Here is a 56,802-nt window from a genome sequence, read left to right on the forward strand (position 1 = left end):
AGCGTCGTGGACAGGGTGTTGTCAATCCCCGCCTGCGCCTTCGGCCCAATCTCGTTCTGTGACGCTAGAACTTTGTCCTCAATCGCCTGATAGACGGCAGAAGTGGCCGGGCCAACTTGCGTAAGGATCTCCATCCGCTTCGAGTCGGCAGCCTTGACGCTCGCTTCAAACAGGGCACCCTGCGCCTTGACCTTGCCGAATGCCGGAAGCAGACCTGCTGTCTGCTGGGCAAGCTCTGGGCTCTGAGGCGCATCAGCTGCGGCTTTCAGCTGTTCTTCTGCGGCAGCGTAACGTGTTTTGACCTGCTCCAGATCACTGCCGCCAGCCGTCAGGCCGTAGCGGGCGATATAGAGGCGGGACAACAGAAATTGCTCCTGCGCCCGCACTGCTGCGGTGGCCACTTGAGCATTCTGGCCAGTAATGCTGTCTGCTATGATCTGCGAAAGCAGCGTGTTGAACTCGGTGTTCGCCGTCTGTATGGCTTTCACATTCTCGCCGGCCTTTGCCATCTCCCCCCTGAAGGAGACGAAAGTCTCGATATAGCGGTCGACAGAGCGCTCAGCGTCACGCAGTTCAGCGTAAAGAGGTGCGTTAGCGAGAGACTTTGCCGCCTGCGCTTTCGCACCCTTCAGTTTTTCAATGGCTTCATCCGCGTTTGCAGCGCTCTCGCTGGTTGGCTGCGCCATGAACCGGACCACAGCCAGACGCATTTCGGTGAGAGAAGAAGAAACATCAGACACCACTTCAGATTGAATGGCCGCTGAGCGATATTGTACAAAATAACGAGCAGCCAGCTGCAAGCCGTCATAACCGATATAGGAGACGGCAATAAGAGCGGCGACTGACAATCCGAAGCCGCTGAAGAGCTTTGTACGAACGGAGATACCCACAACATTTACCCCTGCAAGACCATTCCTCCACAATCGCTCTTAAATAATTACCACTTAACAACTTATTAATTTCTTTCTATAATAAGTTTTTTCACTAATCCAATTAACGATAATATAGTAAAAACTAAAGTTGATAAGTCACTTCAATAAAAAATATGAACAAAACGCCGTACACTAAAACTGATTACAGTATCATTTATGCCTACTTTAGACTTATGATATGAGAAATCACCGCAATCAAAAAATAGTTCGCACTTAAATGTTGGCATTGAACTTCGGCAATCGGGCAACTCGCTCATACTTCAGCATATATTCTCATAAGTTGCATTATTTTTTTAATGTAACCCAGGATATACTTTCTCCGGCCTGAAATTTCACCCGTTCATCGCGGGGCGGCAAATCCTCCTTGGCACCCGGCAAGCCCTTCAGGTAGTATAAATTGTATACAATAATGGAACTGTAATGCATTATTGCGGACATTGCGGCCCGCAGAGAGCGGCTGTTTCGAGGATACGGACACTCATGGATAACGCGAACATCATGGAACTGGCGTCGCTGGCTGCCGCCCTGCTGGCCACCGGAGCGATTGCGGGTATTGCGGCGGGCCTGCTTGGAGTCGGCGGCGGCATCGTCATCGTGCCAGTGCTTTACTATGTCTTCCCGCTGGTCGGCGTGGAGGAGGAAATCGTGATGCATCTGGCAGTCGGCACGTCGCTCGCCACCATCGTCGCCACGGGCTACTCCTCGGCCAGAGCGCACTGGTCTCGCGGCAGCGTAGATATGGAGCTGCTGAAGCGCTGGTGGCTGCCGATTTCGGCGGGCGTGATTGCTGGCGCAACGCTGGCCGGCAATCTCAGCGGCGGCGCACTGTCATTGGTCTTCGGCACGGTGGCGCTGCTGGTTTCTGCCAACATGGTGCTGCGCAAGGAAGGCAGCGGCCTTTCGGACCAGCTGCCCGGCTCACCTGTCCGCGAGATGCTGGGCGCCCTTATCGGCGGCGTCTCGGTGATGATGGGCATTGGCGGCGGCACACTGGGCGTGCCGATCCTGACGCTGTTTTCCTATCCGATCCGCAAGGCCGTGGGCACGGCGGCAGCCATCGGCCTCATCATCGCTGTGCCCGGCACGCTCAGCTCCATCTATTTCGGCTATGGCAATCCGGACTTGCCGCCGTTTTCACTCGGCTATATCAATCTTCTTGGCTTTATTCTGATCATCCCTGGCTCGCTTCTCATGGCCCCCGTGGGCGCGAAGCTGGCGCACACTTTGCCGCCAGCCAAGCTGAGGCTCGTCTTCGCTGCATTTCTTGCCTTTACCGGAGCCAGGATGATCTACAGCGTAATGGCAGGATGACGGACAACAGCGCCCCTATTACCCAAAGCGGCATGATGCTCGGCGTGCGGCAGACGTTGCCGCTCGTTCCGGGCATCATCACATTTGCGGCCGTGTTCGGCACGGTCTGCGCCCAAAAGGGGCTGACGCTGGCCGAAACCCTGCTGATCAACGCCTTCGTCTTTGCGGGCGCCTCGCAGTTTGTGGCGATGGAGCTCTACCGTGACCCGGTGACGCCTGCCGTCCTGCTGGCGATGACGGGGATCGCCGCAGCGGTCAACCTGCGCATGCTGCTGCTGGGTGCCTCGCTGCGGCCCTGGCTTGGAGCCTCCCCCGCCTGGCAGGTCTATCCTTCTCTCTATTTCCTCACCGACATGAACTGGCTGCTTGCCCTGCGCTACCGCGCCGGCGGGGGCAGCGACTGGGGCATTTACCTCGGCAGCGGACTGCTGATCTGGGTGCTCTGGGCAGTGGCCGTCATTCCGGGCTATTTCCTCGGCCAGCTGTTTGCCGAACCGCAGCGCTGGGGCCTTGATCTGGTGATGCCCGCCCTCTTCATCACCATGCTGGTGCCCCTGTGGAAGGGCCGCCGCCAGACGCTGAGCTGGGGCGTTGCCGCAGTGGTTGCCCTTGCCAGCTGGCAGCTGATCGGCGGCTACTGGTTCGTGCTGACGGGAGCCATTGCAGGCGCCATCGCCGGGGCCTATGCCAGCGACCCAAATGCCGCTGACGCCGCAGCAGAGAGGAACACGGAGACGCCGAATGGCTGAGAGCCCCTTCTCCGTCGATCTCCTGTTTTTCCTGACGGTCATGGCCATGACCGGCGTGACTTATCTGATGCGTGCCGCAGGCTACTGGGTCATGGGGCAGGTGCCTTTGACCCCGCGCATCCGCCGGGGGCTGGAAGCCTTGCCAGGGGCGATCATCGTTTCAACGATCCTCCCCATCGCACTGAAGGGCGGAGTGCCCGCCGCCCTGTGCCTCCTGGTTGCCGCCGGTGTGATGGCAGTGCTGCGCAAGGATATCGTAGCGGTGGTGCTGGCCATTGCCGCAGCGGCGGGCGCACGCGCTTTAGGGTTCTAGCCTGAGCGCCCTGAGTGCTGCAGCGAGCGTGTCATCGATAGCTGCGCCTGCCCCGATGACCTGCCAGTCCACCGGCCCCAGATCATAGGTCAACTGGCGGGAGACAACCTCTACCGTCGCATCTGACGCATCACCCTTTCGGGCGCTCACGCGGGCCTTGAGCGTGGCTTCCTCAGCCTCCAGCCAGAGCCCGGTGAACGGCAGTTCCATCAGCGCAGCCAGATCCGCCACCGCCTGCCGCTCGCCCGGCCTTGCGTGCACGGCATCGAGAATGACGCTATGCCCGGCCGCAAGCGCTGCCCGTGCCTCTGCCATCATCGCCGCATAGACTGTATCGCTCGCCTCCTGCGTATAGGCGCAGGCCGGTGCCCGGCTGGTCTCCTCAAGGCCCAGAATGCGCTTGCGCAGCACATCGCTGCGCAGCACCCTGGCGCCCGGCAGTGGCAGCAGATGCGGTGCAATCAGCCCCGCCAGCGTTGATTTTCCGGTGCCTGACAATCCGCCAATGGCGATGAGGCGGGGCGTGGCCGGTTCCAGCGCCCGGCAGGCCAGGGCAAAATAGGCCCGCGCCGCCTTGCGCTGCGCATCGGCCAGTGCCGCCTCTTGCTGGTTGACGATGCTGGCCGCCGCGATCTTGGCCCGGATGGCAGCGCGCATGGAGATGTAAAGCGGCAGCACTGCCAGCCCCTCGCCCGTCTCCGGCAGCTGCGTCAAATCGAGATAGCGGTTGAGCAGATGGCAGGCCGCAGGCGCCTGGCCTCGCTCGATCAGATCCATCAGCGCAAACCCCAGATCATAGAGCACGTCGCCGGTGGCAATGCCGTCGTCAAACTCAACCGCATCGAAGAGCACCGGCTCACCGTCAATCAGCACAACATTGGCGAGATGCGCATCCCCATGCGCCAGCCGCACCAGCCCCTTGCCCCCGCGCTGGAGCACCAGATCCTTGATACGGTCAAGCGCGGCACGGGTGGCGGAGACCAGCGCCCCGGCCTCACGGGGTGGAAACAGTTCCGGCGCGGCGCGGAAGGCAGCCTCATTCTGCACGCCGTAGCTGCAGAGCCCGGCAAACCACTCCGCCGCATCCCGCACTGGCGCCAGCGCATGGGCAGCGGCAAAGGTTCTCGCCAGCGCCGAGGTGAGGCATTGCGGCAGCGGTCCTCTGGCCGCCACATGGTCCAGCGTGGCACTTTCATCAAAGCGGCGCATGTGTACCAGCGGCTCCACAAGCTCCCCTTCCCCGCCCAGCGCCAGCGTTCCGTCCGTGCGCCGTATCACCGCTGTCTCACCCGGATAAAGCTCCGGCGCAAACAGGCGGTTGCGGGTCAGTTCCGCCGTCACCGCCCGGCGGCGCAAGGGAAGCGCCGAATAATCCAGAAAGGGAAAACGTACGGCGCGCTTCATCTTGTAGGCATCTCCGCCAATCAGAAATACCGTGTTGGCGTGGGTGTCGATCCGCCGCGATCCGGGCTCCGCCCGCACCAGCGTATCGAGAAAGGCATAGGCTTCCGTCTGATCATCCGGCTGATGGCGTTCTGGCAGGGGCATGTGCGTCTCCCATTTCCGCTGCGGCAGCAGCTTTCACCATGCGGCAGATACCGGCCTGCCGAATTGATCCTGCTCAATGACCCGCCGCCGTCCTGTGCCAGTCTGGGGTCAGAAGAACCGGCAGAACGCCGGAAGAAGCTAGGAGGGACGCGTCCATGACCGCAAGCCATTGCCTGAAGAAGATAAGACTGAACCTCGCCCGGACCAAAGAGTTCCCCAATGGCTCGGCAAACCATGGCTATGAGTTCACCGCGCCGCTGGACGGCACGGGCCATATCGATGCCGTGGCATGGAAAGCCGCACGCGACCATTGCCGCGTCCGCCGCTTCTGGGGCAGCGAGGAGGAAGAGATCGGCCATCTGGTCCACCGTCCCGGCGGCTCCTGGGCCTTCCGCTATGACATTGACGGCGATGATGACGATGAAGCCGGTTACCGCTTCGGCTCCCACGCCTTCGAGCCGGGGGAATATGTGTCGATCCGCGATGAAGACGGAGAGCTCCACACATTCCAGGTAGTCACCGTACTTCCCGTGTGATCCTTGATGAAATTCTGGCTCCGTGCGGCTCTTCATTCTGATATGGAATGAAGTCATTGCAAAAAGCCGTGCGGAGCCGGTGTCCTGCGCCGTGCCAATTCCCATCCACCTGCGTTATAGATCAGGCAGGCTCGCGCAGCCTTGCGCATCTGCAACAACAGCGGGAAAACGGATATGGCACAGAAGACCGGCGGTCAGCTCCTCGTGGAAGCATTGGAAACCCATGGGGCGGAGCGCGTGTTCTGCGTGCCGGGCGAGAGCTATCTCGCGGTTCTCGATGCCCTGCATGATGCCAATATCCCGGTCACCGTGTGCCGTCAGGAAGGCGGCGCAGCAATGATGGCCGAGGCCCATGGCAAGCTGACGGGCCGGCCCGGCATCTGCATGGTCACCCGGGGCCCCGGAGCCACCAATGCCTCTGCGGGCGTGCATGTGGCGGCGCAGGATTCCACGCCGATGATCCTCTTCATCGGCCAGATCGAACGCGGCATGCGCGAGCGTGAGGCGTTTCAGGAAGTCGACTACCGGCAGATGTTCGGCGGCATCGCCAAGTGGGTTGCTGAGATCGACCACGCAGACCGGGTGCCGGAGTTCATCTCCCGCGCCTATCATGTGGCCACGTCAGGCCGCCCCGGACCCGTCGTTCTGGCCCTTCCGGAAGACACGCTGGTGGAACTGGCCGATGTAAACCAGCCCGAGCCGTGGAAACAGGTGGAGACCCACCCCGGCCTGACCCAGATGGCCGATCTGCAAAAGCGCCTGTGGGCGGCAGAGCGCCCCATCGCCATTCTCGGCGGCAGCCGCTGGACGGCAGAGGCCGTGGCTGCCTTCACCCGTTTTGCCGAGCGCTTTGAACTGCCGGTTGCCTGTTCCTTCCGCCGTCAGATGCTGTTCGACAACCTGCATCCCAATTATGCAGGTGACGTTGGCATTGGCGCCAATCCTAAGCTGCTCGCCCGCATCAAGGCCAGCGATCTGGTGCTGCTGGTGGGAGGGCGCCTGTCTGAAATGCCGAGCCAGTCCTACACGCTGCTGGACATTCCCCAGCCTTCGCAGCAATTCATACATGTCTATCCGGACCCGGACGAGCTGGGCCGTGTGTACCGCCCAAGCCTTGCCATCAACGCCTCCCCCACCGCCTTCTGCAAGGCGGCTGAAGGGATGCAGCCGCCGGCCAGCAACAAATGCGCGGGCACCGCTCAAGAGGCTCACGCAGACTACCTCGCATGGTCGGGCGCCAGGCCGCAGACGCCGGGCGCGCTGCAGATGGCAGGCGTCATGGACTATCTGGAGGCCAACGCCGCTCCCGGCACGATCTTCACCAATGGCGCGGGCAACTATGCCACCTGGCTGCACCGCTTCCACCGTTTCCGCCAGTTTGGCACGCAGGCTGCTCCCACCTCCGGCTCAATGGGGTATGGCCTGCCAGGCGCAATTGCTGCCAAGCTCGCCTTCCCGCAGCAGGATGTGGTCTGCTTTGCCGGTGACGGCTGCCTGCAGATGACCATTCAGGAGCTGGGCACGGCGGCGCAGGAGGGAGCAGCCGTCATCGTGCTTGTCATCGACAACGGCATGTATGGCACCATCCGCATGCATCAGGAGCGGCATTATCCGGGCCGCATCTCGGCAACGAAACTGGAGAACCCGGATTTCGCCGCCCTTGCCCGCGCCTATGGCGCACATGCGGAAACAGTGACGGCAACGGAAGACTTCGGCCCGGCGTTCGAGCGGGCCCGGGCCAGCGGCAAGCTGTCGCTGCTGCATCTGAAGCTCGATCCGGAAGCCCTCACGCCAGCCGCCTCTCTGAGCCAGATCCGTGCTGCCGCAGAAGCTGCCAAAGCCTGAGACATTTCTTTTCCCGTCACAGCAGCGCGCGGAACAAACACGTTCCGCGCGGCATTCTTTCCTTGAGCAGCCGGATCTGATCAAGGGTTGAAAATATCGGGATTGACCCGTGTCAATGTACGGTCATGCTTGCCAGCCTAACGTGAGACCTGAAGGGCTCATGAGGGGCCAAGCGACGGGAGACTTGAAATGGCTTTGAGAGACATTCTGATGGTGACCGATCTGTCGGGCGAACAGCAGGCCGTGAAATACGGCATCGAGCTTGCTGCCCGCTGCGACGCCCATGCGACCGGCCTCGCCCTTTCCTATGAACCCGTGGTGCCGGCTTTTGCGGCAGCTCCTGTTCCGGTCGATTTCATCGAGCAGAGCAGGCAGTTTGCGCTGGCCTCCGCCAAGGCGTCGCTGGACACCTTTAACGAGCTGGCACGCCTTGGCGGCGTGAAATCCGAAGGCCGGCTGGCCGAAGTCATCACTGGCGGCCCGATGGAGCCGGTGCTGCGCCATTGCCGCCTGACGGACCTGATCGTCGTCGGGCAGGACAACCCGGATCAGCCGGAACCCATGCGCGAATTGCTGATCGAAACCGCCCTGTTTGAAAGCGGCGTGCCGGTTCTGATCGTGCCCTATATCGGCGCTCCGGCCCCGAAGTTCGAGAATGTGCTGGTTGCCTGGGACGGCAGCTCCACTGCCACCCGTGCCGTCCACGCAGCCCTGCCGATCCTTGGTATGGCGAAGAAAGTGACCGTGCTTATCATCAACAAGGGCTCGAAGATGGCCGGTGAACCGGGCGCCGACATGGCCACCTATCTGGCCCGCCACGGCCTCAACGTCACCGTGGACGTGATCACCAACACCCAGACCAGTGTCGCCGAGACGCTGCTGAACTATGTCAGCGACAACGGCAAGGATCTGGTGGTGATGGGCGGCTACGGCCACAGCCGCGTGCGCGAATTCCTCTTCGGCGGCGCCACCCGCGACATCCTCGCCGCCATGACCGTGCCGGTGCTGATGGCGCATTGACGGGGCAGCGGTCGCTTCAGAGGCACGGCCTATCGGTTCCCCTCCCTTTGAGGGGAACCGATAGGCTTCAGTCAGAGCAGTAAGAACCTGAAAATGCTTGCCTTTTCCAGTATCAAAGCAGCGCTTGCGGCCTCTTCTTATACGATGTGTGAAGCTGGTGGCCTTGAGGGGGAGAGGGAACTGAAAGGCTGTGCCTGCAACTGGCACTGTTGACTGTTGAGGCCGCACCCGGCACCCTTCGCCCGCGCAGCCCGATCACACGTCCTGCCGGAGTGTTCAGACCATGACCATCCGTAATCTGGAAGGCCTCTTCGCACCCGGCAGTCTTGCCATCCACGGGCCCAATGCCCAGGCCGCCGCACTGCCCGGCCTGATCATCAGCCGGTTGCAGGCCTCCGGCTTCCGGGGGCGGACGGCGCTGATCAATCTGGAGGCGCCCGATGAGGCCGACAGCTGGCCCGTGTTTGCCAGCATCGCGGACCTGACATTCACGCCGGACCTGCTGATCTACCTCGGGCCCGCAGAAGCAGCCCCCGCAACGATCTCCCAGGCTGCGGAGCTCGGAGTGAAGGCCGTGGCGCTGCAGTCGGCAGGCTATGAATCCTGGTCCGAAGCGACGGTTTCCGCCGCTATGCAGGCGGCCCGTCAGCATGCAGTTCGCCTCATCGGCCCTGGTAGCCTTGGCGTTGCCGCACCTCATGCCGGGCTCAATCTTCTGGCCACCCGCGAGGCGCCCCAAGCAGGGGATCTTGCGCTGATCGCCCGCTCCGGCGCAGTGGTCAACAGCATCCTGTCCTGGGCCTCGTCCCGCAAGATCGGGTTTTCCGGAGTTGCTTCCCTTGGCCAGCGCAGCGATGTGGATGGCGGCGACCTGATCGACTATTTCGCCTCCGATTACCGCACCCGCGCCATCCTGCTGCATGTGGAAGCGGTGCACAATCCGCGCAAGTTTCTCTCTGCCGCAAGGGCGGCAGCACGCAGCAAGCCGATCATCCTGATCCGTTCCGGGCGCAGCCGCGATGCGGCGGCCAGCGGCAACACCCATGCAGGGCGGCTGACGCGTGCGGATGCGGTCTATGAAAGCGCCCTGCGGCGCTCCGGTATCCTGCGCATTGCCGACCTAGACGAGTTGTTTGAGGCGGTGGAGACCCTTACCCGGCTGAAAGTGCCGAAATGCCAGAGGCTTGGCGTCATCGCCAATGGCCGCAGCCTTGCCACCCTTGCCGCCGATCGGCTGCAGGACGGCCGGGCGGAGCTGGCCGAACTGGACGCAGAAACCCTAGACAGCCTGCAGCCGCTGATCCGCCCGGGTACCCAGCCCGGCAACCCGCTGACACTGCCGGAAGGTGCCGCGCCCGAAGCCGTGGAACAGGCCGTCACCGCCATGCTTGCGAGCACAAGCGTGGACGGCGTTCTGGTTCTGGCGGCGCCCAATCCCTTTGTGCCGGGTGAAGATGTGGCCCGCGCTATTGCCAATGCCGCCGACAAGGACAAGCGCCGCCTTGGCCGCCGCAAGGCCGTGGTTGCCGCCATGGTGGGGGAAGATCCGCTGCCGCGTGCCTCCCTCGATTTCGCCCGCGTCCCGGTCTATGCCAGCCCGGCGGAAGCTGTGCGCAGCATCCTCTACCTCAAGCGCAGCGCCGAGGCGCAGGAAGCCCTGATGGCTTCTCCGCCGAGCCTGCCGTCGGACTTCTCGCCCGATGTGGAGGATGCCCGCGCCATCGTCACCGCCGCCCTGAAGGAGGGCCGCAGCATGCTGGATCCAGCGGAAACGGCAGCCCTGCTCTTTGCCTACCGTGTGCCGATGATCGAGACCCATCTCGCCCGCACCATTGATCAGGTGCGGCAGATGGCGGGCAGCCTGCTGGAGCGCCATCCTGCCTGCGTGGTCAAGGCCTGGTCCACCGCCCTGCCCTTCAAGTCCGACATCGATGGCGTGCGCCTTGGCATCGAAAGCTCCGATGCAGCTGCACAATCGGCACAGGAACTGATCGATCTCGTGGCCCGCACCCATCCAACGGCGCGGATCGAGGGCTTCACCCTGCAGCCGATGCTGGAAGCCAAACACGGGCTCGAACTTTTCGCAGGGCTTGGTGATGACCCCTCCTTCGGGCCGGTTATCGCATTCGGACAGGGCGGCACCTCAGTGGAAGTCTCCGGCGATGTATCGCTCGAACTGCCGCCGCTGGACCTCAACCTTGCAAACCAGCTCATCCGCCGTACCCGTGTCTCCCGTCTGTTCCCCGCCTTCCGAGGCCATCCGGAACGGGACATGCAGGCCGTCGCCCTCACCCTGATGAAGCTGTCGCAGATCACCATCGACCTGCCGCAGGTGCGGGAGCTGGATATCAATCCGCTGGTCGCCCTGCCGCAGGGCGTGCTGGCGCTGGATGCGCGCATCGTGGTGGGTGAGGCGCCGGTGCAGGCGGGACGTGCCGGCTCTTCCCGCCTTGCCATCGCCCCCTATCCGCAGGAGTGGGAACAGACGCTGACGCTCAGAGAAGGTGAGAAGGTTTTCGTCCGCCCCGTCCGTCCGGAAGATGAGGATCTGTTCCGCGCCTTCTTCGAGCAGGTGTCGCCGGAAGACCTGCGCCTGCGCTTCTTTGCACCGGTGAAGGACTTCGACCACCGCTTCCTGTCACGGCTGACCCAGCTCGACTACGCCCGTGCCATGGCGCTGGCGGCGATCGATCCGGAGACGGGCGATCTTCTCGGCGTGGTGCGCCTGCATGCAGACCCGGACCACAAGACCGGCGAATATGCGGTGATGGTGCGCTCGGACCTGAAGGGCCGGGGGCTCGGCTGGGCGCTGATGAAGCTGATCATCCGCTATGCGGAGGTGGATGGCATCGACACCATCAAGGGTGAGGTGCTGAAGGAAAACACCAGCATGCTGACCATGTGCGAAGCCCTCGGCTTCACCATGATCACCTCCCCCGACGACCCCGCCATCGCCCTCGTCACCCTCTCTGTCAAATCGGCAGCTGCGACGATGGATGGACCGGGGTGAGGGATTTCGTGCGTTTCTGCAATTGAGGGAAGGTGCTGGAAACGGACTGCCAGTCAGGCCCCAACTCCTCTCCCCCCTCAGGGTGAGCTACCAGATTAACATATCAGGTGCGAACACCGCCCGCAGTGATGCATCTGATTTGTGACAGGGCCTCTCCGCCCCCCTCCCCCTGGTGGGGAGGGGTAAGGGGTGGGGGGCTCCGAGCCTGCAAAGATCTGAAAAATTGAACTTTTTCCGAAGAGGCATCACGAGGGCCAGCTGTCTGAAATCCCTGGACACTCTGCCAAGACGGAAAGGCATTCCCCCCACCCCTAACCCCTCCCCACGAGGGGGAGGGGGGCGGCAGGCGCCTCCCGAAAAGCAAACGCCTCATTGCGGGCAGTTTCCGGATCTGATGTGTGTATGCAGCAGCTCAAGAGGCAGAAGAGCTGGCGTCTGACTTACCAATCAGGAAGAACAGCACGTGGGCCAGGAAGCCACCCCTCGCCTCACTCCACCACGGCGCCCGTGGTGAGTTTACGCTCGCTGTTGGGGCGGCGGGCCCAGGGACGGGTACCAGCCGGGATTTCGGTGACGGTACCGACCGGCTGAAGATAATGGGTCACTTCCGGCCAGATGCCCGCCTTTAGCGCAGCTTCCACATGCGGCTTGCTGATCTCGAAGCTGGAAACACCGCAGCGGAGCATCAGGGGGATCTGGTCGAGGATGAAGTCGCCGATGGCGCGGATGTCGCCCTCATAACCCATCTGCTCGCGCAGAATGCGGGCGGAGGAAAAGCCCCGGCCATCACTGAACTTCGGGAACTCCACCGCAATGCGCGGCAGGCGGGCGGCGAAGGGCGCCAGCGCCTCAACGTCATCACCCGGGCTCACCAGAACGGCGATATCAGCGGCCATCGCAAGGAATGTATCGGCATCCGCCAGAAAGCGCGCCTGCGGCACCAGAAGCTTCAGGCCATCTGCAAAGGGATGGGCTGGCAGCTCAGCGTCCTTGTCGAGGCGTTCCCAGCTTTCCTGCGTGAAGCCGCCATTGGCGTAGATCGAGGTCATCAAGTGCGTCCTTCGCAAAATTCGTCAGGTATCCATCTCAGGCATCCGTCTCAGGCGCCGGTCACAGGACCGGCGCCGGAAGCGCCCAGAGACAGATGGATGCCGCATTCGGTCTTCTCCTGGCCACGCCAACGGCCAGAGCGCGGGTCTTCACCCGGCGCCACCTTGCTGGTGCAGGGCAGGCAGCCGATGGAGGGATAGCCTTCCGCCACCAGCGGATGCGGCGGCAGATCATGTTCCTTGGCATAGGCCAGAATATCGCTAGCCGTCCAGCTGGCCAGCGGATTGACCTTCACCCGGCCCTCTTCCACTTCAAACACCGGCAGCGCAGCGCGGGTGCTGCTCTGGAAGCGCTTGCGGCCGGAAATCCAGGCATCAAAGCCCTTCAGCGCGGTCGCAAGCGGCACCACCTTGCGGGCGTGGCAGCAGGCATCGGTATCGCTCATCCAGAGCATGCCGCCGGCATCCACTGCCGCCAGCGCCTCCGGATCAGGCCTTGCATCCCTGACGCCGGTGAGGCCAAGCCGGTCCACCAGCAGGTCGCGGTAGCGCAGTGTCTGCGGAAAATGCTTGCCCGTTTCGACAAAAATCACTGGCGTGGATGGGTCAACCACCGACACCATGTGCAAGAGCACAGCCGAATCCGCGCCGAAGCTGGAGACGAGCGCAATACGCCCCGCATAGTGATTGCGGATGGCATCGCGCAGGACCGTCTGCGGGCTCTCGCCTTCATACTGCCGGGCAAAGGCCAGCGCTTCCGCGCCAGCACCCAGTTCCGGATCCAAGGCGAGACCGCTTAACTCACTCAGAGCCATAGAGGGCCTCCTTGAACGGATCCTCGCCAACGCGGCGGTACACCTGCAGGAAGGTCTCCTGCGGGGACTGGCGCAGGCCGAGATAGGCATCCACCAGCGTCTCGATGGCATCAACCACCTCGTCGGAGGAGAAGCCGCGGCCGATGATCTCGCCGATGGACGAGCTTTCGTTGGCCGATCCGCCGAGCGTGATCTGGTAGAACTCCTCGCCCTTCTTTTCGAGGCCGAGAATGCCGATATGGCCCACATGGTGATGGCCGCAGGCGTTGATGCAGCCGGAGATCTTGATCTTCAGCTCACCAATCTCGCTCTGCCGCTCCGGCGCGCCGAAGCGTTCGGAAATGCGCTGCGCCACCGGGATGGAGCGGGCCGTCGCCAACGCGCAGTAATCCATGCCCGGGCACGCGATGATGTCGGTGATGAGCCCGGCATTGCCTTCGGCGAGGCCGTTCTTCACCAGCACGTCGAAGATTTCCGGCAGATCATCCAGCGCCACATGCGGCAGGATAACGTTCTGCTCGTGGCTGATGCGGATCTCGTCAAAGGCATAGGCCTCGGCAAGGTTCGCAATCACATCCATCTGCGCATCCGTCGCATCACCGGGAATGCCGCCAATCGGCTTCATGGAGATGGTGATGCTGGTGTAGCCCGGCACCCGGTGCGGGTTGAGATTGTGCGCAACAAAGCGTGCGAAGGCAGTATCGCCCGCCACACGTGCTTCCACCTTGGCGCTGACCGCATTGCGCGGCTCCAGGGCGGGAGGCGCAAAGTAGGTTTCGATGCGGCGCACTTCCTCATCCGGCAGGCGGAGCACGCCATAGCGGATCTTCTCGAACTCGGCCTCGATATCGGCCTTCAGCTCTTCAAGGCCCGTCTCGTGGACGAGGATCTTGATGCGCGCCTTGTACTTGTTGTCGCGGCGGCCATAGAGATTGTAAACGCGCAGGATCGCTTCCGAATAAGCCAGCAGATCCTCTTCGGGCAGAAAATCGCGCACCTTGCGGCCAATCATCGGCGTGCGGCCCAGCCCGCCGCCGACGAAGACGGTGAAGCCAATCTCACCCTTGTCATTGCGGGTCAGCTGCAGGCCGATGTCATGCACCTGCACCGCCGCGCGGTCATGCGGAGCGCCGGTGATGGCCACCTTGAACTTGCGCGGCAGGAACGAGAACTCCGGATGGAGCGACGACCACTGGCGCAGGATCTCCGCATAGGGGCGCGGGTCGGCGATCTCGTCAGCGGCAGCACCGGCAAAATGATCGGCAGTCACATTGCGGATGCAGTTGCCGGAGGTCTGGATGGCGTGCATCTCCACTTCCGCCAGCTCTTCCAGAATGCGCGGCGTGTCCTTCAGGCTCGGCCAGTTGAACTGGATGTTCTGGCGCGTGGTGAAGTGGCCATAGCCCTTGTCATAGGTGCGGGCGATGTGTGCCAGGCGGCGCATCTGGCGGCTGTTCAGCGTGCCATAGGGAATGGCGACGCGCAGCATGTAGGCGTGAAGCTGCAGATACAGCCCGTTCATCAGGCGCAGCGGCTTGAACTCATCCTCGGTCAGCTCGCCGGAGAGACGGCGGCGCACCTGATCGGCAAACTGTGCGGTGCGCTCCTTGACGAAAGCCTGATCAAATTCATCGTAGCGGTACATGTTGCGTCTCCAGGGCGGCAGCCGGGCTGCGCCGAAAATCTGTCATCTGGCAGGGCGGATGCCGGTGCACCAGCGCCTTTGTTTCACTCAGGCCGTTCTATTCAGGAACGGGCCTGCTTGCCGAGGGCGGGATGGGTGGTTGGGCCGGCGGCGCGGATCTTCTCGCGCAGGCGCTCCGGCACCCGCTTGCCATCCTCGTCCTTGATCTCGATGTCGTACGGGTCGACGATCTCGCGCGAGGCGACCGATTTTGCCGCCAGCGCCAGCGCCTCGGCCACTGCGTCCTTGCCCTCGAGCAGACGCGCCTCGCCGATCAGCTCGACCCAGGCGCCGTTTTCGCCCTGAAACACGACCTCGCCGTCGATCAGACGGTTGGCGGTGATCACCTTCATGCCTCTCTCCTCATCAGGCGCGGGCTTGCCCGCTGCCTGCAAAATTCCGGCAGGCCCGCGTCAGGCCGCCTTGATCGCTTCTGCCGCCGCCGCAATCGGCACGGCCTTTTCCATCACGCCATGGCCCACGGCCTCGCCGATCACCATAAGCACGGCGCCATTCACATCCTTGCGCCCGGCAAGCTGCGGCAGGTCGGCCAGCGTTCCGGTAAACTGGCGCTCGTCCGGATGGGCCGCGTTCTCGATGATCGCCACCGGCGTCGTGGGCTTCAGCCCTGCCGCCATCAGCCGCACCGACACGGCCGCCGCCACGCTGCGTCCCATATAGACCGCAACGGTGGAGCCCCGCAGGGCGAGATTGGCCCAGTCTGGCAGGGTTTCGCTCTCCGCATTATGTCCTGTCGCAAACACCAGCGTGGATGCGACGCCCCGAAGTGTCAGAGGAATCTGCGCGGAGGCCGCTGCCGCAAAGGCCGCCGTCACGCCCGGCACCACCTCGAAGCCGATCCCGGCCTCACGCAGCGCTTCCATTTCCTCACCCGCACGGCCAAACACCAGCGGATCACCCGCTTTCAGCCGCACCACCTTGTGCCCGGCTTCGGCCAGTTCCACCAGCACCTTGTTGATTTCGCCCTGCGGCACCGAATGGGCGCCCTTGCGCTTGCCAACGGAAATGCGCTGCGCATCGCGGCGGCCCATGGCGACCACCGGGTCCGGCACCAGCGCATCGTGCACGATCACATCCGCTTCCTGCAGCAGCCGCTGGGCGCGCAGGGTCAGAAGATCCTCAGCGCCGGGGCCAGCACCCACCAGCCAGACGAAGCCCCGGTCATCCGTGGCGCTGTTGAGCAGGCGCTGTGCCTCGGCACGGGCGGCGTCGGCGCGCCCGGCGTAAAGATTGGTAGCAACGGAACCGGAAAAGAACCGCGCCCAGAAGCGGCGGCGCAGCGCGCCATCGGTCAGCACCTTCGCTGCCGTGTCGCGCAGGCTTTCAGCAAGGCGGGCAAGATCCCCCGTCGCACGCGGCAGCATGCCTTCGATGCGGGCGCGGATGTGGCGCGCCAGCACCGGGCCGACACCGGTGGAGGTGATGGCAACGGCAATGGGCGCACGGTTGACGAGAGCACCTGTGTAGAAATCGCAAAGTTCCGGCTTGTCCACCGCATTGGCCGGCACGCCGAGAATGCGCGCCGCCTGCACCACGGCACGGTCCAGCACCTCATCTTCACGGGCGGAAAACACCAGCGCAGCACCGTTGAGATGGCGCGGACGGAAATCCTCAACCACATGGGTGGCCCCAACCATCTCCATCACCTCGGCCAGTTCCGGCTCGATGTGTGCGGAAACGACCTCGATCAGCGCATTGGTCTCGCCCAGCAGCCGCACCTTCGCCGCCGCCTCGCCGCCATGGCCAACCACGACAACGCGCCGGTCCGCAACCTTGTGAAAGGCCGGGAACACGTCAAGACGCCTGTGGCGTCTGTTCTCGCGGGACTCGCCGCCGGATGCTGATCCGGTACCGGACATGAAGGCACTCCTGCATCAATGATGACACGCACAATAGCGGTTGCACGGCGATTATGCCGGGCATCGTTTTTCAAACCTTGAAAAGGGGGAGAAAAAGAATCCTCAGTTCGCCGGTTCCACGAACAAGATCAGCCATCCGCACGCAACCCTGCAAGCCGCAAAGCCGCAGAAACCGTCCTTGTCTTCCCTCCCTGACCCCACTTCGAATGCACGGAAACATTATCACGTATACAACATCATTGACTCTGTGCGCAGAGGTGTCCCACGATCCCTTGCGCTTGACGATCTCAAGCGCAAGGGAGGAGAAAAATCATGAGAGGAAAACATGCTCTGCCAGCGGTTCTCCTGGCAGCAACGGTTCTGTCCGGCAACGCAAACGCCCGCGTTACCGGGTTTCAGATACAGTCAACCAGCCCCGCCTTTGAAGGCGCCACTTTCGCAGACACCGGCGCCTATGAGCGGATCGACGCTATCGCCACGATCGCCGTTGACCCGGATGCGCCGGCCAATGCCGGAATTGTGGATCTGGACAAGGCACCCCGCAACGCCAAAGGGGAAGTGGAGTTCACCACCGAGGTCTTCATCCTGCGTCCGGCTGATGCAAAAAAGCAGTCGCCTTTCCTGTTTTATGAAGTTCCCAACCGTGGCCGGAATCTGAGCTTTACCCTGCTCAACCGCGCGCAAGCTTCAGGCGTGCCCGCCAAGGCAGAAGATGCGGGTGATGGTTTTCTCATGAACCGGGGCAGCACGGTTGTCTGGAGCGGCTGGCAGTTCGATGTACCTGAGGCAGGCATCAACATCACCTTGCCGAAACTTCCGGGCGTCAAGGGTACGTCCCGTGAGCAGATGATCTTTGACAAGCCCGGCGAGACGGGAAAAATCCCCCTCACCTATGCGGCGGCCGATCTTGATCCCTCAAAGGCACGCCTGACGGTGCGTGCAACGCCGGAGGATGCGCCAGCCACACCCGAAGGCCTCACCTTCAAATATGTCAGCAATACCGAAATTGAGATCACCCGCCCTGCCGGGCTGGATGCAGGGGCGATTTATGATTTCGTCTATCCGGCGGAAGGCAGCGTACCGTTAGGCCTCGCCTTTGCCGCAACACGGGATGTGATTTCCTTCCTGCGCGGCAACGAAGGCCATGACGCAGAAAACCCGCTCACCGGCATCAAGCACACGGTCGGCATGGGCATTTCCCAGTCAGGCCGCTTCCTGCGGGATTTCATCTACCAGGGCTTCAATGCCGATGAGGGCGGGCACAAGGTTTTCGACGGCGCGATGGCGCATATTGCGGGCTCGCGCAAGTCCTTCACCAACTACCGCTTTGCCCAGCCCGGGCGCTATTCCCGCCAGCATGAAGACCATGACTATCCTGGTGACCAGTTTCCCTTCACCTATGCCCTTACAACAGATCCGCTCACAAACAGGCGCGAGAGCATTCTGAGCACCTGCATGGCGACGGACACTTGCCCGAAGATCATGCATTCGGATACTTCAACCGAGTTCTGGCAGGGCCGTGCCTATCTGGTATCAACGTCACCAGAAGGAGAGCCTCTGGCAATGCCGGACAATGTCAGGCTCTATTTCCTGGCAGGCGCGCCACATTTCAACGGCTGGGGGCTCAAATCCGAAATGAGCAAGACCTGCGTCAATCCTACGAACCCGCTCAGTGCGGCACCGGTCATGCGGGCGCTTTATGCTGCGATGGAGGATTGGGTGGCGGAAGACAAAGCCCCGCCTGCGAGCCGCTACCCCACATTCTCCGATGAAACACTGGTCAAGCTGGACGATCTCAAGCTGCCGATCATTGACGGCGTTGCGGCACGCCCGAAGTTCAACACGCTGCGGGTGATGGACCATTCCGTTCAGCCACCGCTGCAAGGTGCCACTTATGCGGAATATGTTCCTGCCGTTGACAAGGATGGCATTCCGCTTGGCGGTATACGCCTTCCCGCCGTTGCAGCTCCGCTCGGCTCCTACGCAGGCTGGAATCTGCGTGCAAAGGACTTTGCCGAAGGTGAACTTTGCAGCCTGACCGGCAGCTACCAGCCCTTCCCGGCGACTGCGGCTGCCAATGACAGCCGCACGCCGGTCAAGGCACGCTACAAGGACCAGCAGGCCTATCTGGATGCAGTGAAAGTGGCAGCCGACGGCCTTATCGCCGAAGGCCTCATGCTTTCCGGGGATACCGGCTATGTGCTGGAAAGCGCCAAAGCCGATGCAGGCGCGGTTTGGAAGTGAGTTGAGGCTTTCCTGAAAACAAGACCGGCGGCCAATTGGCCGCCGGCCGCTTTTTGAAATCCTGTATCCTCAAATGCAGCGGCCGCCATCGACTTCCAGGGCCACGCCGGTGATGAATTCGGCATCATCGGAGGCAAGCCACAGGGCGGCGTTGGCGATGTCCTGCGGGGTGGAGAGACGGCCAAGCGGAATGGAGGCGCGGAACTGGGCGCGCTTTTCCGGCGTGTCCTCCCCCATGAACAGATGCAGCATGCCCGTCTCGCCAGCCACCGGGCAGAGCGCGTTGACGCGGATCTTCGCCGGGGCCAGTTCCACCGCCATGGACTTGGTAGCCGTTATGGCCCAGCCCTTGGAGGCATTGTACCAGGTGAGGCCCGGACGCGGACGCAGGCCTGCGGTGGAGGCAGTGTTGATGATGACACCGCCGCCCTGGGCTTCCATGACCGGCACAACAGCAAGCGCCGCCAGATAGATCGCCTTGGCGTTCACATCAAAGATGCGGTCGAAGGTTTCCTCATCGACGCCCAGCATGGAGCCGTTGCGGTGGGAATAGCCGGCGTTGTTGACGAGGATATCCAGCCGCCCGAAATGGCCGGTGGCCGCCTTGACCATCGCCTCCACATCGGCCCGCACCGTCACGTCTGCCGTCACCGCAATGGCGGCTTCGCCGATTTCCGATGCCACACGCGCTGCCGCCTCGCCATTGAGATCGGCAACGATCACTTTCGCTCCCTCGCTGGCAAAGAGCTTCGCCATGCCCTCGCCAAAGCCGGAGCCTGCGCCGGTGATGACTGCCACCTTGCCCTTGAGCCGGTCTGCCATGATTTCCTCCCTGAATTGCTGATTATTCGAACAGGGCTGCGTCAGCCGTGACGCAACACCAGTGTCTTGGTTGCTGAGAAATCGTAGAGCGCCTCAAAGCCCTTCTCACGGCCATGACCGGACTTCTTGAAGCCGCCGAAGGGCAATTCGATGCCGCCGCCCGCGCCATAGGCGTTAACGAAGACCTGGCCCGCGCGCACGGCCTTGGCCACCCGCACCGCCCGCTGGGCATCACGCGTCCACACGCCTGCCACAAGGCCGAACTCGGTGCCATTGGCAATGCGCAGCGCCTCTTCCTCGTCGCGGAAGGGAATGAGCGACAGCACGGGGCCGAAGATCTCCTCCCGCGCGATCAGATGATCGGCAGGCACCGGGCCAAAGACGCGGGCTGGCACGAAATGACCTTCGCTGGACGCATCCGGCGCAATCGCGCCTTCGGCAATCAGGGGGATGCCATCGGCGAGCGCCCGGTCCACGAAGGACTGCACGCGCCGCAGCTGGCCCGCGTTGATCAGCGGCCCCAGATCGAGATCGGCGCTGTGCGGGCCGGAAACGAGAGTACGGATGCGGGCGCGCAGGCCCTCGACCACCTCATCCCAGATACCCTTGTGCACCAGCACGCGGCTGCCGGCCGAACAGGTCTGGCCGCAGTTCTGGATGATGGCATTGACGATGACCGGCAAGGCCGCGCCGAGGTCAGCATCATCGAAGACGATCTGCGGCGACTTGCCGCCCAGCTCCAGCGTGCAGCCGATGTGGTTCTTGGCCGCTGCCGTCTGGATCATCACCCCCACTTCCGGCGAGCCGGTGAAGGTGAGGTAGTCAAGGCCCGGATGGTTGGAGAGCGCGGCGCCAGCCTCGGAGCCCAGCCCCGGCACCACATTGAAGACGCCCGCCGGAAAGCCAGCCTCCAGCGCCAGTTCGGCGACGCGCAGCACGCTGAGGCAGGCGTCTTCCGCCGGCTTCAGCACCAGCGTGTTGCCCATGGCCAGCGCCGCACCGGCGACACGGCCCATGATCTGCGCCGGATAGTTCCAGGGAATGATGCCGCCGACAACGCCATGCGGCTCACGCAGGGTCATGGCCAGGAAGCCGTCAGCGGTGGGGATGGTGTCCCCCATCACCTTGTCTGCCGCCCCGCCATAGAATTCGAAATAGCGGGCGAGCGCGGTGATATCCGCCTTGCCCTGCTTCAGCGGTTTGCCCGCATCAAGGCTTTCCAGTGCGGCAAGCTCGTCATGGTGCTCCGTCACCAGTGCCGACAGCTTCATCAGCAACCGGCCACGGTCTGCCGCCGTCAGCTTCGGCCAGGGTCCGGATTCGAAGGCCTTGCGGGCGGCCGCGACAGCCCGGCCCACCTCCGCTGCATCACAGCGCGGAATAACGGCAATGATCTTGCCATCCGAGGGGCACAGGCTTTCGAACACCTGCCCGTCTGGCGTGAACACCCGCTCCCCATCAATGATGGCCGCCGGCTTCAGCACATCCCCTGCCGCAATGGTCCGTAATGGCATGACTTCCTCCCTGCTCGCAGATGGGTCAGCAGGCGCCGCAGTTTCAGGCCGCCTCTCCCCTCCGCGCTGTTACATGATTTGCACGCTAACGGATGAAAAACGCTGGTGCAATCAATCCGCGCCGGAAAACAGCTCAGGTTCTGTCAGCATCAGATGCTGCAACAGGATCAAGGCCTTGGCATCGCGGATTGCGCCCTGCCGCCAAAGCGCAGCCGCCTGCGCGCAAGTCAGCTCTTGGACAGTGATATCCTCGCCTTCCTCCACCAGACCGCCGCCGCCCTCGCGCTCGCTTCCCGAGTAGTCGCACAGGAAATGGTCCACCCGGCTGCCCAGAATGCCGGGGCTGGAGTAGCTGGAACAGGCCAGCTTCAGCCCCTTGGCCTCGACGCCGAATTCCTCCATCAGCTCGCGCCTTGCCCCGTCCAGCACGTCCTCGCCCTCCTCAAGGCGGCCTGCACAGACCTCCCAGGGGAACGGGTCGTCCTGATCCGCCATCACCGGCACACGCAGCTGGCGGCACAGCAACAGGCATTTGCGCCTGCGGTCCACTGGCAGGATGGCCACCACATTGCGGCCATAGCGCACCACCTCGCGCACGATGGTCTGCTGCACGCCGTCGCTGCGGGCCTGATCCACGGTGATCTCCTCCACCGTGCAGCGGCCCTCGTAAACCATCCGGCGGGCACGCACGGAAATGCGCTTGCGGCGGGCGGCATCATCTTCGCTGTTCATGGGATTTCCTGACGGGATGATTGAGACTGGATTGAGAGCCTAGCCGATGTAGGAGCGCTGTGCACCTGCTGCCTCTCCATCGTCATCCCCGCCAAGCGGAGCGCGAGCGGGGACCGGTGAGCCGGGGTGCAAATTGGTTGACGGCACCAGAACCTCAATGCCTTGACTCACCGGTACCGGATCTCCGCTTCGCTGCGTCCGGTATGACGACGGAGGGGTTTTTAGAATAAAAGGCGCCGCCCTCGCAGGCCGCGCCTTCCGTCAGTTCAGGTCATATGCACCGGCAGATCACAGCTCGCCGGAGAGGGCGGCGTCGAAGATGGCAAGCGCAGCATCACGGGTGAGTTCCACCGGGTTGCCGCCTGCGGTCGGATCGACGATGGCCATGTCCGCGATCAGGTCGCGCTTGGCGCCATCGACACCGAGGCCGCCGATGGTGTGGGGCACGCCGAGGTCGGAGCGCATCTTCAGGATGTGCTCCAGGAAGCCGTCGAAACCGCCCTTGATCCCGCAGAATCCGGCCAGCCGCTCGATCTTGGCCTCGATGGCGGAGCGGTTGAACTTCAGCACATAAGGCATGAAGACAGCATTGGTCATGCCGTGGTGCGTGTCGTAGAGCGCGCCGACCGGATGGGACAGGGCGTGGATGGCGCCAAGGCCCTTCTGGAAGGCAACTGCCCCCATGGCACCGGCGCTCATCATGTGGCCGCGTGCCACCAGATCCTGACCATTGGCAGCAACAAGCGGCAGGTTTTCCAGCGCAAGGCGCGCGCCTTCAACCGCGATGCCTTCCGACATCGGGTGATAGAAGGGCGAGCACAAGGCCTCCAGACAGTGGGCCAGCGCATCCATGCCGGTGCCGACGGTGATCATGCGCGGCATGCCGGTGGTCAGCTCCGGATCGCAGATGACGTAGGACGGCAGCATCTTCGGGTGGAAGATCACCTTCTTGGTGTGGGTCTCCTCATTGGTGACCACGCCGGCTCGTCCGACTTCCGAGCCCGTGCCTGCAGTGGTCGGCACGGCGACGATCGGGGCAATCCCGGCCGGGTCGGCGCGGGTGTACCAGTCGCCGATATCCTCGAAGTCCCAGATCGGGCGGGTCTGACCGGACATGAAGGCAATCAGCTTGCCCGCATCAAGGCCCGAGCCGCCGCCCACGGCGATGACGCCGTCATGGCCGCCTGCCTTGTAGGCGGCAACGCCTGCGGTAATGTTGCTGTCGACCGGGTTGGGCTTCACGTCCGAGAAGACGGCGGCCTCGATGCCATCGGCCTTGAGCAGGTCGAGCATGGCAGCGGTCATCGGCAGCTTGGCAAGGCCAGGGTCGGTGACCAGCAGCGGGCGCTTCATGCCCGCAAGCTTCACAACGGCGGCCAGCTCCTTGATGCGCCCGGCACCAAAGCGCACGGCAGTCGGATAGGACCAGTTGACAGAGGGAACGGTGGTCATGGTTCAGGCTTTCAGTCAATTGATGCGTCGGGATCAACGCGGTCGATAGTGTTGAACAATGAACAGGCTGGGCCGTGCCATTCCCCTCTCCCTCAAGGGGGAGGGGGGCGAGAGGCTGCGGCCAAATTCAGGAGACTTGCGGCATCTGGCTTCGCCCGGAAGCTGTCCAGCCAGCGCCGCAAATCCCGTTTAGTGCTCCTTGCGCAGATGGAAGGACTTGGGCCGGGTCAGGTTGGCAAAGCCCACCTGCGACAGGGCCGCGCCCTTGCCGGTGTCCTTCACGCCGGTCCAGACAAGGCCCGGGTCCACATAGTCGCAGCGGTTCATGAAGACGGTGCCGGTGTCGATCTCGCCGCCGATCCGCTCGGCTGCATCGAGGTCTTCCGTCCAGATGGAGGCGGTGAGGCCATAGGGGCTGTCGTTCATCAGCTGGATGGCTTCCGCATCGTCCTTCACCTTCATGATGCCGACGACCGGGCCAAAGCTTTCCTCGCGCATCACCGACATCTGGTGATTGACATTGGTCAGCACCTGCGGGGCGAGGTAGGGCGTTCCGGCCTTGTCCATCGGGAAGGCGGACGTGTCGATATGCGCCTTGGCGCCCTTGCGCAGCGCCTCTTCCGTCTGCTCGCGTACCCAGGTGGCGAAGCGTGTCTGCGCCATGGGGCCGATGGTGGTTTCCGCATCAAGCGGATTGCCAAGCTTGTACTGCTTCGTCAGGTCCACGAAGCCGTCCACGAAGGCGTCGTAACGGCTTTCATGCACATAGATGCGCTCGATGCCGCAGCAGCACTGGCCGGAGTTGAAGAAGGCGCCATCCACCAGATTGGCGACGGCATAGTCGAGGTCGGCATCGGCCATGACATAGGCCGGGTCCTTGCCGCCCAGCTCCAGCCCCATGGTGGCGAAGGTGCCGGCCAGCGCCTTTTCAATGGCCTTGCCGCCTGCAACCGAGCCGGTGAAGTTGACATGATCGACAAGGCCGGACCCCAGCAGCTTCTCCGTGCCCTCGTGGGTCATGACGATGTTCTGGAACACGCCTTCCGGCAGACCGGCCTTCTTGAAGGCCTCGGCAAAGCGCTCGCCCACCAGCAGCGTCTGGGCCGCATGTTTCAGCAACACCACGTTGCCTGCCATCAGCGCCGGGAAGATGGTGTTTCCAGCCGTCAGGAACGGATAGTTCCACGGCGCAATGACCATGACGAGGCCCAGAGGCTCCATCTTGAGGTAGCGCTTGAAGCCGGGGCGCTCCGGCGGGACAATGTTCGCCAGCGCTTCCTTGGCGATGCTGGCCATGTAGCGGGCGCGCTCTTCCACGCCGCCCTTTTCACCGCCGAAGCGCACCGGGCGGCCCATCTGCCAGGCCAGTTCCGGGATGATGTCATCATTCATCGCCAGCAGCGCATCAAGCGCCTTGAGGCAGAGGCCGATGCGCTCGTCCAGCGGCGTTGCCGCCCAGCCTGGTTGTGCAGCCTTCGCCGCCGTTACCGCCCGGTCAACCGCTGCAGCATCAGCCGCCGCCCTTTCGGCGTAGACCGATCCATCGACCGGGGAGATGAGTTTCACCATTTCAGACATGAGATAACCTCAAAAAACACCGCCTCTCAGGCGGCAATGCTATGCCATGAGGCCACCCGGCTCCAGCCGGACACCTCTCCGGCGCGTTTCTCAGGCGCGTTCAAACCCGCGGGCCAACTCGTAATCCGTGACCACGCGGTCGAATTCTTCCTGCTCCCATTCCCCGGCGCGGGCGTAGTGCTCGACAACGCCGTCACCGAAAGCCTCACGCAGCATCTTCGACTTGCGCAAGGTCTCCGTCGCATCGCGCAGGGTGCGCGGGATCTGTTTCGCCTTCTGCGCCTGGTAGATATCACCGGTCATTGGCGGGGCAAGCTCCAGCTTTTCCTCGATGCCGCGAATACCAGCCGCGATCTGGGCCGCAAGGGCCAGATAGGGATTGAGATCGGAACCGCCAATACGGCATTCCACGCGCACGCCCTTGGTGCCTTCGCCGCAAAGGCGGAAACCGGCCGTACGGTTGTCGATGGACCAGACCGTGCGGGTGGGCGCGAAGGTGCCGCGCTGGAATCGCTTGTAGCTGTTCACATAGGGCGCCAGGAAATAGGTGTAGTCGCCTGCATATTTGATGAGGCCAGCCATGTAGTGCTTCATCAGTGCCGACATGCCGAGGCTGTCCGAAGCATCGAAGAAGGCAGGCTTGCCGTCGAGCGTCCACAGCGACTGGTGAATATGCGCGGAAGAGCCCGTGCGGTCCTTGTGCCATTTCGGCAGGAAGGTGACGCCATGGCCCTTCTGCCAGGCAATCTCCTTCACCGCATGTTTGGCGATGGTGTGATAATCAGCGCAGAGCATGGCGGGGGCATAGCGGATATTCAGCTCCTCCTGCCCGGCCTCAGCCTCGCCCTTGGTATTCTCCACCGGAATGCCAGCAGCATAGAGATGATTGCGCAGCGGGCGCATCACATGCTCTTCCTTGGTGGTGGCGAGGATGTGGTAATCCTCGTTATAGGCGGAGATCGGCTCCAGATCGCGGAAGCCGGACTTGCGGATCTCGTCAAAGCTCTTCTCGAACAGGAAGAACTCCAGCTCCGTCGCCATCATCGCCTGAAAGCCCATGTCCTTCAACCGGGCCACCTGACCCTTCAGCAGGGCGCGGGGCGAATGCGGCACGTCGGCGTGGGTGTGATGATCCTGCACGTCGCACAGCACCATGACCGTGCCTTCCAGCCATCCGAGACGGCGGATGGTGGAAAGATCCGGCTTCATCACATAGTCGCCATAGCCGCGCGACCAGCTGGTCGAGGCATAGCCTTCGACCGTGTACATTTCGAGGTCCGTTGCCAGCAGATAGTTGCAGCAATGGGTCTCGTCATAGGCGCTGTCGATGAAGTGGCGCGCGTGGAAGCGCTTGCCCATCAGGCGGCCCTGCATGTCGATGATACAGGCCAGAACCGTGTCGACCGTACCTTCCTGAACGGCCTGTTTCAGGGCGTCGAATGTCATGTTGGCAGCCATCTGGATGATCGTTCCGTTCATTCTTGAAAGTAACCAGGCGGCGCGGCCTTCCGCGCCGCCGTTGATCGCAGGCAGCAGCGCGAAGCTCCGCGCCGCTGCAGGCAGGACAGTGGATCAGCCGTAACGGTACGGACGGCCGGCCTTGGCCATGGCTGCGTTGTATTTCTTGATGATCTCGACCACTTTTGCCTTGGTCTCGGACTCGGCGGCGATCTCTTCCCAGAACTTGGCCGCTGCGGTTTCAACCGTCGCCCATTCCTCGTCCGGAATGGAGGTCAGCTGCAGCTTGGTGCCATTGACGCGCAGGTCCGCCTCGCCGCCCCAGTACCACCACTGGCGGTAGAGATGGGAGGAGTCCATGGCGAGCTGCAGCATGATCTTCAGATGATCCGGCAGCTCGTTCCAGCGCTCCATGTTGGCGAAGAAGTGGCCGATCCAGGCACCGGAGATATTGTTGGTGAGGAAGTACTTGGTCACATCCGCCCAGCCGACGGTGTAATCTTCGGTGATGCCGGACCACGCGATGCCGTCCAGTTCACCGGTCTGAACCGCCGTCTGGATGTCTTCCCAGGGCAGGGTGACCGGCACGACGCCGAACTGCGACAGGAAGCGGCCGGCGGTCGGGAAGGTAAAGATGCGCTTGCCCTTGAGATCGGCCAGGGAATTGATCGGATCCTTGGTGGCAAAGTGGCACGGGTCCCAGGCACCGGCGGAAATGTGCTTCACGCCGACGCGCGCATATTCCTCTTCCCAGATTTCCTTGAGGCCATACTGGTTGAACAGCACCGGCACATCGAGCGAGTAGCGCGTGGCAAAGGGGAAGTAGCCGCCGAAGACAGTCACCTCGGTGGGCGAGGCCATGGAATCGTCATCGGACTGTACCGCATCGATGGTGCCCTTCTGCATGGCGCGGAAGAGTTCGGAGGTCGGCACCAGCTGGTCGGCGTAGAACAGCTCGATCTCCATCTGGCCGTTGGCCGCCGCATTGAAGGCGTCGATGGCAGGCTTGATCACGTGCTCGCCGAGGGCAGGACCGGCATAGGTCTGCAGGCGCCACTTGATCGGAGCCTGGGCGAGAACCGCCGGAGCGGCCAGCGTGGTGGCGCCCGCCGCAACAGTTGCGCCAAGGCCCGCATTCTTCAGGAATTCACGTCTGCTGGTCATGTCTGCTAACTCCCCTGTTGGTCATGCCCTGATGGACATTCATGATGCGCCAGACGGGTGCCTTTGCGGCCATTGTTGTTGCATGTCCGGCTTCCCCTGAGCGGCGGGCATTGCGGATTGCCCCGCGCCCGCTCCGGTTTCAGTCCTCCCCTTCCGCCCCGGCTCCGCCCGAAAGCGGAGTAAGCGGCTTGCCTTGCCTGCACGCGGGCTCGCGCCCCCGTGCCCTATCCGTAGACCTGCTGCGGCAGCCAGAGCGCCACCTGCGGAAACAGCATGATGATAACAAGCGCCAGCAGCATCACCAGAACAAACGGGACGATGGAGGCGTAGATGTCGCTGAGCCTGATCTCCGGCGGCGCCATGGCGCGCATCAGGAACAGGTTGTAGCCGAAGGGCGGCGTCATATAGGCGATCTGAGTCGTGATCGTGTAGAGCACGCCGTACCAGATCAGCACCTGATCGGGCGGGAGGCCGAGGTCGAGCTTGGCCACCAGCGGCACGTAAAGCGGCGCGACGATCACCAGCATGGCGGTGTCGTCCAGGAACGTGCCCATGATCAGGAACGACACCTGCATCAGGATCAGGATGGTCCAGGGGTTGAGCCCCAGTTCCACCGTGAAGAAGCTTTCGATCGCCTTCACCGCCCCAAGCCCGTCGAACACGGCGCCAAAGCCGAGTGCGGCAAGGATGATCCACATGAACATGCAGGAAATCAGCAGCGTCTGGCGCACGCAGGACTGGAAGATCTGCAGCGTCATCCGCCGTTTCAGGATGGCAAGCGCAAAAGCGGCTATCGCGCCGATGGCCGAGCTTTCGACGAGGCTGGTCCAGCCCTTGACGAAAGGCACCATCATGATGAGGAAGATGCCTATGGGCAGAAGGCCGGCCGTCAGCAGCCGCAGCTTTTCGGCCATGGGGATGTTGCGCTCTTCCACCGGCAGCGCGGGCCCAAGCTTGGGCTGAAGGGCGCAGCGCACGGCCACATAGAGGATGAACATGGCCGCCATCATGAGGCCCGGCAACACACCTGCCAGCCACAACTGGCCCACGGGTGCGCGGGCGATCATGGCATAGAGCACCAGCACCACAGATGGCGGCACGAGGATGCCGAGAGATGACCCGGCCTGAATGACGCCGGAAACCATCCGCTTGTCATAGCCGCGCCGCAACAGTTCCGGCAGGGCGATGGTGGCACCAATGGCCATGCCGGCAACCGACAGACCGTTCATGGCAGAGACCAGCACCATCAGCAGGATCGTGCCGATGGCAAGACCGCCGTTCACCGGGCCCATCCACACATGGAACATGCGGTAGAGGTCTTCGGCGATCCTCGATTCCGACAGCACATAGCCCATGAAGATAAACATCGGCAGGGTCAGCAGCGGATACCAGGCCATCAGCTTCATGGCCTGTGCGAAGGGAATGTCGTAGGAGCCGGTGCCCCACAGGGCCAGCGAGGCGATGGTGGCAATGCCGCCGATGGCCCCGAAAACGCGCTGCCCGGTGAGGAGCATCAGCATCATCGAGGAGAACATCAGGATGGCGATCATCTCGTAGGACATCAGATTTCCTCCCCACGGATGCGCGCAACGTCCTTCAGGAACTCCGAGAAGGCCTGCATGAGCATGAGCAGGAAACCGAGGCACATGACGAACTTGATCGGCCAGAGATAGGGCCGCCAAGCGGTGCGGCTGCGCTCCAGATAGCCCATCACCTCGCCCGCAGCCTCGCTGCCGCCGGTAACATAGGCCTGGATCAGCTCACCAAAAAAATGAAAGGGCTGATCACCGAAGTAGCCAAGCGAATAGGCAGCCGAACCAACCGCCCCATAGAGCAGTACGCCGAGATAAAAGATCAGGAGGAAGACGGTGAAGGCATCGAACCAGGCCTTCTTCTTCAAGGACCATTCTGCATAAAACAGGTCCATCCGCACGCTGCCACCCGCCTGCATCGCATAGGGGCCGCCGAGGATGTAATAGGCGACCATGGCAAATTGTGCGGCTTCCAGAGTCCACAGCGAAGGCTGAAAGAAGGTCTTGGAAATGGACGACCACAGCAGGATCGCCATCAGGATGAACAGCCCGTACATGACGAGCTTGCCGAGCCCCTGATTGAAGCCATCAACCCAGCGGATATAGGCAAGGGCTGCCTTAGGCATTTTGCCCCTCCCCGCCACCGGCAAGGCTTGCATGCGCAGCTTCCAGAATGCGGGCGAGTCTTGCGCCCCACTGCAGTTCCTGCTGCGCCGTCACCAGCTCGTTGTTGCGCACCTCGATCATGACACAGGCCCGGCCTTTGGATTCCCCATGCCGGTTCACTGTGTAATAGACGCCGTCAGCGGGGGAATAGGGCTCATTGTCGCCCACCGTCAGCCCGCCTTCGGACTTGAGTGCACAGATCAGAAAATCGGCCAGCCGCCGGTCTTCTGCAGCAATGATGCCGATCTCCCAGGGGCGGCTGACGCCCTTATAGACCGGGGTGTAGGTGTGCACCGAAACAACGATGCTGGCCTGTCCGCGCGCCTCACGCTCGGCAAGCACGGCTTCCGCCGCAGCATGGAACGGGGCATGCGCCAGCGCGATGCGCTTCTGCTTCTCTGCGTCCGTCAGGTTTTCATTGCCGGGAATACGGGTCGTCTCGCTGACCGCAGGGATCAGGTCATGGGCATCATGCTGGCGGTTGCAGTCGATGATGAGCCGCGACACCAGCGGATAGATCAGCGGCGCATCCAGAAGCCGCGCCATCTCGCGGGCGGTGCCGAGTGCACCCGGGTCCCAGGCAATATGCGCAACACGGGCTTCCGGGCTGAGGCCAAGGTCGCCATACTCCGGCGGGATCACGTTGGAGGCGTGATCAACCAGCAGAACAAAATCGCTCTGTCCGTGGCGGTTCTCGATGGAAATGGCCGCACCTGTGCCGTGCTCCGGCTGCGGTTCCCCTGCCTGCCCCATAGCTGCTCCCGATACCTCTGGCGGCCAGATCTACGCTTGTATTTTTTGTTACAGATTTGCGAAGTCCGGCTGCGTGTGTATGATTTGATACACAGTTTGAAGCCGTGTCAAACACAAAACGACGGCATCAGGCCAACACGTGCAACCTGCCTCTGCAAGCGGCAGATGCAAGCGGGAACAGCCCATGGAACGCGCACTGACCGAGGAAATCCGGGAGCGGCTGGATGAGTTCACCACCACCGAGCGGCGGGCGGCAGTGGCACTGCTGGCCAATTACCCGATGCTGGGGCTGGAGACGGTTGCTCAGTTCGCGGAGGCCGCAGGCGTCAGTTCTCCGACAATCCTGCGCTTCGTGGCGAGGCTCGGCTTTCCCGGCTTTGCCGATTTCCAGAAGCGGCTGCGCGCAGAGCTTGAGAACCAGCTGAAATCCCCGCTCGCACGCGATCCGGCACTGCCGGAAACTGGCTCTGGCTGCGGCAATGCCTTTGCCGACAAGCTGGTCGAGAACCTGCGTGAGACATTCCAGCATCTGCCGCAGAAGGACATTGAAGCCTTTGTCCGGCTGCTTGCGGACGAAAAGCGGACGATCCACCTCATTGGCGGACGCTTCACCGATGCGCTTGCACGCTATATGGCCGCGCACCTGCGCATCGTGCGCCCCGGCGTGCAGCATGTGGCCGGGCAGGAAGGCAACTGGCTGGACCAGCTGATCGGCATGGGGCCAAAGGATGTGCTGGTCGTTTTCGACATCCGCCGCTATCAGACCGAAATCATCCGCTTTGCCGAAGCCGCTGCCCGGCAGGGGGTGACGGTGGGGCTGATCACCGACAGCTGGATGTCTCCAATCGCCCGCATTGCCGCCCACGTTCTGCCCGCCCGCGTCGCCGTACCGTCGCCGTGGGATTCTTCAACCGCCCTGATGGCCATTGCTGAGGCGCTGATTGCCGGTGTGACCCAGGAAAACTGGGTCCGCAGCGAGCAGCGCATGAAAGCCCTCGAAGCCCTCCGCCACGCCCGCGACCCGGAACGCCCGGCGGATTGAGGGAATTGCGAATGCGGAGGAGCCCCACCCCCGCACTATCCCTATCGGTCATGCCGATGCTCTAACAATGGTATGACGGCCGAAAGGCAGAAGCCCGCCTCCCCTCACCCCATTGCCGCCAGCAGTTCCCCCTCGCGGATGAGGCCTGCAGGCACGCCGCCATCGAGCACGACGACAGGGCCTGCCGACTGGCGTTTGAGGGCTATGACCTCGCGCAGGGGCGTAGCAAGATCGCAGCGGGAACAGTCTTCTGCGGCAGCTGCCTGAGCCTCCAGCGGCACCATTACATCCTGCGCCCGCAGCACGTTGAGCGGATTCATGTGGGCGACGAAATCCGCCACATAAGGCGTGGCCGGAGAGCGGACGATCTCCTGCGGCGTGCCGAGCTGGATGATCCGTCCTCCTTCCATGATGGCAATGCGCGAACCGATCTTGGCCGCTTCATCGAGGTCATGGCTGACGAAGACGATGGTGCGGTGGAGCTTGCTCTGCAGCTCCAGAAGCTCATCCTGCAGCCGGTCGCGGATCAGCGGATCCAGCGCCGAGAAGGGCTCGTCCATCAGCAGGATCGGCGCATCCGTGGCAAAGGCACGGGCGAGGCCGACGCGCTGCTGCATGCCGCCAGACAGCTCGTGCACCTGTTTGCCGCCAACGCCCGCAAGACCGACCAGCTCAAGCTGCTCGGCCACCTTGCGCCGCCGCTCGGCCACCGGCATGCCAGCCACCTCCAGGCCGAAGCCGACATTTTCCGCCACCGTGCGCCAGGGAAGCAGGGCAAACTGCTGGAACACCATGGCCACCCGGCTGCGGCGCAACCGGCGCAGGCGCTCCGGGCCGCAGGTGGCCGGATTGACCAGCCCGTCCTCGTCCCGCACCAGCGCCTCGCCCCGGATGACCGGGTTGAGCCCGTTGACGGCGCGCAGCAATGTGGACTTGCCCGACCCGGACAGGCCCATCAGTACAATCACCTCGCCCGGCATGATGTCGAACGTGGCCCCGGCGACGCCCAGCGTCTGGCCGGTTTCTTTCTGGATTTCGGCGCGGGTGCGGCCTGCATCGATCAGCGGCAGCGCGGACTTCGGATCAGAGCCGAAGACGATGTCGACATTGCGGAAGGAAACGGCAGCTTCAGTCATTCGCGCCTCCCTTGCGGGTCTTGCCCGACCGGCCCTTGAAGAAACGGTCGAGCACGATGGCGACCAGAACGATGGCAACGCCCACCTCGAAGCCCATGGCGATGTTGACCGAGTTGAGCGCCCGCAGCGTCGGCACGCCAAGGCCATTGGCCCCCACCAGCGCGGCAATCACCACCATCGACAGGGACAGCATGATCGTCTGTGTCAGGCCGGCCATGATCTGCGGCAGGGCAAAGGGAAGCTCCACCTTCCACAGCAGCTGCCACCGCGTGGTGCCGAAGGCCTCCCCCGCTTCAAGAAGCTGTGTGGGCGTCGAGGACACACCAAGCTGGGTCAGGCGGATCGGCGCAGGCAGCGCGAAGATCACCGTGGCAATCAATCCCGGCACCATGCCGAGACCGAACAGAATGAGCGCGGGAATGAGATAGACGAAGGTCGGGATCGTCTGCATCAGATCGAGCACCGGCTGAAGGAAGGCATAGAAGCGCGGGTTATGCGCCGCCACGACACCAATCGGCACGCCCACTGCCATGCAGATTGCTGTCGAGCCGAGCACCAGCGCCAGCGTATCCATGGTGGCTTCCCAGTAGCCCTGATTGATGATCAGCAGCAGGGAGCCCAGCACCAGCAGCGGAAAGCCGATGTTGCGGCGGACCACATAGGCCAGCAGGGTCACAACGGCGACGAGGACGAGAGGGTGCGGCGTTTGCAGGCACCAGAGGATGCCGTCGATCAGGCCTTCGATGGCAAAGGCGATGGCATCAAACACCATGTAGGCATGGGTCGTCAGCCAGTCGACCACGGATTTGGCCCAAAGGCCGATCGGAATTTTGTGGCTGGTCAGCCAGTCCACGGCCTGCGAGAGCGGGGAGCCCCCTGCCTGTGCCGTGGAGAAAAAGGAAAGGTCAGGAAAGGACAATATTCACCCCCTTCCAGCCGGATCGGGGCGTCCGGCCAGTCAACGTGTCATCCAGCCGGGAGCGGCCTTGCAGGCCACTCGCCGGAGCAGAGCGGGTGGAATCAGAGACCGAGGGCCTGCTTCACGGCCGGAATGGCCTCGCCGCCGTCACGGGTTGTCACACCCGCAAGCCAGCCTTCGAAGCTGGCCGGATTGGCCTTCAGCCACGCCGTTGCCGCCTTGGCGGGATCAGCACTCTCGTTCAGGATCGCGCCCATGATCTCGTTTTCCATCTCAAGGGTGAACTCGAGATTGGTCAGCAGCTTGCCCACATTGGCGCATTCGGCAACATAGCCCTGGCGCACATTGGTGTAGACGGTGGCGCCGCCATAGTTGGGGCCAAACACGTCATCGCCGCCTTCCAGATAGGCGATCTCGAAATTGGCATTCATCGGATGCGGTGCCCAGCCCAGGAAGACCACATCTTCCTTGCGCTTGGTGGCACGGGCGACCTGCGCCAGCATGCCCTGCTCTGAGCTTTCCACCACCTCGAAATCCTTCAGGCCGAACTGGTCCTGATCGATCATGCCGATGATGAGACGGTTTCCGTCGTTTCCAGGCTCGATACCGTAGATCTTGCCGTCCAGACTGTCCTTGAACTTGGCGATATCAGCGAAGCTCTTGAGGCCCTTGTCATAGGTATATTGCGGCACGGCGAGCGTGTATTTGGCGCCCTCCAGATTGGCGCGAACCGTCTCCACCGAGCCATCCTCACGATAGGGGGCGATGTCGGCTTCCATGGTCGGCATCCAGTTGCCCAGGAAGACGTCGATGTCCTTGTTCTTGAGCGATGCATAGGTGACCGGGACGGAGAGGATCTTGATGTCCGTCTCGTAGCCCAGCGACTGGAGAAGCGTGGTGGTGACGGCGGTTGTTGCGGTGATGTCGGTCCAGCCAACATCCGAGAACCGCACCATCTTGCAGCTTTCAGGTTCCAGCGCCATGGCGCTGCTCGTCAAGGTCATGGCAAGGGCAAAACCCGCTGCCGTCCCGGCGATGAAAGTGGATCTACGCTTCATCCGGTTCTTTCTCCTGCTTTCGCGTTGACGCCCTGTAATAACAGGACTCGTCCCCGGTGTTCACGGTCAAATGAACCCGGCAGGACCCCTTATGCAATGGGGAACCTTTTCTATGCCCGTCTTTGCGGTGCGGTTTACCCCTCTGGATTTTGCTAATGAAACATTTTGCCGCAGGCTTGGCAAGTTTTGATTGATTGATCGATCAATTAAAAATATCCATAGGGCATGGAAAGGAGTGCCTGATGCCGAAAATCGGGATGGAAGCGGAGCGCCGCCGCACCCTCATCGAAGCGACGGTGGACGCGATTCACGAGACGGGCTTCTGTGATGTGACGATTGCCCAGATCGCCCGCCGCGCCGGCGTGTCCGGCGGACTGGCTCACCACTATTTTGGCTCGAAGGATCAACTGCTTGCGGCCACCATGCGGCACCTGCTGCATGAGCTGGGCCAGGGCATCCGCGCAAGGCTTGCCGCAGCCTCGACCCCGCGTGAGCGGATCTCGGCCATTATCGCCGGGAACTTCGATCCAGAGCAGTTCCGCGAGGCTGTGATTGCCGCGTGGCTGTCGTTCTACGCGCAGGCCCAGACAGCCGAATCCAACCAGCGCCTGCTGCGCATTTATGCTGCGCGTCTGACCTCCAACCTGACCTTCAACCTGAAGGCCTTCCTGTCTGCGAGAGATGCAGCGGAGGTCGCTGAAGGCACCGCATCCATGATCGACGGCGTGTGGATCCGGCAGGCCCTGAGCCGGAAATCGCCGGACAGGGAAACCGCCATCCGCATGGTTGAGGACTATGTGGAAGCGCAGATCCGCATGCGTAAATCCGGAGCCGGGAACGAGGTGCAGCCATGAGCGGATATGACTTCATCATCGTGGGGGCAGGCTCTGCGGGCTGCGCCATGGCCGCGCGCCTGTCGGAGGACCCTGCAAACCGCGTTCTGGTGCTGGAATTTGGCGGCACGGATGCCGGGCCCTTCATCCAGATGCCGGCCGCCCTCTCCTATCCCATGAACATGCGCCGCTATGACTGGGGCTTTGCCAGCGAGCCGGAGCCGCATCTGGGCGGCCGCGTGCTGGCCACCCCGCGCGGCAAGGTGATCGGCGGCTCGTCTTCCATCAACGGCATGGTCTATGTGCGCGGCCACGCGAAGGACTTCGACACCTGGGAGGACATGGGTGCCAGCGGCTGGGGCTACCGGCATGTGCTGCCCTACTTCCAGCGGATGGAGAATGCCAAGGCCGGTGATGATGGCTGGCGCGGGCGCAGCGGCCCCCTGCATGTGCAGCGCGGGCCCAAGCACAATCCGCTGTTCAATGCCTTCATCGAAGCCGGGCGGCAGGCGGGCTACGAGACCACCGCCGACTACAACGGCGAGAAGCAGGAAGGCTTCGGCGACATGGAGATGACCGTCTACAAGGGTCAGCGCTGGTCCGCCGCCAATGCCTATCTGAAGCCCGCCCTCAAGCGCGGCAATGTGGAGCTGATCACCGGCGCGCTTGTTCGGCGGGTAGTGATCGAGAATGGCCGGGCCACAGGCGTGGAATATCAGCGCGGCAGCGGCGCGCCGCAGGTCGCCCATGCCCGGCGCGAGGTGATCATCTCCGCCTCCTCGATCAACTCGCCCAAGCTGCTGATGCACTCCGGCATTGGCCCCGCGCAGCATCTGAAGGACCACGGCATCGAAGTCGTGGCCGACCGGCCCGGCGTTGGTGCCAACCTGCAGGACCATCTGGAGCTTTACCTGCAGCAGGCCTGTACCCAGCCGATCACGCTCTACAAGCACTGGAATCTCATCTCCAAGGCGCTGATCGGGGCGCAGTGGCTGTTCACAGGAACGGGGCTTGGCGCCTCCAACCAGTTCGAGGCCTGCGCCTTCATCCGCTCGAAGGCCGGCATCGACTATCCGGACATCCAGTTCCACTTCATCCCCTTTGCCGTGCGCTATGACGGCAAGGCAGCGGCGGAGGGGCATGGCTTCCAGGCCCACGTCGGGCCGATGCGCTCCAAGTCCCGTGGCGAAGTGCGGCTCAGAAGCGGTGATCCGCTGGACAAGCCGTCGATCCGCTTCAACTACATGTCTCATGCCGATGACTGGGCGGATTTCCGCGCCTGCATCCGCCTGACGCGGGAGATCTTCGGGCAGGAGGCTTTCACCCCCTTCCGGGGCAAGGAAATCCAGCCCGGCAGCCATCTGCAGAGCGATGAGGAGCTGGACGGCTTCATCCGCGAGCATGTGGAAAGCGCCTACCATCCCTGCGGCACCTGCCGCATGGGAGCCAAGGACGATCCCATGGCGGTGGTGGACCCGGAATGCCGGGTGATCGGCGTCGATGGGCTGCGGGTCGCAGACAGCTCCATCTTCCCGCAGGTGACCAACGGCAATCTCAACGCCCCCTCGATCATGGTGGGTGAGAAAGCTTCGGACCATATCCTTGGCCGCACGCCCCTGCCCGCCTCCAATCAGGAACCGTGGATCCATCCGGACTGGCAAAACAGCCAGCGTTGATCCAAAAGACCGAACACAAGAGTGCCCGAAGCGGCACCCAGTCAACAGAACGGAGCGAAGCCCATGCGCGCGCAACCCGCAGCCTCCCACTATATCGGCGGCGCCTATGTGGAGAGCCCCGAAGGCTCTGCATTCGACAGCATCTACCCGGCCACCGGCGAAGTGATCGCCCGGCTGCATGGCGCAGATGACGCCACCATCGAGGCGGCCATCGCAGCCGCCCGCGAGGGACAGAAGCTCTGGGCCGCAATGCCTGCCACGGAGCGCGGCCGGGTGCTGCGCCGGGCGGCGGACATCCTGCGCCAGCAGAACCGGGAGTTGAGCGAGCTTGAAACACTGGACACTGGCAAGCCCTTGCAGGAAACGCTCATCGCCGATGCGGCTTCCGGCGCGGACTGCCTTGAATATTTCGGCAATCTCGCCGCCACGCTGACCGGCGAGCACATCGATCTTGGCGGCTCCTTCGCCTACACCCGCCGCGAGCCGCTGGGCATCTGCGTTGGCATCGGCGCCTGGAACTACCCGATCCAGATCGCCTGCTGGAAGGCCGCTCCTGCCCTTGCCTGCGGCAATGCCATGATCTTCAAGCCCTCGGAAGTGACGCCGCTCTCCGCCCTGAAGCTGGCTGAAGCGCTCACGGAGGCTGGCGTTCCTGCCGGGGTGTTCAACGTGGTGCAGGGCGCGGGCGATGTGGGAGCAAAGCTCGTCTCCCATCCGGCTGTGGCCAAGGTCTCCGTCACCGGCTCCGTGCCGACGGGCCGCAAGGTGGCTGGCCTTGCGGGCTCCAGCCTCAAGCATCTGACGCTGGAACTCGGCGGCAAGTCTCCGCTGATCCTGTTCGATGATTGCGATCTCGAAAGCGCCGTCTCGGCGGCGATCAACGCCAATTTCTATTCCACCGGACAGGTCTGCTCCAACGGCACCCGCGTCTTCGTGCAGAAGGGCCTGAAGGACGCCTTCCTGAAGCGCCTTGCCGAGCGCACCGCCAATGCGGTGATGGGTGACCCGCTGGACGAGGCCGTCAACCTCGGCCCGCTCGTGTCAAAGGCGCAGTATGACAAGGTGCTGGGCTACATGAAGCTGGGCCAGGACGAAGGCGCAAGGCTCGTCTGCGGCGGCAAGGCCGCGCAGGTGCCGCAGTTCCCGCAGGGCCTGTTCGTCGAGCCGACCGTCTTTGCCGATGTTCAGGACTCCATGCGTATTGCCCGTGAGGAAATCTTCGGCCCGGTGATGTGCGTGCTCGATTTCGAAACGGAAGAAGAAGTCATCACCCGCGCCAACGCCACCGAATTCGGCCTCGGCGCCGGCGTCTTCACCCGCGACATCCAGCGCGCCCACCGGGTCATCGGCCAGCTTCAGGCCGGCACCTGCTGGATCAACACCTACAACCTCACCCCCATCCAGATGCCCTTCGGCGGTTTCAAATCCTCCGGCATCGGCCGCGAAAACGGCCACGCGGCCATTGCCCACTACAGCCAGATCAAGAGCGTCTACGTGGAGATGGGATCGACTGAGGCGGCTTATTGAGGGGGAATGATCTCGTGAGCTGACGGGGGCACAAATCTCGTTTGAAGCTGGTCAGAATTTTTGGACAAAACGGCAGCCTATTTGACGTGCTCTATCGCTCAATCGACAAGAGTTGACGCGCAATCAAGGCGCGTCAGGCAAAATCTTGAGTGACGCTTCGATCGAAACCTCACGCATGAGCCAATGCATTGTCTGGTTTCATTGCGCTCACGAACGCGACCGTGGCTTGCGTTTTGACTTGCTCAAAAAGTTGGTCAGTACGCTCTCTGCCGGGGTTAAAAATGGCGCAAGATATTGATTTACAACATTAAAATTACTCAGAACCACTCATCAAACGAGTGGCACCATTTCTCAAATAAAAGAGTTGCCAAGCGAAGCTAGCTTCGCTTGGCATTTTACCCCCAACGAGGCTGCAGATGAAAGGTTGTCGCGCTTCAACCAGCCATCAGGATGCGGCTTAGGGACATGAAGTTATTGCCTTTCTAAGTCGCTAGATTTTAAACCCGCATTTGCAGGCTGATCATCTTCTGCCGCCAGCATGCCGAGCCATTCTTGCCTCCTTTCTCCCTACCGCGGGCTTCGAAGTTAGTTTGATCCGCAAACGACGCGCCAACGTCATTTGCGAGGCTTTCCTCCAATTGTTTGGAAGTTTCTTGAAGCGTGGATACCGCCACTTATAATGCATTGAATTCAATTGGATTAATAAGTACTGAGTTGACAATCTGCGAGCAATCGACTATGATTTTTTATACAGAAAGGATGCCAAGCGAAGCTAGCTTCGCTTGGCCTTTTACCCCCTATGGGGCTGCCGATGGAAGGTTGGCGCACTTCAACCAGCCACCGGGATGCTTTTTTTGGGCATGAAACAACCCCTTTCTCAGTTGTAAGATGTTGATCCCACAAATGGGGCCTCAGCATCTTCTGACGATGACATACCAAGCCATTCTTGCCTCCTTTCTCCCTACCGCGGGCTTCGAGGTTAGTTTAATCCGCAAACGACGCGCCAACGTCGTTTGCGGGGCTTTCCTCCAATTGTTTGGAGGTTTCTTGAACGGGCAATTGCCACTGCCCATTGCTGTTTCGTTCAACCAATTCCTCCCCCTTAAGACGTGACAGCGTTGATGCGACGGACGCTTGAGAAGAATTAAAGCCGCTTTTCGCGTGAACAGCCGCTGCGACCTCCTCGGTTGTCAGTGGCCCATCGGCCAGAACCTGAACAATCACCTCTTTGAGGGTCATTTTCACTTCTGTCAGGCGAGGCGTATGCATTACAGTCCCTTCAAGGGCTGCGATCGCAGTGTCAAATTCTTTAAGGGTCGCGCGCAAAGCAGTAAGCTGCTCAGCCACTTGCGCGCGTTCTGCTTTTAGCTTTTCAAGCAAGCTCGACATGATCAATCCCCGACACTCTTAATGAGGTAACAATAACATATCACCGCAAACGCGCAAGCCAAATTTGATTGATTGGAATTTTTTTTGATCGTCAAATCAAAATGACAACCGAATGTTGACTTTCGTAAATTGCAACGTCTTTTGTGAGCATCTCCCCAGGTTGATTGATTGTCAATTGTCGTAAGCGGGTGGCTGTCAAATAAGTAGCATGCCCTCATCCCCCCGCTAGCCGTCCCACCGGCAAAGCCCTATAAGCAGCCCATGACCGATATTGATGTTCTTGTGCTCGGCGCCGGGGCGGCCGGGTTGATGTGTGCGATTGAGGCGGGAAAGCGGGGGCTTTCCGTGCTGGTGATCGACCATGCCAAACGCCCGGCGGAGAAGATCCGGATTTCCGGCGGCGGGCGGTGCAATTTCACCAACCTGCACACCACGCCGGCCAATTTCCTGTCGCAGAACCCGCGCTTCTGCGTTTCGGCGCTGAAGCGCTATACGCCGCAGCATTTCCTCAAGCTGGTGGAGGCGCACCGCATTCCCTGGCATGAGAAGACCCTCGGCCAGCTGTTCTGCGACAACGCCGCCATGGACATCATCCACATGCTGCTGCGCGAGGCGGAGGCGGCAGGCGTGAAGCTGTGGATGGAAACGTCCTTTACCGCCGTCAGCAAGCCGGATGACCGGTTTTCCGTTGCCACCTCACGGGGGGCCCTGCGCACCCGGGCGCTGGTGGTGGCGACCGGCGGGCCGTCGATCCCGAAGATGGGCGCCACCGGCATCGGCTACGAGATTGCAAAGCAGTTCGGCCTTGCCGTGGTTCAGCCCCGCCCCGCGCTGGTGCCGCTGACCTTTTCGGACGACAACAAGATCCTCTGCACCAAGCTTGCGGGTGTGTCGGTGGATGCGGTCGTCAGCTTCGGCAAGACGCGCTTCCGCGAGGGGCTGCTCTTCACGCACCGGGGGCTTTCCGGCCCGTCGGTCCTGCAGATCTCGTCCTACTGGCGCGAAGGGCAGCCGATCACCGTTGATCTGCTGCCGCAGACCGATGTGTTTGCCGCGCTGAAGGCGGGCAAGACCAGCCACGGCAAGCAGGATGTGCGCACTGCGCTTGCCGGGCTTTTGCCCAAGCGGCTGGCCGAGGAGCTGAGCGCGGCCCATGGCTTTGGCGGACGGCTGGCAGATCAGCCCGACAAGGTGCTGCAGAGGACGGGCAGCGCAATCAACAGCTGGCAGCTGCTGCCAGCCGGAACGGAAGGCTACCGCACGGCGGAAGTGACATTGGGCGGCGTGGACACCACCGCCCTCTCCTCCCGCTCCATGGAAGCCAATGATGTGCCGGGGCTTTATTTCATCGGCGAGGTGGTGGATGTGACCGGTCATCTCGGCGGCTTCAATTTCCAGTGGGCCTGGGCCTCGGGCCATGCGGCAGGACAGGCTGTCCTCGGCTGAAAGCAGCACTTGCTGCATTGCACAAAATTGCTGACAAGCCCGATGCGGCCGCTATAGTCGGGGCAGCTGGGGAGTGATGATGCAGCGTGTGACCATTCATGATGTGGCGGCGCGGGCCGGAGTGAGCCTTGCCACCGTCGACAGAGTGCTGAACGGCAGGCCGGGTGTGCGGGCCGCAACGGTGGAGCGGGTTGAAACAGCCGTGCGGGAGCTGGGCTATACGCCCGATGTCCATGCCGCCAATCTTGCCAAACGGCGCCGCTACCGGCTGCATTTCCTCATTCCCCAGAGCACCAACGCCTTCATGGAAGACCTGAAGCGCGAGGCGGAACAGGTGGCGCTGCGTGTTGCGGGCGAACGGGTGGTGATGACCATCACCCCCATTGATGCCTTCGACAGCCATTCGGTCGCCGGAACGCTGGCCGTACTCGACAAGAGCATCTGCGACGGGGTGGCCGTCGTAGCGCCAAGCTCGCCGGAAGTGCGCGCCGCCATCGACCGGCTGGCCATGCGGGATGTGCCGGTGGTCACCCTCATCTCTGATCATCCGGCCTCGGCGCGGGCGCATTTTGCAGGCATCGACAATGTGGCGGCAGGCCGCTCTGCCGGGCAGCTGCTCGCCCGGTTCATTGCCGGCAACCGCCCCGGCTCAACGGCCAAGGTCGGCTTCATTGCCGGCTCGCTGGGCCTGCGTGACCATGCGGAGCGCCACGGCAGCTGCCTTGAGGTGCTGGAAGAGCTTCAGCCCGGCTTGCAGGCCCTGAAAGTGCGTGAGGGGCGCGACGACAACGAGCGGACACGCGACATCACCCTGCGCCTGCTCGACGAGCATCCGGACCTTGAAGGGCTCTACAATGCAGGCGGCGGCAACCGGGGTGTCATTTCAGCACTGGAGGAACGCGGCGTGGAACGGCAGGTAACCTTCATCGCCCATGAACTGACGCCATACACGCGCCGGGCGCTGCTGAACGGCACCATTGACGCGCTGATCGCGCAGAACCCCGGTCACGAGATCCGCAGCGCAGTCCGGGTGCTGAAGGCGTTGATTGACGGCACACCGGTGATCGCGGAACAGGAGCGGATAGGCATCGACATCTTTTTGCCGGGGAATCTCCCCCCGGAGACGGCCAAAAACTGACGTATCGGCACCAATGCCGTGAGCCGCAGAATGCTGCGGTCCTTACGCGTTTATCCCATTGACGGTAGCCCCTGTTGAGGACATATTAAAACCTATGCGTCTTACTCAACAAACCAACTATGCCGTTCGCACGCTGATGTACTGCGCAGCGAACCCGGACCGTCCCAGCAAGGTGGCAGAAATTGCCGCCAGCTTCGGTATGTCCGAAACGCACCTCTTCAAGATCATGAAGATCCTGGTGGATGCGGACCTCATCAAGACCTTGCGCGGCCGCAACGGCGGGATTGTTCTGGCAAGACCTGCCGACAAGATCACGCTCGGCGAGGTCGTGCGGGTTGCCGAAGAATCCTTCTATCTTGCCGAGTGCTTCAACTCCGGCCGGAAGGATTGCCCGATCCTGACGACCTGCGGCTTCAACGGCGTTCTGCATGAGGCGCTGGAAGCCTTCATGGACGTGCTGGACAGCAAGACCATCGAAGACATCTCCGAGAACCGCACGGACCTGCGCCAGCTGCTGAACATCGGCGAAATTTCTCTCGCCGCCGCCAGCTGACCGGTTCCCTGCTACGGCAGGCCGCAAGGCGATTGAATTGAGACGCCGGTCCCGACAGGTCCGGCGTTTTTTCTTGGGCAGCAACGGTCAGGCGGCCACGCAGCATCAACCGGAGGGTTGTGCTCGGATGACTGTCTGTTGCGGGAAATCTGTTCGGGAAGAGATTGCCTCAAGGGGCAGCAAACGGGCCCGCAGGCCTCCCCGCTTGAAGCGGGGAACGCCGGGCTGGCTTGCTGTCTGAGGGAGAGGAGAAAACAGCTGGCTTGCCAGGCATTTTGACTGAAGGTCAGCCTCCTGAGAGCGTGTGGTTCGAAGGACGCGATTTCCGAAGCACCGCCGCTCAGGCCTTGTCTTGATAGCTTATTATGAGTATTACAGTCAAGTTAAATGTTGCGGGCGCACCGCACATTGGAACTTGTCCAAACTGTTGAGCTGTCGAGGTAATTTCATGCGCCACGTTCCCCCTTCCCATGCCGTGTCCAGCCAGAACAGCCTGCGCCAGGAGAAACTGAGCCTTCCGGGAATGCGCAAGAGCGCAGCGGCAGAGCATAACGGCATGCTGGAAAGCACATCCCTGTTCAAGGGCTCGCGCGAAGTGCGCATCCGGCACAATGACGAAACCTACCGGCTGACGATCACCAAGCTTGGCAAGCTGATTCTCACAAAATGACGCAGGGAGGGGTCACGAAGGCCTTGCGCGCGCCGCCAACTGCGCGCAAGTGAAGGCGCTGGCTCGCGGCAGGAATCATGCCCGGCCAGCGCCTTTTCTTGCCGGAGTGCATCCTGACATGGCTTCCCTTCCCGTTCCGCTGGTGACCATCGGTCTCCTGCTTGCCTCCAACATATTCATGACTTTCGCCTGGTACGGCCATCTGAAGTTCAAGAGCACCGCGCTCTGGATCGTCATCATGGTCAGCTGGGGCATCGCCTTTTTCGAATATTGCCTGCAGGTTCCTGCCAACCGCATCGGCTACGGCTATTTCAATGCCGCCGAACTGAAGACCATTCAGGAAGTCCTGACGCTGACGGTCTTCGTGCTCTTCTCCGTGTTTTATCTGGGTGAGCCGCTGCGCTTCAATCACCTGATCGGCTTCTCGCTGATCGCCGTTGGCGCGGGGTTCATCTTCCGCGGCTGATCAAAGCCGCATCCAAACGAAAACCGGCAGCCTATGGGCCGCCGGTTTCATGTGATCGTTTATGCCAAGTGCCAGCCCAGCCTTGGGCCGGACACCTCACATCACTTCATTTCGGTCAGGACTTCGAAGCCGTTGGCGCCGACCTTGAACAGGGAGTAAGCGCCCGGAACATCGCCGGCCTCGTCGAAGGAATGTTCGCCTGCAGCGCCCTGATAGTCGATGGCCTTGCCAGCGGCGATCAGCTCCTTGGCCTTCTTCCACTCGCCCGGCAGGATCGGCTCGCCGCCTTCAGCGCCGGCAACCTGACGGATGGCAGCAGCCACCTTGGACTTGTCACCGCCAGCCTTTTCGATGGCCAGAGCCATCAGGAAGGCGGCGTCATAGGAGGTGGTAACGAAGATCGCATCCGGATCACCGCCCTTGGCCTTGAAGGCTGCATTGAAGGCTTCGAGGGCTGCCGACTTCTCGCCAACCGGCGAGGAAGCAACGAAGGTGGCGAGGTTGTCTGCGCCCAGCTCGCGGATCGGAGCGTCGGACTTCATGCCGTCGCCGCCGACGAACTTCTCGAAGAAGCCGTTTTCCAGCGCTTCGCGCAGCATGGTCAGGCCGCTGCCGTCACCATAGTCGAAGATGACGAGCGTATCGGCGCCGCCCTGGGCGAGCTCGGCAAGGTTGGACCGGTAGGAGGCCTTCTCGCCTTCATGGGCAGCGAAACCTGCGATCTCGCCGCCGATGGCTTCGTACTCGGCCTTGAAGGCATTGGCGAGGCCGGAGCCGTAGTCGTTGTTGAGATAGGCAACGGCCACCTTGCCGTAGCCCTGAGCCTTCAGGGTACGGGCGAGAGCACGGCCCTGGAAGTCGTCGGACGGCACGGTGCGGAACACGGTGTCATTGTCCTTCAGGCCGGTGATTTCCGGCGAGGTGCCCGATGGGGTGATCAGCGCGATACCGGCCGGAATGGTGACCGAGTTGGCTGCGGCAATTACGGCGCCCGAGCAATGCGGGCCAACGACGCCGACAACGCCGTCGATGTTCACGGCCTTGGTGGCTGCGTCCGTGCCGTTCTGCGGGTTGCAGGCGCTGTCGCCGATGACCGGCACGAGCTTTTCACCGGCGAGGATGCCGCCCTGCTCGTTGACTGCGGAAATTGCCAGCTGGGCCGAATCAACCATCGCCGGAGCCATAGCAGCGATCGGGCCGGAAATGCCGCCGAGCAGGCCAATCTTCACATCTGCCTTGGCCGGAACGCTGGCCAGAGCAGTCGCGGCCAGGAGAGAACCTGCCAGAGCGAGAAGCTTATGCGTCATTTCATTACCTCCACAAAGCGGGGGCTTTTGCCCCTCATTGCAAACTTTAGTCCCGCGGCCAGGTCAGGCACCAGTCCCCTGCTTCTGCGGCCTGGGCGGGTTGTCCGGAAGAGTTTCCGGCAACAGCCCCTCGGAGCGGAAGCGCAGGACCAGCTGCAGCATCAGTCCGATGAGGAAGACGCGGATGTACTTGGCCTTGACCGCATATTCATGCGGCAGGCGGTCCGTTGCAATCTCTGAAACAGACCAGATGATCCATACAATCGCCGCACCCAGGATTGCGCCCTTGTTATTTCCCGATCCGCCGAGGATCAGCATGATCCAGACGAGGAAAGTGGCAATCATCGGGTCGATGGCTTCCGGGGTGATCGAGCGGTTGAAATGGGCAAAGAGCGCCCCGCCCAGCCCCATGAGCGCCGCGCCGAAGATGAAGGACTGCAGGCGGCGGTAGGCAATGTCCTTGCCCATGGCCGTGGCTGCCAGCTCGTTGTCACGGATCGCGCGCATCATGCGGCCCCAGGGCGAAGCAATCTGCCGCTGGATCATCATGTAGGCAATGCCCAGCACCACAATGACAATCGCCAGATAGGCCATCTGCGACTGCACATAGGGCAGATCGCCGAAGGGGCGCGGAATGCCGGTGATGCCGCGCGCGCCGCCCGTCAGTGCGTCTTCAGACTTGATGACGAGGCGGATGATCTCGGCAATGCCGATCGTGGCGATCGCCAGATAGTCGGAACGGAAGCGCAGGCAGATCTTGCCAATCGGCCAGGCGATGGCGCCCGCCGCCAGCATGGCACCGGCCCAGCCCAAAAGTACCGGCAGGTCAAAGCCGCCGAGCCGGCCATCCACATGCGGGCTGGTCAGGATGGCGGAGGTATAGGCCCCGACCGCGAAGAAGCCCGCGATGCCGGCATTGAACAGGCCGGTGAAGCCCCACTGAATGTTCAGCCCCAGCGCCAGAAGCGCGTAGATGCCGATGAAGACGCCCATGAACAGGGCATAGTTTGCAAGGCCGATGAGTTCCATGGCGCAATCTCCCTGTCAGAGGACCTTGCCGCGCAGCAGGCCCGTGGGCCGCACAAGCAGCATGAACAGCAGGATGGCAAAGGCCATCCCCGCCTTGTACTCACTCGGAATGAACATCACGGACATCTCTTCCGCGATGCCGACGATCAGCCCTCCGAGCACAGCCCCTTCCACACGCCCGACGCCGCCCAGAATGGCGGCGGCAAACATCGGCAGCAGCATGGACCAGCCCATCATCGGCTTCAGTTCCGTGTTGAGACCGAGGAACACGCCTGCAGCCGCGCAGAGGCCACCGGCAATGATCCAAGTCAGCATGACGACCTTGCGGTTGTCGATGCCCGACAGCAGAGCCAGGTTCGGATTGTCCGACATGGCCCGCATGGCCTTGCCCCACTTGGAGCGGGACAGGAACAGCTGAAGCCCGGCCACCAGAAGCAGCATGGCGATGAGCGTGTAGATCTCCCGGTCGCGCACGCGGATGCCGAAGTAATTCTCCGGCCGCACCAGCCCGCGGGAATAGGTCTGGGTATCGACACCCCAGACCACCTGCACCACGGCACGGACCATAAGCGCCGCACCCAGCGTCGCCATCACGGTGATGATTTTCGGCCGGTTGCGCAGATGCTCATAGAACACCTTGTCGAGACCCACGGCCACGCCCGCCGTCGCCAGGATGGCGAAGGGCAGTGCCGCCAGAGGTGGAATGCCAAGGGCTGTCACCAGCGCCAGAGCCAGGAAGGCACCGAGCGTTGCCAGATCACCATGGGCCAGATGCGCAAAGCGCAGGATCGCAAACACCAGCGTGATGCCGACGGCGCCCAGCGCATAAATGGAGCCCATGACGAGCCCCGGCACGATGTAGAAATTGATGAAATCCAGAAAGGTCATCTTGTCTCAGCCTCACCCGCCCAGGAACATTTCTGCGACCTCGCGGTCGGCGAGAAGCGCCTGCCCCGTGCCTTCGTGCCGGTTGGCACCTGCCGCCAGCACATAAGCCCGGTCGGCAAAGGCAAGGGCCTGCTTGGCATGCTGCTCCACCAGCAGGATGGCGACGCCCGTATCGCGGACATCGCGGCTGATCTGGAAGATCTGCTCCATGTATTTCGGCGAAAGGCCCGCCGTCGGCTCGTCCAGCAGCAGAAGCTTGGGATCGAGCATCAGCGCCCGGCCCATGGCCACCATCTGCCGCTGCCCGCCGGAGAGATTGCCCGCCGGTGTCTTGCGGCGCGCCTTCAGATCCGGGAACAGGGTGTAAACCCGGTCAAAGGCGGCCGAGAGATCGCCTTTGCGCAGGAAGGCACCCATCTCGAGGTTTTCGTGGATGCTCATTTCGCGGAAAATATTGTCCACCTGCGGCACGTAGCAGATGCCGCGCTGGACGATCTGGTTCGGCGCCCAGCTGGTGATATCGGTGCCATCGAAGGTGATGGAGCCGCCGCGAATGGTGAGAAGGCCGAAGATGGCCTTCATCGCGGTGGATTTGCCCGCCCCGTTGGGGCCGACGATGACCACGATCTCGCGGTCATTCACGGTCATCGACACCTGATTGAGAATGTTGGTCTCGCCATAGCCCCCGGTGAGGGACTGCATTGCCAGGAGCGCGCTCATGCTGCATCTCCCTGCGTTTCACCGAGATAGGCTTCGAGCACCCTTGGATCGGAGCGCACGGTCTGGAAGTCTCCGGCGATGAGAACCTTGCCTTCCGCCATGCAGACGACCGGATGGCAGAGCTTCTCGATCATCTCCATGTCGTGCTCGATGAGGATGAAGGTGTAGCCGCGGTCGCGATTGAGGATCTGGATCTTTTCTTCCAGTTTGCGCAGCAGCGTGCGGTTGACGCCGGCAGCGGGCTCATCCAGCAGCACCAGCTTGGCATCCGTCATCATGGTGCGGCCCAGTTCCAGCAGCTTTTTCTGCCCGCCGGAAAGATTGCCGGCCCGCTCGCCCGCCACATGGGTGAGCTCAAGGAAGTCCAGCGTCTCCCAGGCCCGGCGGACAACCTCTGCCTCGGAACTGGCCACCCTGCCCCAGTTGAACCAGTTGGCCAGAAGGTTCTCGCCCGGCTGGGCCGGGGCCACCATCATCAGGTTTTCCAGCGCCGTCAGCCGGTGAAACTCGTGCGGGATCTGGAAGGTGCGCACCAGACCCTTGTGGAACAGCTTGTTGGCCGGCAGACCGGTCACATCCTCACCACAGAAACGGATTTTGCCCGCCACCGGAGGAAATGCACCTGCAATGAGATTGAAAAGCGTTGTCTTGCCAGCGCCATTGGGACCGATCAGGCCTGTGATCGTGCCTTCCTTCACCTGGAAGGTACAGTGATCAACAGCCGTGAAGCCGCCAAACTGCATGACAAGCTGGTCGAGTTCCAGCATCTGATTTTCCCCGCCGCTGCGATTGGCAGCGCCCTTATTGTTTCTTCTTGCGCCCGGTGTCAGGTTACCCTCAGTCCCTCGCTAGCGTGCGCAGGACCGCCCTGACAGGCGCCGCATCCAGTCCTTCTAGCCGGATGGGCAGAGCAATCAACTCATAATCCCCCGGCTCGATACCCGCCAGTACCAGATTTTCCAGAATCCGCATGTCATGCCGGAACACAGTCATGTGAGAGGGAAGGTCCTTTGACGTGTCCGGGTCAACGGAGGGCACATCGACCCCTACCAGCCGCACGCCCCGTGAAGCCAGCAGCTCGACCGTCTCTGGCGCCAGTGCGCGGAAGCCTTCCGGCCACACATCCGGATCAAGGCTTTCCTCGCAGCGCAGAAGCACCCGCTGCGGCACGTCAACCAGCGCTGCCTCGATGTCCTGTGGCGCAACGAGAGGGCCGGCGCCTCTTGCGTCAATCACGCGGGCTGGACCGATGTAATCCTCCAGCGCCAGCTGATCGATCGTGGCGCCATCCTTGGCATAGTGCAGCGGCGCGTCCGCATGGGCGCCACAATGCACGGACATGGAAAAGGCTGCCACATTGACCGGGCAGCCGGGACCGATGGAAAAGGTGTGCCGCAGCTCGAAGCGCGCGTCACCCGGAAAAACGGCAGAACTGGCCCGAAGCGGCGGTGTTATGTCGATAAGGCTGGGCAAGGCAAACTCCGGTTACGGCCAATGATACCAACTCTCAATCGGCCGACGCATGGAAATGCTGGTCAATCCCATGGGGCGCCTGCGCAATCAAGGTGAGATGCGGCAGCATCCCGGATGCTTCGGCACTGCGAGAGGCGATGAAGCGCGAAAGAAGTCAGAAAATGAGATTACTTTGAATTTAAAATATATCAAGGCGCCTTTTTGGCTTTCTTGACAACGCCAGACAGGCAAGCTGAAAACCTTTTCCAAGAGAGCCGGAGCCGGGCAAATCACAACTACCTAAATACAACCATAAATACATAAAACCTCACCAAAGGCCCCAGCCAGGAAAGCATAGAAGCGAAATTCCAAGTATTTTCAGCATCTTCCTTATTTCAACGGCTTGCCCCTGTTTACCATAACCACGCACAAGGACGGCGAAAAAAGCCGGAAACATCATAATCTCAAACGAATTTGGCAACGCGCATGCATTAAAATTTACTTATTCGTAACTATCCCGATTAAGCCTTGGAAAACACATTCATTGAATACTGAAATGTGAGACTACGATTAGAGATTGAAAGCGGCTTGGCATTTCTTTGGATGTTCCAGAACCTGTCAAACCTCACGATGCGAACATCAAAGCGTCATTTTAGAGGCAGTTGCCGAGTTTCGAAAATTGACCCCAAGGATATACGGCACCACTTAGATGAAGTCAGAGACGGACGATTTCTTCCGGACTTGCGAGGTAGAGGCAGAAGAGCTGCTTGACCAGCTCGGGCGTATCGCGACCGCACTCTGGATCTACGACTTCGATCTGAAGCGTATCTTGTGGGCCAATGCCAGCGGCCTTGAGGTATGGGGAGCATCGAGCCTCGAACAATTGCGATCCCGCGATCTCAGCTCGGATATGTCCCGGACGGTTGCGGAGCGGCTGAACCAATACAAGGCCGACTTCCAGCGAAGCGATGCAACCTTCACCGAGACCTGGACGCTTTATCCTCTTGGGGTACCAAAGACGCTGCAGGTTATCTTTCGGGGAACCCGTCTGAAGGATGGCCGCACCGGCATGCTGTGCGAAGGCATTGTCAACCACGAGATCAGGCCGGAGACGCTGCGCAGTGCAGAAGCCTTGCTGCATACGCCTGTCATGATCTCCCTGTACTCCCGCAATGGTGCTCCGCTTTACCGTAATCCCGCCTCACGCGCCTCGCAGATCGAAACCGAGCTGACCCTCCAGAACCGGCTTGTGGACGGGTCTATCGCAGAAGCGATGATGGGAGCTCTGGATTATGGCTCGGATTGCAAGGTGGTGGCCCAGACCCGTACAACGAATGGCATCCGCTGGCACGAGATAACAGCCCGGACCTGCCGCGATGCGGTCACCGGTGTGCAGGCTTATCTGGTCAGCGAAATTGATGTCACCGAGCTGAAGGAAACCCAGGAGCGGGCCAGATTCCTGGCGGACCACGACTTCCTGACCGGATTGCCGAACCGGCTCTACCTTCAGTCTCGCCTGCCGGCCATGATCAACGCTGCCCTGACCGAAGGCCGGAACCTCTACCTCTATTTCATCGATCTCAATGGCTTCAAGGTCATCAACGACACTCTGGGCCATATCACTGGCGATCTGGTGCTGAGCGCAGCTGCAGCCAGGCTGTCCGGGTTTGCCGGCGAAAGGGGAACTGTTGCGCGCCTTGGCGGCGATGAGTTCATCGTCTGCATTCCCGAGCGGGCCGCCGGTCTCAACCCGCAGGACACCGGCCGCCAGCTGCTGGATCTTTTCAGCGAACCCATGGATATCGGCGGCCAGCTGCTCCAGGTGAGCGCCGCCGCTGGCATGAGCGTCTGCCCGGATGATGGCAAGGACATGGACACCTTGATGCGCCATGGTGATCTTGCGCTTTACGAGGCGCGGGGCGGACGCGCCAACACGATCACTCCGTTCTCCATGGACCTGCGCCAGCGTCTTGATGAACGCGTCGCGCTGGAGCAGGACCTTTGGCGTGCACTGGAGAACAATGAATTTCTCCTGCATTTCCAGCCGCGTGTCTGCGTCAGGACCGGAGCCATCCTCTCAGCCGAGGCCCTGATCCGGTGGCAGCACCCAAGACGTGGCCTGTTAAACCCCGGCAGCTTCATCCCGGCCTGCGAAGAAACCGGCATGATCGTGGAGGTGGGCGAATGGGTTTACCGGCAAGTTGCGCTGCACCAGAAGCACCTGCAGGATGCGGGCATCGATATCAGCCTGTCCCTGAACCTTTCCGTACGCCAGTTCCAGGATCAGGAACTGATCGAAAAGCTCCTGCTGCTGCCACAGGAAACAGGTTGCGATCCGCACAGAATCGGTTTCGAAATAACCGAATCCATGCTGCTGGGCGACAGCCCGGCTATGCGCTTCTCTCTGTCACGCATGAAGAAGTGCGGCTACAACATACTGATAGATGATTTCGGAACGGGCTATTCCAACCTGGCCTATTTGCAGAATTATCCCATTGACGTGCTGAAGATCGACCGAACGTTCATCAATGATCTGAAGACGGCAGCTCCGATCACGCGGCTGATCATTTCTCTCGGCAATGTGCTGAATGTGCGGATCGTGGCAGAAGGGGTCGAGACGGCGGAACAGCTTGAGTGGCTGCGGGCCAATGGCTGCGATGAGTATCAGGGCTTCCTCTTCAGCCGGCCAGTGCCTTTTGCAGACCTTGTCCAGCAATGCGAAGAGGACCAGGAGCGGCGGCGCAACCAGTCCAAGGTGCTGAAAGTGCGCAAGCCCCGGCAGGCCATTACCCGCCGGGCCTGAGAGGATCCCGATGAGCCTCGCCCATCGGGACTAACTGTAAGGTCACAGATCCGCGCGCAGGTCCCAGAGTTCCGGGAAGAGCACCACTTCGAGCATACGGCGCAGATAGACGACTCCACTGGTGCCGCCGGTGCCGCGCTTGAAGCCGATCACGCGTTCCACCGTGGTCACATGATTGAAGCGCCAGCGCCGGAAATAGTCCTCGAAATCGACCAGCTTTTCCGCCAGCTCGTAGAGCGTCCAGTAGCGGGCCGGATCACGGTAAACCCCGATCCAGGCCTGGCGGACCGACTCGTCCGCCGCGTAGGGCTGCGACACATCCCGGTTCAGCATCGCGTCCGAAATCTCGAAGCCGGAACGGGCAAGCAGCCGGATGGCCTCGTCATAGAGGCTGGTTTCCTGACGGATGGCTTCCAGCCAGCCATGAACGCCGGGCACATGCTCATGCGGACGCATCATGGCTGCATTCTTGTTGCCGGCCATGAATTCGATCGCCCGGTACTGGAACGACTGGAAGCCGGAAGACTGACCCAGCGCCGCGCGGAAGGTGGTGTAGTCGCTGGGCGTCATCGTGCGAAGCACGTCCCAGGCAGAGTTCAATTGCTCGAAGATCCGCGCCACGCGGGTGAGCAGCTTGAAGGCGGGCTGCACGTTGCCGCTGGCGATATGGGCCTTGGCCGACGTCAGCTCATGCAGCGCCAGCTTCATCCAGAGTTCGGAGGTCTGGTGCTGGATGATGAACAGCAGCTCGTCATCGGCCTCGGACAGAGGGGCCTGTGCCGTCAGGATCTTGTCCAGTGACAGATAGTCGCCGTAGGACATGCGCCCGTCAAAGCGCATCTGCGCGCCGTCTTCCGACGGATCATAAGGTGTCTTGGCGCTCATCTCAGGTCACCTTGGCGCGAGTCTTGAACTGCGGCGCGTCCCAGCTGCGGGTGGCGAGAATGTCCACCAGAATGTCGACGGCCTTCACCACATCAGCATGTGACAGGTAGAGCGGTGTGAAGCCGAAGCGGACGATATCCGGCGCCCGGAAATCGCCAATGACGCCGCGTGCGATCAATGCCTGCATCAGGGCATAGCCCTCGGCAAAGCGGAAGGAGACCTGGCTGCCGCGCTCATCAGCATTGCGCGGGCTTGCCAGCTCCAGCCCCTCGCAGCGGCTTTCCACTTCCTTGATGAACAGCTCACACAGGGAAACGGATTTCGCCCGCAGTACGTCCATATCCACATCGTCAAACACATCCAGCGCCGCATCGAGTGCGGAGAGCGACAGGATCGGCGGGGTGCCGACGCGGAACTGGTCCACCCCTTGTGCTCCGCGGTAATCGAGATCGAACGCGAAGGGCGCATCGTGACCCATCCAGCCGTTCAACGGCTGGCGGGCAGCAGCCTGATGGCGCTCTGCCACATAGAGGAAAGCCGGGGCACCTGGGCCGCCATTCAGATACTTGTAGCCGCAGCCGATGGCAAAATCGGCGCCGCAGGCATCCAGCTCCACCTTGAAGGCACCGGCCGAATGGGCGAGATCCCAGATGGCAAGGGCACCGGCCTCATGGGCAAGCCGGGTCAGCTCTGCCATGTCATGACGGCGGCCCGTGCGGTAGTCGACCTGTGTGATCATCATAACCGCAATCTCATCCGTGATGGCGCCTGCCACCTCCTCCGGGGCGACGAGACGCAGCTCATGGCCGGCATTCAGCAGGTCCCGCAGGCCTTGCGCCATGTAGAGATCCGTCGGAAAGTTGCCGGTGTCGGAGAGGATCACCTTGCGCTCCGGGCGCAGGGCAAGGGCGGCGGAAAGCACCTTGAACAGATTGATCGAGGTGCTGTCACCGGCGATCACCGTGCCGGGCGCAGCGCCCACCAGACGGCCGATCCGGTCGCCCACACGGCGCGGCAGATCCACCCAGTCATGCTCGTTCCAGGCACGGATGAGGCTTTCGCCCCACTGCTTGCTCACGACATCTGCGACGCGCTGCGGTACATGGGCCGGCAGCGTGCCAAGGGAGTTGCCATCCAGATAGATGACGCCCTCTGGCAGGGCAAAGGCGGCACGCTTGGGGCCGAGTGGATCGCCCTGGTCAAGCGGATGAAGGCTGGATGCTCCGGTCATTAAATCTCCCTCTGCCGGTCTTGTGGTGCAAGCAAGCGCACTCACCTCCGCAGGTCTGCGGCTCATACGGCCACGCTAACAGGGGACCTGCACGGCCGCAAGGATTATATATAATTTGACAGGTCATATATTCCTGCTCAGATGCATAGACAGACCACAACCGGAAATCCAAACGGCATGCCGAAGACGGAAGACGCCTACAACGCCCTGCGCAACGCCATTCTGGAATGCTCCCTCGCCCCTGACGCGCCGCTGACCGTCTCCCTGTTGAAGGAGCGGTTCGGCTTTGGCTGGACGCCCTTGCGCGAGGCGCTGTCGCGGCTGGAGGCAGAGCGGCTGGTGGTGCTGGCACCCAATCGCGGCTACAGGGTCTGCGGCGTCTCGGCAGAAAGCCTGCGCGATCTTCAGGATGCGCGGCTTGCCATAGAGCCGAGGCTTTTCATCCGCTCCATTGCTGAAGGGAACGAAGACTGGGAAGGACGTGTGGTCGCAGCGCATCACCAGCTGGCTTCCACGCCCGTGCCAGTGCCGAACGCCGCGCGCGATGCCATCCACCTGTGGGAGCGGCGGCACGATGCGTTTCACGCTGCCCTTCTCTCCGGCACCCAGGCCCCCTGGCTGCAGCTCTTTGCCAGCCAGGTCAATGACCAGCTCCGCCGCCACCAGCGGCACATGCTCAGCTCTCCCGAGGTGCGCGCCCGTATGGATGACGACCCGCAAGGGCGGCTGCGGGAAACCTATGAAAAGACGCTTGGCCTTGGCCCGCACACGGAGCTGATGCAGGCAGCCCTCGACCGGGACCCGGAGCGCGCTGCCCGCCTTCTGAGCGATCATATCGGCTTCTCGCTCGCGGTTTTTGAGGCGCTGTGGTCCTGAGGGCGTGGCACTGCTTGCCGGATTGAACCTGCGCAGTGCCGCCGGACACAGCCAGATATGGGCCGCAACATCTCACTGGCGCGCGCGAAGTTACAAGGAAAGCTCGACCGGCGGCCTTGCCGCGAATATTGTCGTGAGCTGAAACCCTGACGGGAGATGGGCAATCCTGTCGCATCATGGCAAGGGACACGTGCAGCCGCCCACACTGGGAGAAACACCTTGCAGCAGACAGCACTTCTTCTCAGCGCCACTCCCATCTATGCAGGGGTTCTGGGGCTGATCTACATCTACCTGAGTTTCCGCGTCGTCGGCCGCCGCAAGAGCCTTCAGCTGGCGCTGGGGGATGGCGGCGACACGGAGTTGCTGCGCCGTCTGCGCGTCCACGGCAACTTCGCCGAATATGTGCCGCTCGTGCTGATCCTGATCCTCATGTGCGAATTGCAGGGCGCACCGGTTCTGCTCGTGCATGCCCTCGGCCTCGCTTTCACGATCGGCCGTGTATCGCACGCCTATGGCGTTTCCCAGCCGAAGGAGCAGCTGATCTTCCGTATGACCGGCATGATCCTCACCTTCGCCACCCTCACCATCTCTGCGGTCACGGGCATCGTTCTGGCAGTGATGTGAAACAGGCAGCCCGGACAGCCGAACGGCCGTCCGGGCGCTATCATGTTACACGCCCCAGACGGCAGCGCGGTCGTGATACATGCGCTCTTCCATGGCCTTGGTGTAGGAGGCGCACTGCTTGATGTAGTCAACGTAGGAGGCGTGCACCTTTTCGGCCACGGCATCACCCTTCGGATAGGCTTCCAGCACCTCGCGCGAGGCCTTGCCCAGCGCTGCTACCACGTCATCCGGGAAGGCCGAGACCTTGGCACCCTTGCTGACCAGATCGGCCAGAACACGCGTGTTGTTGTAGCGGAACTCGGCAATCGTATCCTCGCCCTGCGCCTGTGCGGCGCTAGCGAAGATCGCCTGGAGCGACGGGGACATGTTTCCCCAGACGTTCTGGTTCACAATCATTTCCAGCGCGGCACCCGGCTCGTGGAAGGCCGGCAGGTAGTAGTAGGGTGCGATCTTGTAGAGACCCAGCGCCACGTCATTCCACGGGCCGACAAACTCGGCCGCATCGACGACGCCGGACTGCAGGGCCG

At 62.1% G+C, this 56,802-nt stretch carries 51 protein-coding genes (1 of these 51 only partly in view); 21 read left to right on the top strand and 30 right to left on the bottom strand.

Going from position 1 to position 56,802, the window contains the following annotated elements:
* On the bottom strand, window positions 1-890 hold an 890-nt coding region (locus V6L75_RS14305), incomplete at its 3' end, for an MCP four helix bundle domain-containing protein (protein ID WP_334252166.1).
* A 522-nt stretch (window positions 891-1,412) separates the two neighbouring features.
* Here V6L75_RS14305 and V6L75_RS14310 point away from each other — a divergent pair.
* From V6L75_RS14310 to V6L75_RS14320, 3 genes are read left to right on the top strand one after another with little or no spacing between them, the layout of a single operon-like run.
* Window positions 1,413-2,243 (top strand): sulfite exporter TauE/SafE family protein, encoded by an 831-nt coding sequence (locus V6L75_RS14310; protein ID WP_334252167.1) that lies wholly within the window; start codon window positions 1,413-1,415, stop codon window positions 2,241-2,243.
* Entirely contained in the window at window positions 2,240-2,992 is a 753-nt protein-coding gene (locus V6L75_RS14315; RefSeq protein ID WP_334252168.1) for an AzlC family ABC transporter permease, read from the top strand. Before V6L75_RS14310 ends, V6L75_RS14315 begins: the two co-directional genes overlap by 4 nt.
* Window positions 2,985-3,305, top strand: coding sequence for an AzlD family protein (locus V6L75_RS14320; RefSeq protein WP_334252169.1), 321 nt, complete (start codon window positions 2,985-2,987; stop codon window positions 3,303-3,305). The genes V6L75_RS14315 and V6L75_RS14320 overlap by 8 nt, the downstream gene beginning before the upstream one ends.
* Here V6L75_RS14320 and V6L75_RS14325 read toward each other — a convergent pair.
* The gene (locus V6L75_RS14325; protein WP_334252170.1) at window positions 3,294-4,853 is read right to left on the bottom strand and encodes a bifunctional aminoglycoside phosphotransferase/ATP-binding protein; all 1,560 of its coding nucleotides are present in this window, start codon (window positions 4,851-4,853) and stop codon (window positions 3,294-3,296) included. The genes V6L75_RS14320 and V6L75_RS14325 overlap by 12 nt on opposite strands.
* 155 nt (window positions 4,854-5,008) lie before the next feature.
* Between V6L75_RS14325 and V6L75_RS14330 the strand changes: the two genes are divergently transcribed.
* From V6L75_RS14330 to V6L75_RS14345, 4 genes are all read left to right on the top strand, one after another.
* Window positions 5,009-5,389, top strand: coding sequence for a hypothetical protein (locus tag V6L75_RS14330; RefSeq protein WP_334252171.1), 381 nt, complete (start codon window positions 5,009-5,011; stop codon window positions 5,387-5,389).
* Between the two features lie 174 nt (window positions 5,390-5,563).
* Window positions 5,564-7,234 carry a thiamine pyrophosphate-binding protein gene (locus V6L75_RS14335; protein ID WP_334252172.1) on the top strand — a complete coding sequence of 557 codons (1,671 nt, stop codon included), beginning with the start codon at window positions 5,564-5,566 and terminating at the stop codon, window positions 7,232-7,234.
* A 189-nt stretch (window positions 7,235-7,423) separates the two neighbouring features.
* Entirely contained in the window at window positions 7,424-8,254 is an 831-nt protein-coding gene (locus V6L75_RS14340; RefSeq protein ID WP_334252173.1) for a universal stress protein, read from the top strand.
* Between the two features lie 283 nt (window positions 8,255-8,537).
* Entirely contained in the window at window positions 8,538-11,264 is a 2,727-nt protein-coding gene (locus tag V6L75_RS14345; protein ID WP_334252174.1) for a bifunctional acetate--CoA ligase family protein/GNAT family N-acetyltransferase, read from the top strand.
* A 488-nt stretch (window positions 11,265-11,752) separates the two neighbouring features.
* Here the strand turns inward: V6L75_RS14345 and V6L75_RS14350 are convergent, their stop codons facing one another.
* The 5 genes from V6L75_RS14350 to cysG all read right to left on the bottom strand — a co-directional run bounded on the left by V6L75_RS14350 (window position 11,753) and on the right by cysG (window position 16,692).
* Window positions 11,753-12,313 (bottom strand): DUF934 domain-containing protein, encoded by a 561-nt coding sequence (locus tag V6L75_RS14350; RefSeq protein WP_334252175.1) that lies wholly within the window; start codon window positions 12,311-12,313, stop codon window positions 11,753-11,755.
* 50 nt (window positions 12,314-12,363) lie between these two features.
* Window positions 12,364-13,128, bottom strand: a complete 765-nt coding sequence (locus tag V6L75_RS14355; RefSeq protein WP_334252176.1) for a phosphoadenylyl-sulfate reductase — start codon at window positions 13,126-13,128, stop codon at window positions 12,364-12,366.
* Complete coding sequence (locus V6L75_RS14360; RefSeq protein ID WP_334252177.1) at window positions 13,115-14,773, bottom strand: nitrite/sulfite reductase; 1,659 nt, start codon at window positions 14,771-14,773, stop codon at window positions 13,115-13,117. The genes V6L75_RS14355 and V6L75_RS14360 overlap by 14 nt, the downstream gene beginning before the upstream one ends.
* A 101-nt stretch (window positions 14,774-14,874) precedes the next feature.
* Window positions 14,875-15,165, bottom strand: coding sequence for a DUF2849 domain-containing protein (locus tag V6L75_RS14365; protein ID WP_334252178.1), 291 nt, complete (start codon window positions 15,163-15,165; stop codon window positions 14,875-14,877).
* 60 nt (window positions 15,166-15,225) lie between these two features.
* Window positions 15,226-16,692, bottom strand: coding sequence for a siroheme synthase CysG (gene cysG / locus V6L75_RS14370; protein WP_334252179.1), 1,467 nt, complete (start codon window positions 16,690-16,692; stop codon window positions 15,226-15,228).
* Between the two features lie 312 nt (window positions 16,693-17,004).
* Here cysG and V6L75_RS14375 point away from each other — a divergent pair, with 312 nt between their 5' ends.
* Window positions 17,005-18,936 (top strand): alpha/beta hydrolase domain-containing protein, encoded by a 1,932-nt coding sequence (locus V6L75_RS14375; RefSeq protein ID WP_334252180.1) that lies wholly within the window; start codon window positions 17,005-17,007, stop codon window positions 18,934-18,936.
* A gap of 69 nt (window positions 18,937-19,005) precedes the next feature.
* Here V6L75_RS14375 and V6L75_RS14380 read toward each other — a convergent pair whose 3' ends face one another.
* The 10 genes from V6L75_RS14380 to V6L75_RS14425 form a co-directional block, all read right to left on the bottom strand.
* Window positions 19,006-19,758 carry an SDR family oxidoreductase gene (locus tag V6L75_RS14380; RefSeq protein WP_334252181.1) on the bottom strand — a complete coding sequence of 251 codons (753 nt, stop codon included), beginning with the start codon at window positions 19,756-19,758 and terminating at the stop codon, window positions 19,006-19,008.
* Window positions 19,759-19,799: 41 nt separating this feature from the next.
* Window positions 19,800-21,272 (bottom strand): aldehyde dehydrogenase family protein, encoded by a 1,473-nt coding sequence (locus V6L75_RS14385; protein ID WP_334252182.1) that lies wholly within the window; start codon window positions 21,270-21,272, stop codon window positions 19,800-19,802.
* A gap of 111 nt (window positions 21,273-21,383) precedes the next feature.
* Window positions 21,384-22,004: an NUDIX domain-containing protein gene (locus V6L75_RS14390; protein ID WP_334252183.1), complete on the bottom strand. Its 621-nt coding sequence runs from the start codon at window positions 22,002-22,004 to the stop codon at window positions 21,384-21,386.
* A gap of 288 nt (window positions 22,005-22,292) precedes the next feature.
* Window positions 22,293-23,456: an iron-containing alcohol dehydrogenase gene (locus V6L75_RS14395; protein WP_334252184.1), complete on the bottom strand. Its 1,164-nt coding sequence runs from the start codon at window positions 23,454-23,456 to the stop codon at window positions 22,293-22,295.
* Between the two features lie 189 nt (window positions 23,457-23,645).
* Complete coding sequence (locus tag V6L75_RS14400; RefSeq protein WP_334252185.1) at window positions 23,646-25,034, bottom strand: aldehyde dehydrogenase family protein; 1,389 nt, start codon at window positions 25,032-25,034, stop codon at window positions 23,646-23,648.
* Window positions 25,035-25,124: 90 nt separating this feature from the next.
* Window positions 25,125-26,492 (bottom strand): glutamine synthetase family protein, encoded by a 1,368-nt coding sequence (locus V6L75_RS14405; protein WP_334252337.1) that lies wholly within the window; start codon window positions 26,490-26,492, stop codon window positions 25,125-25,127.
* Window positions 26,493-26,606: 114 nt separating this feature from the next.
* Window positions 26,607-27,656 (bottom strand): TRAP transporter substrate-binding protein, encoded by a 1,050-nt coding sequence (locus V6L75_RS14410; RefSeq protein ID WP_334252186.1) that lies wholly within the window; start codon window positions 27,654-27,656, stop codon window positions 26,607-26,609.
* A gap of 224 nt (window positions 27,657-27,880) precedes the next feature.
* Window positions 27,881-29,218, bottom strand: coding sequence for a TRAP transporter large permease (locus V6L75_RS14415; protein ID WP_334252187.1), 1,338 nt, complete (start codon window positions 29,216-29,218; stop codon window positions 27,881-27,883).
* Window positions 29,218-29,814, bottom strand: a complete 597-nt coding sequence (locus V6L75_RS14420) for a TRAP transporter small permease subunit (RefSeq protein WP_334252188.1) — start codon at window positions 29,812-29,814, stop codon at window positions 29,218-29,220. Before V6L75_RS14420 ends, V6L75_RS14415 begins: the two co-directional genes overlap by 1 nt.
* Window positions 29,807-30,607, bottom strand: coding sequence for an N-formylglutamate amidohydrolase (locus V6L75_RS14425; protein WP_334252189.1), 801 nt, complete (start codon window positions 30,605-30,607; stop codon window positions 29,807-29,809). The genes V6L75_RS14420 and V6L75_RS14425 overlap by 8 nt, the downstream gene beginning before the upstream one ends.
* A gap of 184 nt (window positions 30,608-30,791) precedes the next feature.
* Here V6L75_RS14425 and V6L75_RS14430 point away from each other — a divergent pair, with 184 nt between their 5' ends.
* Entirely contained in the window at window positions 30,792-31,649 is an 858-nt protein-coding gene (locus V6L75_RS14430; protein WP_334252190.1) for a MurR/RpiR family transcriptional regulator, read from the top strand.
* Window positions 31,650-31,753: 104 nt separating this feature from the next.
* Here the strand turns inward: V6L75_RS14430 and choV are convergent, their stop codons facing one another.
* The 3 genes from choV to V6L75_RS14445 form a co-directional block, all read right to left on the bottom strand.
* Window positions 31,754-32,785: a choline ABC transporter ATP-binding protein gene (gene choV, locus V6L75_RS14435; RefSeq protein ID WP_334252191.1), complete on the bottom strand. Its 1,032-nt coding sequence runs from the start codon at window positions 32,783-32,785 to the stop codon at window positions 31,754-31,756.
* The gene (gene choW / locus V6L75_RS14440) at window positions 32,778-33,638 is read right to left on the bottom strand and encodes a choline ABC transporter permease subunit (RefSeq protein ID WP_334252338.1); all 861 of its coding nucleotides are present in this window, start codon (window positions 33,636-33,638) and stop codon (window positions 32,778-32,780) included. Before choW ends, choV begins: the two co-directional genes overlap by 8 nt.
* A 167-nt stretch (window positions 33,639-33,805) precedes the next feature.
* Window positions 33,806-34,708, bottom strand: a complete 903-nt coding sequence (locus V6L75_RS14445) for a choline ABC transporter substrate-binding protein (RefSeq protein WP_334252339.1) — start codon at window positions 34,706-34,708, stop codon at window positions 33,806-33,808.
* A 296-nt stretch (window positions 34,709-35,004) separates the two neighbouring features.
* Here V6L75_RS14445 and betI point away from each other — a divergent pair, with 296 nt between their 5' ends.
* The 3 genes from betI to betB all read left to right on the top strand — a co-directional run bounded on the left by betI (window position 35,005) and on the right by betB (window position 38,798).
* Window positions 35,005-35,616, top strand: coding sequence for a transcriptional regulator BetI (gene betI / locus V6L75_RS14450; RefSeq protein WP_334252192.1), 612 nt, complete (start codon window positions 35,005-35,007; stop codon window positions 35,614-35,616).
* A complete protein-coding gene (betA, locus tag V6L75_RS14455; protein ID WP_334252193.1) occupies window positions 35,613-37,271 on the top strand; it encodes a choline dehydrogenase in 1,659 nt (552 codons plus the stop codon). The genes betI and betA overlap by 4 nt, the downstream gene beginning before the upstream one ends.
* A 63-nt stretch (window positions 37,272-37,334) precedes the next feature.
* On the top strand, window positions 37,335-38,798 hold the full coding sequence (betB, locus tag V6L75_RS14460; protein WP_334252194.1) for a betaine-aldehyde dehydrogenase: 1,464 nt from the start codon (window positions 37,335-37,337) through the stop codon (window positions 38,796-38,798).
* Between the two features lie 984 nt (window positions 38,799-39,782).
* Here betB and V6L75_RS14465 read toward each other — a convergent pair.
* Window positions 39,783-40,187, bottom strand: a complete 405-nt coding sequence (locus V6L75_RS14465) for a hypothetical protein (RefSeq protein WP_334252195.1) — start codon at window positions 40,185-40,187, stop codon at window positions 39,783-39,785.
* Between the two features lie 261 nt (window positions 40,188-40,448).
* On the opposite strand from V6L75_RS14465, the gene V6L75_RS14470 reads away from it, so the two are divergent.
* The 5 genes from V6L75_RS14470 (at window position 40,449) to V6L75_RS14490 (ending at window position 44,460) form a co-directional block, all read left to right on the top strand.
* Entirely contained in the window at window positions 40,449-41,633 is a 1,185-nt protein-coding gene (locus V6L75_RS14470; protein WP_334252196.1) for a BaiN/RdsA family NAD(P)/FAD-dependent oxidoreductase, read from the top strand.
* Between the two features lie 76 nt (window positions 41,634-41,709).
* A complete protein-coding gene (locus V6L75_RS14475) occupies window positions 41,710-42,771 on the top strand; it encodes a LacI family DNA-binding transcriptional regulator (RefSeq protein ID WP_334252340.1) in 1,062 nt (353 codons plus the stop codon).
* Window positions 42,772-42,865: 94 nt separating this feature from the next.
* Window positions 42,866-43,324, top strand: coding sequence for an Rrf2 family transcriptional regulator (locus V6L75_RS14480; protein ID WP_334252197.1), 459 nt, complete (start codon window positions 42,866-42,868; stop codon window positions 43,322-43,324).
* 448 nt (window positions 43,325-43,772) lie between these two features.
* Window positions 43,773-43,994 (top strand): hemin uptake protein HemP, encoded by a 222-nt coding sequence (gene hemP, locus V6L75_RS14485; protein ID WP_334252198.1) that lies wholly within the window; start codon window positions 43,773-43,775, stop codon window positions 43,992-43,994.
* 118 nt (window positions 43,995-44,112) lie between these two features.
* The gene (locus V6L75_RS14490; protein ID WP_050472133.1) at window positions 44,113-44,460 is read left to right on the top strand and encodes a DMT family protein; all 348 of its coding nucleotides are present in this window, start codon (window positions 44,113-44,115) and stop codon (window positions 44,458-44,460) included.
* Between the two features lie 101 nt (window positions 44,461-44,561).
* On the opposite strand, the gene V6L75_RS14495 is transcribed toward V6L75_RS14490, so the two are convergent.
* The 6 genes from V6L75_RS14495 to kynB all read right to left on the bottom strand — a co-directional run bounded on the left by V6L75_RS14495 (window position 44,562) and on the right by kynB (window position 49,877).
* Window positions 44,562-45,767 (bottom strand): ABC transporter substrate-binding protein, encoded by a 1,206-nt coding sequence (locus tag V6L75_RS14495; RefSeq protein WP_334252199.1) that lies wholly within the window; start codon window positions 45,765-45,767, stop codon window positions 44,562-44,564.
* Between the two features lie 63 nt (window positions 45,768-45,830).
* Complete coding sequence (locus V6L75_RS14500; protein ID WP_334252200.1) at window positions 45,831-46,796, bottom strand: branched-chain amino acid ABC transporter permease; 966 nt, start codon at window positions 46,794-46,796, stop codon at window positions 45,831-45,833.
* A gap of 15 nt (window positions 46,797-46,811) precedes the next feature.
* Window positions 46,812-47,684, bottom strand: a complete 873-nt coding sequence (locus V6L75_RS14505) for a branched-chain amino acid ABC transporter permease (RefSeq protein ID WP_334252201.1) — start codon at window positions 47,682-47,684, stop codon at window positions 46,812-46,814.
* A 12-nt stretch (window positions 47,685-47,696) separates the two neighbouring features.
* Entirely contained in the window at window positions 47,697-48,404 is a 708-nt protein-coding gene (locus V6L75_RS14510; RefSeq protein WP_334252202.1) for an ABC transporter ATP-binding protein, read from the bottom strand.
* Complete coding sequence (locus V6L75_RS14515) at window positions 48,401-49,171, bottom strand: ABC transporter ATP-binding protein (protein ID WP_334252203.1); 771 nt, start codon at window positions 49,169-49,171, stop codon at window positions 48,401-48,403. Before V6L75_RS14515 ends, V6L75_RS14510 begins: the two co-directional genes overlap by 4 nt.
* Before the next feature lie 70 nt (window positions 49,172-49,241).
* Window positions 49,242-49,877, bottom strand: coding sequence for an arylformamidase (kynB, locus tag V6L75_RS14520; RefSeq protein ID WP_334252204.1), 636 nt, complete (start codon window positions 49,875-49,877; stop codon window positions 49,242-49,244).
* 49 nt (window positions 49,878-49,926) lie between these two features.
* Between kynB and V6L75_RS14525 the strand changes: the two genes are divergently transcribed.
* Window positions 49,927-50,091, top strand: a complete 165-nt coding sequence (locus V6L75_RS14525; protein ID WP_334252205.1) for a hypothetical protein — start codon at window positions 49,927-49,929, stop codon at window positions 50,089-50,091.
* Window positions 50,092-50,565: 474 nt separating this feature from the next.
* Window positions 50,566-52,659, top strand: coding sequence for a putative bifunctional diguanylate cyclase/phosphodiesterase (locus tag V6L75_RS14530; RefSeq protein ID WP_334252206.1), 2,094 nt, complete (start codon window positions 50,566-50,568; stop codon window positions 52,657-52,659).
* 42 nt (window positions 52,660-52,701) lie between these two features.
* Here the strand turns inward: V6L75_RS14530 and kynA are convergent, their stop codons facing one another.
* A complete protein-coding gene (gene kynA / locus V6L75_RS14535; RefSeq protein WP_334252207.1) occupies window positions 52,702-53,544 on the bottom strand; it encodes a tryptophan 2,3-dioxygenase in 843 nt (280 codons plus the stop codon).
* Between the two features lies 1 nt (window position 53,545).
* Window positions 53,546-54,775: a kynureninase gene (gene kynU / locus V6L75_RS14540; RefSeq protein ID WP_334252208.1), complete on the bottom strand. Its 1,230-nt coding sequence runs from the start codon at window positions 54,773-54,775 to the stop codon at window positions 53,546-53,548.
* 177 nt (window positions 54,776-54,952) lie between these two features.
* Here kynU and V6L75_RS14545 point away from each other — a divergent pair, with 177 nt between their 5' ends.
* Together V6L75_RS14545 and V6L75_RS14550 are read left to right on the top strand one after the other, a co-directional pair.
* Window positions 54,953-55,651, top strand: a complete 699-nt coding sequence (locus tag V6L75_RS14545; RefSeq protein WP_334252209.1) for a GntR family transcriptional regulator — start codon at window positions 54,953-54,955, stop codon at window positions 55,649-55,651.
* A 219-nt stretch (window positions 55,652-55,870) separates the two neighbouring features.
* Window positions 55,871-56,275, top strand: coding sequence for an MAPEG family protein (locus tag V6L75_RS14550; RefSeq protein ID WP_334252210.1), 405 nt, complete (start codon window positions 55,871-55,873; stop codon window positions 56,273-56,275).
* 45 nt (window positions 56,276-56,320) lie between these two features.
* Here the strand turns inward: V6L75_RS14550 and V6L75_RS14555 are convergent, their stop codons facing one another.
* Window positions 56,321-56,802: the end of a TRAP transporter substrate-binding protein gene (locus V6L75_RS14555; RefSeq protein WP_334252211.1), read on the bottom strand. It continues 601 nt past the right edge of the window; 482 of the gene's 1,083 nt are visible here — the last part of the coding sequence; its start codon lies beyond the right edge, outside the window — the gene reads right to left on this strand; the stop codon is at window positions 56,321-56,323.

The sequence above is a fragment of the Pannonibacter anstelovis genome (assembly GCF_036881715.1).
Taxonomy (GTDB): Bacteria; Pseudomonadota; Alphaproteobacteria; order Rhizobiales; family Stappiaceae; genus Pannonibacter; species Pannonibacter anstelovis.

What these genes read in the sequence shown, in the direction of transcription:
- V6L75_RS14410 (WP_334252186.1), bottom strand. Translation starts at nt 27,656, where the DNA reads ATGACCAGCAGACGTGAATTCCTGAAGAATGCGGGCCTTGGCGCAACT.
- V6L75_RS14530 (WP_334252206.1), top strand. Translation starts at nt 50,566, where the DNA reads ATGAAGTCAGAGACGGACGATTTCTTCCGGACTTGCGAGGTAGAGGCA.
- V6L75_RS14385 (WP_334252182.1), bottom strand. Translation starts at nt 21,272, where the DNA reads ATGCCATTACGGACCATTGCGGCAGGGGATGTGCTGAAGCCGGCGGCC.
- V6L75_RS14380 (WP_334252181.1), bottom strand. Translation starts at nt 19,758, where the DNA reads ATGGCAGACCGGCTCAAGGGCAAGGTGGCAGTCATCACCGGCGCAGGC.
- V6L75_RS14510 (WP_334252202.1), bottom strand. Translation starts at nt 48,404, where the DNA reads ATGAGCGCGCTCCTGGCAATGCAGTCCCTCACCGGGGGCTATGGCGAG.
- V6L75_RS14400 (WP_334252185.1), bottom strand. Translation starts at nt 25,034, where the DNA reads ATGTCTGAAATGGTGAAACTCATCTCCCCGGTCGATGGATCGGTCTAC.
- V6L75_RS14515 (WP_334252203.1), bottom strand. Translation starts at nt 49,171, where the DNA reads ATGCTGGAACTCGACCAGCTTGTCATGCAGTTTGGCGGCTTCACGGCT.
- V6L75_RS14360 (WP_334252177.1), bottom strand. Translation starts at nt 14,773, where the DNA reads ATGTACCGCTACGATGAATTTGATCAGGCTTTCGTCAAGGAGCGCACC.
- V6L75_RS14325 (WP_334252170.1), bottom strand. Translation starts at nt 4,853, where the DNA reads ATGCCCCTGCCAGAACGCCATCAGCCGGATGATCAGACGGAAGCCTAT.
- V6L75_RS14335 (WP_334252172.1), top strand. Translation starts at nt 5,564, where the DNA reads ATGGCACAGAAGACCGGCGGTCAGCTCCTCGTGGAAGCATTGGAAACC.
- V6L75_RS14330 (WP_334252171.1), top strand. Translation starts at nt 5,009, where the DNA reads ATGACCGCAAGCCATTGCCTGAAGAAGATAAGACTGAACCTCGCCCGG.
- V6L75_RS14365 (WP_334252178.1), bottom strand. Translation starts at nt 15,165, where the DNA reads ATGAAGGTGATCACCGCCAACCGTCTGATCGACGGCGAGGTCGTGTTT.
- V6L75_RS14430 (WP_334252190.1), top strand. Translation starts at nt 30,792, where the DNA reads ATGGAACGCGCACTGACCGAGGAAATCCGGGAGCGGCTGGATGAGTTC.
- V6L75_RS14415 (WP_334252187.1), bottom strand. Translation starts at nt 29,218, where the DNA reads ATGTCCTACGAGATGATCGCCATCCTGATGTTCTCCTCGATGATGCTG.
- V6L75_RS14395 (WP_334252184.1), bottom strand. Translation starts at nt 23,456, where the DNA reads ATGACCACCGTTCCCTCTGTCAACTGGTCCTATCCGACTGCCGTGCGC.
- V6L75_RS14310 (WP_334252167.1), top strand. Translation starts at nt 1,413, where the DNA reads ATGGATAACGCGAACATCATGGAACTGGCGTCGCTGGCTGCCGCCCTG.
- V6L75_RS14320 (WP_334252169.1), top strand. Translation starts at nt 2,985, where the DNA reads ATGGCTGAGAGCCCCTTCTCCGTCGATCTCCTGTTTTTCCTGACGGTC.
- V6L75_RS14315 (WP_334252168.1), top strand. Translation starts at nt 2,240, where the DNA reads ATGACGGACAACAGCGCCCCTATTACCCAAAGCGGCATGATGCTCGGC.
- choV (WP_334252191.1), bottom strand. Translation starts at nt 32,785, where the DNA reads ATGACTGAAGCTGCCGTTTCCTTCCGCAATGTCGACATCGTCTTCGGC.
- V6L75_RS14495 (WP_334252199.1), bottom strand. Translation starts at nt 45,767, where the DNA reads ATGACGCATAAGCTTCTCGCTCTGGCAGGTTCTCTCCTGGCCGCGACT.
- V6L75_RS14420 (WP_334252188.1), bottom strand. Translation starts at nt 29,814, where the DNA reads ATGCCTAAGGCAGCCCTTGCCTATATCCGCTGGGTTGATGGCTTCAAT.
- V6L75_RS14375 (WP_334252180.1), top strand. Translation starts at nt 17,005, where the DNA reads ATGAGAGGAAAACATGCTCTGCCAGCGGTTCTCCTGGCAGCAACGGTT.
- V6L75_RS14500 (WP_334252200.1), bottom strand. Translation starts at nt 46,796, where the DNA reads ATGGAACTCATCGGCCTTGCAAACTATGCCCTGTTCATGGGCGTCTTC.
- V6L75_RS14390 (WP_334252183.1), bottom strand. Translation starts at nt 22,004, where the DNA reads ATGAACAGCGAAGATGATGCCGCCCGCCGCAAGCGCATTTCCGTGCGT.
- V6L75_RS14425 (WP_334252189.1), bottom strand. Translation starts at nt 30,607, where the DNA reads ATGGGGCAGGCAGGGGAACCGCAGCCGGAGCACGGCACAGGTGCGGCC.
- V6L75_RS14445 (WP_334252339.1), bottom strand. Translation starts at nt 34,708, where the DNA reads ATGACCTTGACGAGCAGCGCCATGGCGCTGGAACCTGAAAGCTGCAAG.
- betI (WP_334252192.1), top strand. Translation starts at nt 35,005, where the DNA reads ATGCCGAAAATCGGGATGGAAGCGGAGCGCCGCCGCACCCTCATCGAA.
- V6L75_RS14470 (WP_334252196.1), top strand. Translation starts at nt 40,449, where the DNA reads ATGACCGATATTGATGTTCTTGTGCTCGGCGCCGGGGCGGCCGGGTTG.
- V6L75_RS14345 (WP_334252174.1), top strand. Translation starts at nt 8,538, where the DNA reads ATGACCATCCGTAATCTGGAAGGCCTCTTCGCACCCGGCAGTCTTGCC.
- V6L75_RS14475 (WP_334252340.1), top strand. Translation starts at nt 41,710, where the DNA reads ATGATGCAGCGTGTGACCATTCATGATGTGGCGGCGCGGGCCGGAGTG.
- V6L75_RS14405 (WP_334252337.1), bottom strand. Translation starts at nt 26,492, where the DNA reads ATGGCTGCCAACATGACATTCGACGCCCTGAAACAGGCCGTTCAGGAA.
- V6L75_RS14545 (WP_334252209.1), top strand. Translation starts at nt 54,953, where the DNA reads ATGCCGAAGACGGAAGACGCCTACAACGCCCTGCGCAACGCCATTCTG.
- V6L75_RS14340 (WP_334252173.1), top strand. Translation starts at nt 7,424, where the DNA reads ATGGCTTTGAGAGACATTCTGATGGTGACCGATCTGTCGGGCGAACAG.
- cysG (WP_334252179.1), bottom strand. Translation starts at nt 16,692, where the DNA reads ATGTCCGGTACCGGATCAGCATCCGGCGGCGAGTCCCGCGAGAACAGA.
- V6L75_RS14505 (WP_334252201.1), bottom strand. Translation starts at nt 47,684, where the DNA reads ATGACCTTTCTGGATTTCATCAATTTCTACATCGTGCCGGGGCTCGTC.
- kynA (WP_334252207.1), bottom strand. Translation starts at nt 53,544, where the DNA reads ATGAGCGCCAAGACACCTTATGATCCGTCGGAAGACGGCGCGCAGATG.
- betB (WP_334252194.1), top strand. Translation starts at nt 37,335, where the DNA reads ATGCGCGCGCAACCCGCAGCCTCCCACTATATCGGCGGCGCCTATGTG.
- V6L75_RS14480 (WP_334252197.1), top strand. Translation starts at nt 42,866, where the DNA reads ATGCGTCTTACTCAACAAACCAACTATGCCGTTCGCACGCTGATGTAC.
- V6L75_RS14465 (WP_334252195.1), bottom strand. Translation starts at nt 40,187, where the DNA reads ATGTCGAGCTTGCTTGAAAAGCTAAAAGCAGAACGCGCGCAAGTGGCT.
- V6L75_RS14350 (WP_334252175.1), bottom strand. Translation starts at nt 12,313, where the DNA reads ATGACCTCGATCTACGCCAATGGCGGCTTCACGCAGGAAAGCTGGGAA.
- V6L75_RS14490 (WP_050472133.1), top strand. Translation starts at nt 44,113, where the DNA reads ATGGCTTCCCTTCCCGTTCCGCTGGTGACCATCGGTCTCCTGCTTGCC.
- kynU (WP_334252208.1), bottom strand. Translation starts at nt 54,775, where the DNA reads ATGACCGGAGCATCCAGCCTTCATCCGCTTGACCAGGGCGATCCACTC.
- V6L75_RS14355 (WP_334252176.1), bottom strand. Translation starts at nt 13,128, where the DNA reads ATGGCTCTGAGTGAGTTAAGCGGTCTCGCCTTGGATCCGGAACTGGGT.
- betA (WP_334252193.1), top strand. Translation starts at nt 35,613, where the DNA reads ATGAGCGGATATGACTTCATCATCGTGGGGGCAGGCTCTGCGGGCTGC.
- hemP (WP_334252198.1), top strand. Translation starts at nt 43,773, where the DNA reads ATGCGCCACGTTCCCCCTTCCCATGCCGTGTCCAGCCAGAACAGCCTG.
- V6L75_RS14525 (WP_334252205.1), top strand. Translation starts at nt 49,927, where the DNA reads ATGGAAATGCTGGTCAATCCCATGGGGCGCCTGCGCAATCAAGGTGAG.